This is a genomic window from Streptomyces sp. NPDC004721 (assembly GCF_053601495.1).
This window is the reverse complement of sequence record NZ_JBSGBZ010000002.1, coordinates 169,021-225,014: the sequence shown is the minus strand read 5'-3', so window position 1 is coordinate 225,014 and position 55,994 is coordinate 169,021. Positions and strand designations below refer to the sequence as shown.

Genomic DNA, 55,994 nt, shown 5'->3' with positions numbered 1-55,994 from the left:
GGTGCCAAGGTCACGATCACGATGGGCCTCTTCGGCACGATGGGCTTCAAGGAGGCCGGCCTCTACGCCGAGTACGAGAAGCTGCACCCCGGCATCAAGATTCAGGAAAACGTCGTCGAGCGCAACGAGAACTACTACCCGGCGCTCGTCAACCACCTGACCACCAACAGCGGCCTGATGGACGTCCAGGCCGTCGAAGTCGGCAACATCGCCGAGGTCGTCGCCACCCAGGCGGGCAAGTTCGAGGACCTCTCCAAGGCCTCGGGCGTGGACAAGAGCAACTGGCTGGACTGGAAGTGGCAGCAGGCCACCACCAAGGACGACCAGACCATCGGCCTGGGCACCGATATCGGCCCGATGGCGATCTGCTACCGCAAGGACCTCTTCCAGCAGGCCGGTCTGCCCACCGACCGCGAGGAGGTCGGCAAGCTGTGGGCGGGCGACTGGAACAAGTTCGTCGCGGCCGGCGAGACGTTCAAGAAGAAGGCACCCAAGGGCACCTACTTCATGGACTCCCCCGGCGGTCTGATCAACGCGATCCTCAGCAGTGAGGAGGAGAAGTTCTACGACGCCTCCGGCAACGTCATCTACAAGACGAACCCCGCCGTCAAGGCCGCCTTCAACTTGACGGCCAAGGCCGCCCAGGAGGGGCTGGTCCAGTCGCAGACGCAGTTCCAGCCGACCTGGGACCAGACGATCGCGAACAACAAGTTCGCCACCATGGCCTGCCCGCCGTGGATGCTCGGCTACATCAAGGGCAAGTCGAAGTCGGACGCGGCCGGCAAGTGGGACGTGGCCGTGCCGCCGAAGGGCGGCAACTGGGGCGGTTCCTTCCTGGCCGTGCCCAAGAGCGGCAAGCACGTGAAGGAGGCGACGGAGTTCATCGCCTGGCTGACGGCTCCCGAGCAGCAGGCGAAGCTGTTCGCCGTCCAGGGCAGCTTCCCGAGCGCGCCGGCCGCCTACGACATGTCGTCGGTCACCGACGCGAAGAACGAGATGACCGGTGACGCGCCCATCGGCAAGATCTTCGCCGAGGCCGCCAAGTCCATCCCGGTCCAGGTGATCGGCGCGAAGGACCAGATCATCCAGCAGGGTCTGACGGACAACGGCGTCATCCTCGTGACGAAGGGCAAGTCGCCCGCCGACGCCTGGAAGACGGCCACGAAGACCATCGACAACAACCTGGAGAAGTGACCGGTATGGCCACCCGGCACGACACCGCCGCGCCCCCGGAGGGGGGCGCGGCCCCGGGCCGCCCAGTGGAGACCGACACCGCCGACGCGGAGCACCGGCGCCGGGCGCGGCTGTCCCGCCGCTGGCAGCGGGACATGCGGTGGAGCCCGTACGCGTTCGTCTCGCCGTTCTTCCTGCTGTTCGTCGCCTTCGGGCTGTTCCCGCTGATCTACACGGCATGGGCCTCGCTGCACACGGTGGAGCTGACGGCGCCGACCGACATGGAGTGGGCCGGGCTGCGCAACTACACCCGGATCTTCGACGACGAGTTCTTCTGGAACGCGGCGCGGAACACCCTGACCATCGGCATCATCTCCACGGTTCCGCAACTGCTGATGGCGATGGGCCTGGCGCACATCCTGAACTACCGGCTGCGCGCCTCGACCTTCTACCGGGTCGCGATGCTCGCGCCGTACGCGACCTCGATCGCCGCCGCCTCCCTGGTCTTCGTGCTGCTCTTCGGCCGCGACTACGGCATGATCAACTGGGTGTTGCACGCGGTCGGCTTCGACCACGTCGACTGGCAGAACGACAAGTGGCCCTCCCAGATAGCCGTCTCCACGATCATCATCTGGCGCTGGACGGGCTACAACGCGCTGATCTACCTCGCGGCGATGCAGGCCATCCCGAACGACCTGTACGAGTCGGCGGCCCTGGACGGTGCCAACCGGTTCCGGCAGTTCTTCCACGTCACCCTGCCGCAGCTGCGCCCGACCATCCTGTTCACCGCCGTGGTCTCGACCATCGGCGCCAGCCAGGTCTTCGGCGAGCCGCTGCTGTTCGACGCCAACAAGGGCGCCTCCGGCGGTGCCGAGCACCAGTTCCAGACGCTGGGCCTGTACCTGTACGAGCAGGGCTGGGTGAACCAGCACCTGGGCCGGGCCTCCGCGATCGCCTGGACGATGTTCCTGATCCTGATCGTGATCGGCGTGGTCAACTACGTCATCTCGCGCCGGCTGCGCGCCAGTAGTTAAGGAGACCGGCCGTGACGACGACGACCCTGACCGAACCCGAGACGCCGACCGCCGGGCCGCGCCGGACCCGCCGGTCCAAGGCCGCCCGCGCGGGCGGACAACTGCACGCCGGCCCGATCGCGTACGTGATCCTGGCCCTGTTCACCATCGGGTCGCTGTTCCCACTGGTGTGGACGGCGATCGCCGCGTCCCGGAACAACAACCGGCTGGCGCAGACCCCGCCGCCCTTCTGGTTCGGCTCGAACCTGATGCACAACCTCCAGGTCGCCTGGACGGACGCCAATCTGGGCAAGGCGTTCGTCAACACCACGATCGTGGCGGGTATCTCCGCGGCGACGGTCGTGTTCCTGTCCACGATCGCCGGCTTCGCCTTCGCCAAGCTGCGCTTCAGGGGCCGGGGCGCACTGATGCTGATCGTGATCGGCACGATGATGGTGCCGCCGCAGCTCAGCATCATCCCGCTGTACATGATGGTGGCCAAGCTGGACTGGACCGACCAGTTGCAGGCGGTGATCCTGCCGTCGCTGGTCAGCGCGTTCGGTGTGTTCTTCATGCGGCAGTACCTGCTCCAGGCGCTGCCGGACGAGGTCATCGAGGCCGCCCGGGTGGACGGCGCGAGCAGCTGGCGCGTGGTGTGGCACGTGGTGTTCCCGGCGGCGCGTCCTGCGATGGCCGTGCTGGGGATGCTGATGTTCGTGCAGACCTGGAACGACTTCCTGTGGCCCTTCCTGGTGCTGACCCAGACCGGGAACCCGACCGTGCAGGTCGCCCTCGCGGGCCTGGGCCGCGGCTACACCCCCGACCAGTCCCTGATCATGGCGGGCGCGCTGCTCGGCACGCTGCCGCTGCTGCTGGTCTTCGCGATCTTCGGCAAGCAGATCGTGGGCGGCATCATGCAGGGCGCGGTCAAGGGCTGACGCCCGCGGCCCGTCCTCTCACGCGCGGCGGCCCGGCCGCCGCGCACACCCCCGCCTTTCCGGGGGCCGGGTCACCGTGGTCCCGGCCCCTTGTCCCTCTGTCCACATCGATCCCTGTCCACCCTCCCCTTTCGAACCGTCGGTCTTTCACGACCATCTATGGGAGCGCTTCCATGCCTGAGTCCGCTCAGCCGGTGACCCCGGTGACCTTTCCGCCCGCCTTCCTCTGGGGCGCCGCGACCTCCGCGTACCAGATCGAGGGGGCGGTGCGGGAGGACGGCCGTACGCCCTCGATCTGGGACACCTTCAGCCATACCCCGGGCAAGACCGCCGGTGGCGAAACCGGTGACATCGCTGTCGACCACTACCACCGCTACCGCGATGACGTGGCCATGATGGCGGACCTGGGCCTGAACGCCTACCGCTTCTCCATCTCCTGGCCGCGCGTGCAGCCGACCGGCCGCGGCCCCGCCGTCCAGGTGGGCCTGGACTTCTACCGCCGTCTCGTGGACGAGCTGCTGGAGCGCGGGATCAAGCCGGCGGCCACCCTCTACCACTGGGACCTGCCGCAGGAACTGGAGGACGCGGGCGGCTGGCCGGAGCGCGAGACCGCGCTGCGCTTCGCGGAGTACGCGCAGATCGTCGGTGAGGCGCTCGGCGACCGGGTGGAGCAGTGGATCACCCTCAACGAGCCGTGGTGCACCGCCTTCCTGGGCTACGGCTCCGGGGTGCACGCGCCGGGCCGCACCGAGCCCGCGGCCACGCTGCGCGCGGCCCACCATCTGAACCTGGCGCACGGCCTGGGCGCGCAGGCGCTGCGGTCGGTGATGCCGGCTCGCAACTCGGTCGCGGTCAGCCTCAACTCCTCGGTGGTCCGCACCGTCTCGCAGGACCCGGCGGACCTGGCGGCGGCCCGGAAGATCGACGACCTGGCCAACGGGGTCTTCCACGGCCCGATGCTGCACGGGGCGTACCCGGCCACGCTGCTGGAGGCCACCTCGTCGATCACGGACTGGTCCTACGTCCTGGACGGCGATCTGCGCGCCGCCCACCAGCCGCTGGACGCGCTCGGCCTCAACTACTACACGCCGGCCCTGGTGTCGGCGGCTGACACGGCGCTGGAGGGCCCGCGGGCCGACGGTCACGGGGCGAGCGCTCACTCGCCGTGGCCCGGCGCGGACGACGTGGCGTTCCACCAGACGCCGGGCGACCGCACCGAGATGGGCTGGACGATCGACCCGAGCGGCCTGCACGAGCTGATCATGCGCTACTCCCGGGAGGCGCCGGGGGTGGCGCTGTACGTCACCGAGAACGGCGCCGCCTACGACGACAAGGTGGACGCCGACGGCCGCGTGCACGACCCGGAGCGCATCGCCTACCTGCACTCCCACCTGGCGGCGGTGCGCCGGGCCATCACGGACGGCGCGGACGTCCGCGGGTACTACCTGTGGTCCCTGATGGACAACTTCGAGTGGGCCTACGGGTACGGCAAGCGGTTCGGCGCGGTCTACGTCGACTACACCACCCTCGCCCGGACCCCGAAGTCCAGCGCCCACTGGTACGGCAAGGCGGCCCGCACCGGGGAGCTGCCGCCGCCGGACGCCGCCTGACGGCCCGTCCGGCCCCCAGCGCGCCCCGGCCGGATCGGGGGTGAACCGGCCGGGGCGCTTTCCCGCCCGCGACGCGGGTGCTCAGGGAAGGGACCGAGGGCGGCCGAGGCGCGCGGCGGATCTGCCCGGCCGGCGACGGCGCACCACTCCCCGGTGGCCCGAGCGCACCGGGGAGCGCGGGTCGAGCTGGATCCAGATCCGCACCTCCGTACCGCCGAGCACGGAGGAGCCGATGCGGACGTCCCCGCCGGTGGACTCCGCGAGCCGGCGCACGATGTCCAGGCCGAGCCCCGTGGAGCCGTCGTTCCCCGATCCGCGCCCGCGCAGCATCGCCGCGTCCGGGTCGGGTATGCCGCATCCGGCGTCGGAGACGAGCACGATCACCGCGTCGTCGCCGTTGTGCACGTCGACCGCGAACGCCGTGCCCTCGGCGGTGTGCCGGAAGACGTTGCCGAGCAGGGCGTCCAGCGCGGCCGCGAGGTCGGCGCGGGCCACGGGTATGCGCACCGGCCGCTCGACCCCGGCCACCCGCCACTTGCGGCCCTCGTCCTCGGCGAGCGCCGACCAGAACTCCATCCGCTCCCGCACGACTTCGGCCGCGTCGCACCCGGCGCCCGGACCGGCGGCCGCCGTCTGCGGCTTGGCCTCGCGGGCGGTGCGGATGATCGTGTCGACCTCGCGCTCCAGCTGGGCGACCGCCGTCCGGGTCTGCTCGGCGGCGGGTCCGGCTCCGAGCGAGGCCGCGTTCAGCCGCAGCACGGTCAGCGGCGTGCGCAGCCGGTGGGACAGGTCGGCCGCCAGTTCGCGCTCGTTCGCCAGCAGTTGGACGACCTGGTCGGCCATGGAGTTGAACGCGACCGCCGCGAGCCGCAGTTCGGTCGGACCCTCCTCGGACACCCGGGCGCCCAGCCTGCCCTCGCCCAGTTCGTGCGCACCCTCGACCAGCCGCTGCGCGGGCCGCACCATCCGCACGCCGAGCCGGTCGGCGACGGCGACCGAGCCGACGACGAGCGCCGCGCCCACACCGGCCAGCACCGCCCAGGCCGTGCCCACGCCGTTGCGGACCTCGGACTCGGGGACGTAGACCTCGACGACGGCTATGGCGCCGGAGCTCAGCGCGACGGGCTGGAGCAGCGTGGAACCGCCGGGCACCTCGGCGGTGGAGGCGCGGCCCATTGCCCGCACGGTCGCGATGTCCTCGCCGGTGGACCGGGCGCGGCCGATCTCGACGGCCGCCGCGCCGTCGACGGCCGGTACGTGCACGGCCATCCGGGCGTTGGAGCCGGCCGAGGCGACGACCCGCTCCAACTGCTCCCGCTCGGTGGTGATCGACAGGGCGGGGGCGACCGCCGCGGCCTGGCGCTCGGCGTTGGAGAAGGCGCGGTCCCTGGCCATCTCCTTGATGACCAGGGCGAGCGGGACGGCGAAGGCGATCACGACCATCGTGGTGACCGCGAGGCAGACCTTGACCAGTGCCCATCTCATCGCGGCGGCTCCGCTCCGGGCGGCTCCAGCTTCACGCCGACGCCCCGCAGGGTGTGCAGATAGCGGGGCCGGGCGGCCGTCTCGCCCAACTTCCGCCGCAGCCAGGACAGATGGACGTCTATCGTCTGGTCGTCGCCGTAGGACTGCCGCCATACCTCGGCCAGCAGTTCCTTGCGTGCCACGACCACTCCCGGCCGCCCGGCGAGGAAGGCGAGCAGGTCGAACTCACGGCGGGTCAGGTCCAGCCGCACCCCGTCCAACTCGGCCTGGCGGCGCAGCGGGTCGACGGTCAGACCGCCGACCCGGAGCACGGGGGACGGCGGGTGCTCCCCGGTGGCGGAGCGGGCACGGCGCAGTACGGCGGCCATGCGCGCGGACAGGTGCTCGACGGAGAACGGCTTGGTCAGGTAGTCGTCCGCCCCGGCGTTGAGCAGCCGGACGATCTCCGCCTCGTCGTCCCGGGCGGTGGCGATGATGACGGGCACGTCGGTGATGCCGCGCAGCATCTTCAGCGCCTCGGAGCCGTCCAGGTCGGGCAGTCCGAGGTCCAGCACGACCACGTCGAAGCGGAGGTGGGCGACCTCGCGCAGCGCCTCCAGCGCCGTACCGACGCTGCGCACGGTGTGCGAGGCGTCGGTCAGGTGCCGGATGAGCGCCGAGCGCACGAACGGGTCGTCCTCGACCACGAGAACACTTGCCATGCGCCGCACCGTACGCCATGGGGGCGGACCCGGCAGGGGCCTGTGGACAACTCCGGCAGGGCCCCGGCTGCTTGTGGACAACCTCACCCCGATCGCGTTCCTGCGACACCATGGGGACGGGTGCGGCAGGATGGCGGCGATGCTCAGAGGACTCGTACACCTGCTGGCGTGGTCGCTCGCCACGGGCGCGGCGGCCACCCTGTCGTGGTGGGGCGTCCACAAGGTGATGGCGGGCACGGCCTACGATCCGCCGCGCGCCCTGCCGATCACCGCGGTAGAGGCGACCAGGCAGGAGTCGACACCGGCCGCTACCCCCATGCCTCAACCGACCGCGTCCAGAAGCCCCTCGGCCGGTCCGAGCAAGCCGTCCGGCGGGCGCACGGTGACTCCGAGTCCCTCCCGGCCGGCGCGTCCCGCGAGCACTCCCGCCCCCTCCCCCACCGCCTCCGGCCAGGTGAGGAGCTACGACACCGACGGCGGCCGGGTGGTCTTCGACCTCGGCGAGGTCTCGGCGAACCTGGTCTCCGCGACTCCGGGCACGGGCTGGTCGATGCAGGTGTGGAAGACGGAGACGTGGATCCGCGTGGAGTTCACCTCGGACGCCGACCGGGTGTCGGTCATCTGCGCCTGGCACGACGGGCCGCCGCACGTGGAGATCGGCAGCTACTAGAGGAACAAGCCCCGTTAGGCCCACCCGGTACGCCCGGTTCCGCCGGTCCGGCCGGTTCAGCGGAAGGCGGACGGCGGCGGGGCCGGTGAGGCGACCGCCGCGGCGTCGGTGACGGGTACGGCCCCGCCGGTGAAGTCGGTGAGGGCGCGGCCGTGTTCGACGCGGCCCGGGTGCGGGTCGGTGGCGGCCCTGCGGGTCAGTTCGGCGACCGGCAGCGGGAGGTCGGAGGCCACCAGCACGGCGTTGCCGAAACGCCGGCCGCGCAGCACGGTCGGGTCGGCTACCAGCGCGAGCTGGGTGAACCGGGCGGCGGCGGTGGCGATCTGGCCGCGCAGATGGGTCAGCGGCGGGCCGTCGGCGAGGTTGGCGGCGTAGACACCGCCCGGCCTCAACGCCCTGCGCACCCCGTCGAGGAACTCCGTCGACGTGAGGTGGGCGGGCGTGCGGGCACCGCTGAACACGTCCGCGATGACCAGGTCGGCCCAGCCGTCCGGCACTTTGGCGAGGCCTTCGCGGGCGTCCACCGACCGCACCCGAAGGCGGGCTCCGGAATCCAACGGCAGCTCGCGGCGCACCAGTTGGACGAGGGTCGCGTCGCGTTCGACCACCTGCTGGGTGGAACGGGGCCGGGTGGCGGCGACGTACCGGGCGAGGGTGAACGCCCCTCCGCCGAGGTGCACGGCGTGGACGGGCCGGCCGGCGGGTGCGGCGAGGTCGATCACGTGCCCGAGCCGCCGCTGGTACTCGAAGGAGAGGTACGCCGGGTCGTCGAGGTCGACGTAGGACTGCGGGGCGCCGTCGATCAGCAGGGTCCAGCCCCGTGCCCGCTCTCGGTCGGGTATGAGCTGCGCGAGCCCGCCGTCGACCTGTTCGGTGACGGCTTCGACGGCTCCTCGCCCGCGAGGGCTCCTGGACCTTCCCATTCGCCCATTGTCGCAAGCGGCGCGGTGTGCCACCCACAGGTGGCGGGAGCCGTGGGCGAACGTTCCGGCGGGCGGGACGCCGACGTCAGCAGCAGCTGTCCGCGGCCTCGATCATCCGGGCCGCCTCCCCCAGCGCCCGCCGCAGTACCGCGGGGTCCGTCGCGAGGTCGGCCTCGTCGGGCGGGACCAGCCAGTCCGAACCCTCCGCCGGCGGCTCCGGGGCCAGCCTCAGGCCCCGTCCGTCGGTCCCGGTGCAGGTGCTCCCGGGCACGTCCCAGGCCGCGGCGGTGCCCGCCGGCACCACGAAGCCGAGCGTGTCGCCGCCGTCGTCGTGCAGTACGGGCCCCACCGCGTCCCCCGGCCCGCGGCGCAGGATGTCGACCGCCTCCAGCCCCTGCCGGGCCGGCACCGTGACCACGTCGCACGGGGCCTGCGTAAAGGGATCGACACTCCGCGGGGTTTCCATCCCGGCCTCCATCACGAAAATCCCTCCTCGTGAACGAGCGGGTCGGGAGCCTGGCGGCTCCCGGTCCACGGAGTTCAACGCGGCAGGGCGTCAACGGCTACGGGCGAAGTCCGCCGGGAAGGGTGGCACTTCATGGCAGATCACGGATGAGATATCCGGTTTGTAGCCAAACGCAGCGTGTCCGGGCGGACACAGCAGGTACTTTCTTGCTCGCCGGAAACAGGGTGCCGTCCGCACGACCGGGACGACTCGGGCGACGGGTCACCCGCCGACCAGATGACTCAGGCAACTTCCCCTGCGTCCGGCATGGTTCGACGGTTCGCACGAGAGGGCCCGGCCATGACGTCGTCGACGGTGACCTCGTCTCAGTCCCCCCGCCCGCCACGGCCGAATCTCGCCTTCCGGCAACTGCGCGGACAGCGCTCGCCGGCCGAGTTCGCCGCGGCGGTACGGCGGGCCGCCCACGAGATCGGTGAGCGGGTCAGCTGTGACGCGCGCTACATCGGCCGGGTGGAGGCGGGTGAGATCCGATGTCCCAACTACGCCTATGAACGTGTGTTCTTGCACATGTTCCCCGGCCGCTCGCTGACCGACCTGGGGTTCGCACCCCGGTCGGCCGTTCGGGGACGCGCCTCGCGCGCGCCGCACGAGGAACGGGAGGCGTACGACCCGTACCACTCCACCGATGCGCCGGATCCGCACGACCCGTACCACCCGCACCACCCGTACCACCCGCACGAAGACCACGAGAACCACGAGGAGAGCGACGTGCTGCGTCGCGCATTCATGACCCGCGGGGGCGCCACGGTGGCCGCCGCCTCGCTGGGCCCCCTGGGACCCGCCTTCGACGCCTCGGCCGCGGATCGCCCCGCGCGCCGGGCCGGCACGAGCGACGCCGGGGCCGTCGAAGAGGCCGTCCGCCGGATCCGGTTGCTCGACGACCGGCACGGAGCGGACGGTCTCTACCGCCGCGCGGCCGCTCCGCTGCGCGCCGCCTACGCGCTGCTCGACGCCGGCGCAACCCGGCAGACCACCGCGGAGCGGCTGCACTCGGGCGCCGGTGAACTGGCCATCTCGGTGGGCTGGCTGGCCCACGACTCCGGGCGTTTCGACGACGCGCGCTCGCATTACGCCGAGGCACTGGCCACCGCGCGCATGACCGGGGACCCGGCCCTGGAGGCACACGCCTTCTGCAACACGGCGTTCCTCGCGCGGGACGCGGGACGGCCCCGCGAGGCGGTGCGGGCCGCGCAGGCCGCGCAGCGCGTCGGCCGCGGGCTGGGCTCGGCGCGGCTGATGTCGCTGCTCGCGCTGCGTGAGGCGGGCGGCTGGGCCGGGCTCGCCGACCGCGCCGGCTGCGAGCGGGCGCTCGCGCGGGCGCAGGCCCTGTACGAGCGGGGCGCCTCGGACGCCGACCCCGAGTGGATGAGCTTCTACGGCGAGGCCGAGTTGGCGGGGCTCGAGGCGCAGTGCTGGTCCGCGCTGGGCGACTGGCCGCGGGCGGCCCGGCACGCGCGGCGTGCCGCGCAGCTCCAGGATCCCCACTTCACGCGGAACATCGCGCTCTACACGGCCGAGCTGTCCGACGACCTCGCGCGCGGGGGTCGGCCGGACGAGGCGGCCGCCGCCGGAATGCGGGTCCTGGACCTGCTGGACCAGGTCCAGTCGTCCCGCATCCAGACGATGCTGGCGGGAACGGCGCGGGTACTGCTGCCGCACCGCCAGGCGAGGGGTGTGTCCGTTTTCCTGGAGAGACACGCGAGCGCCCCTCGGCCGGTGTGACGCGCCGCGGGGGGGCGGGTTCGCCCAGCCACCACTGCGGGGTGCTGCCCACGGCCCCCCTCGGGCGAAAACCCCGCCCCATGGACCAGCCGGACGCACGGCACCGCGCCCGCGGGGGCGGGCATTCAGCCTCGCCGCGCGTTCCCTCCCACGGCCCTCCGGGCAAGAGCCCCACGCGGCGGGTCAACCGGGCGACAACATCGCACCGGGGGATGCGTCCAGTCGCACCACACAGTCGCTCCCACAGCGTTTCGGGCAAGAGCCCCGCGCGCGGGCAGCCGGGCGCCCGGCGCCACGCCGTGAGAGCGGGTGCGTCCACTCTCGCCGCGCGATCCCTCCCACGGCCCTTCGGGCGAAGGCCCCGCCCCACGGGCCGGCCCGGCGACCAGCGCCGCGCCGCGGAGGCGAGTGCGACCACCCGCACCGCGCGATCCCCCCGCCACTTCGGGCGAGATCCCCGCGCGCGGGCCGGTCGGGCGCCCGGGGCCGCGCCCGTGCGGGCGGGTGCAACCACCCGTGCCGCGCGATCCCTCCCACGGCCCTTCGGGCAAGAACCCCGCGCGCGGTAGCCGGGCCGTGGGGATGGATGCGTCCAGTCGCACCGTGGGGTGCCTCCCCCGGCCCTTCGGGCGAGAGCCTCGCTCACCCCCTACCGCCCGCGGCGACAGGGGCACCGCGGGTCACGAGAGGTGGCCCACGTCGTTCCAGTGTTCGAGGGCCGGCTCTCCGTATGCCCAGCCCAGCACCGACAGCGACGTGGGGTTGAGGCGGATGTGTGCCGCGAAGTCGAGTGGCAGGCCGAGCCACCGCGCGCCGACCGAGCGCAGGATGTGCCCGTGTGCGAAGACCAGCACGTCACGGTCCTCGCCGCGCGCCCAGGCCACCACCTCGTCGGCACGGGAGGTCACCTCGGCGAGCGTCTCCCCGCGCGGAACGCTGTCGCGCCAGATCAGCCAGCCGGGCCGCTCGGCCTGGATCTCCTGCGGCGTCAGGCCCTCGTACGCGCCGTAGTCCCACTCCATCAGCGTGTCCCAGCACATGGCGCGGTCGCCGAACCCGGCGAGCTCGCACGTCTCACGCGCGCGTGCCAGCGGGCTGGTGCGGACCTCGATCCGGGGCAGGCCGTCGAACGGCGCCCGCTGGAGCCGCTCCCCGAGCAGCTTGGCGCCACGCCGGCCCTCCTCCAGGAGGGGAACGTCGGTCCTGCCGGTGTGCCTGCCGGACAGCGACCACTCGGTCTGTCCGTGCCGGGCCAACAGGATGCGCGGTGCCATGGAGAACCTTCCGGAAAAACTCAGATCTTCGGACGGAATCCCTCCATCATCGCGCACCCTGCCCAAGGGCAACCCGGGGGGCGGTCCGTGCGTCTATCAGGGCCGGGGGCACCCCGAGGTGGCCGGGTCGAACACCGTAAAGTGGCACGACCGTGCGAGCACCGCCGGGCAGCGCAGCGACAAAGGGGGAGGGGCATCGGATGCCGCAGACCGAGGCACCGGCACGGCGCACCGAGACGGCCCAGCGCACCCGGCTGCGCTGGTGGACCGAGCTGCCGCTGATCCTGCTGGTGTACGGCTGCTACTCGGCGGGTCGGCTGCTGGCCCGCGGCGATGTCTCCACGGCCGTCGACCACGGCCTGGCGATCCTGCGCGTCGAGAAGCTGCTGCGCCTCAACGCGGAGCACCCCCTCAACCGCCTGTTCACCCGTGAGCCGTGGCTGGGCGTCCCCGCCGACTTCTGGTACGCGTCGCTGCACTACCTGGTGACCCCCGTGCTCCTGGTGTGGCTGTTCAGGGCGCGCACCACGCACTACCGGGCGGCCCGCACCTGGCTGATGACGTCCACGTTCATAGGACTGATCGGCTTCACCCTGCTGCCCACCTGCCCGCCCCGCCTGCTCTCCCCGGACCACGGGTTCGTGGACACGATGGCCCAGTACAGCTCGTACGGCTGGTGGGGCGGCGAGGCCAGCGCACCGCGCGGCCTGGGTGGTATGACCAACCAGTACGCGGCCATGCCGAGCCTGCACGTGGGCTGGGCCCTGTGGTGCGGAGTGATCCTGTGGCGCCACGGCCGCACGCGCACGGCGAAGGTCGCGGGCGTCGCCTATCCGCTGCTGACCGCGCTGGTCGTGATGGGCACCGCCAACCACTACCTCCTGGACGCGGTCGCGGGCGTGGCCGTCATGGGCGTCGGGATGCTGCTCGCGCCGTTCGTGATGCGGGGCGCGGACCGCGCCAAGGCACTGCTGACGCCCCGTGCCACGGCCGTCACAGGGGACTCCGGTGCCGCAGGTTCCCCGATTGTCAGTGGCGGATGCCAGACTTCGGCGGGTGAGCGAATTCCACGGCAGCGCGAAACACGGTTCGGTCCCGGAGCCGAACCGGGTGCCGTCCCCGAGGACGCGGGAGACGGCGATCCAGCCTGGGGTCTCCCCCGCCCGAGCGAAGTCGAGAGCCTGGGGAAGGCTCGCTGAGCTGCGCGGGCCCGGCGTACCGGCCCGCGCGCTCGATGCCCGGGCCCTGGCCGCGCTGGCCGCGAACCCCGGCTGCGGACGGCGCGCGATCCTGGACGGCGCGGGCGTGGACAAGGCGGCGCTCGCGGAAGCGCTGGGCGCGCCCGCCGTGTTCGGGCAGTCGCAGTTCGCCTTCATGCGGGGCAACGCGTTCGAGGCGCGGGTCAAGGCGGACGGCGGCGCCGAGCTGCTGAGGCTGGCGCACACCAGGCTGGACCCGGGCGCCGAACCGCCGCGGGAGGGCCGGGTGCCCGACCTGAGCGCCGTCGGCCCCGAGGGGCGTACGGCGCGTACGGCGCTGGCGCTGCGCGAGGCCACGCGGGCGGGCGCCTGGACGCTCCTCGACCATCCGATGCTCTCCCTGGAGGTGGCGGGCTCGCCCGCCTACCTGGAGCCGGACGCGGTGGTGGTGCACCCGGACGGCAACTGGACGGTGGTGGAGATCAAGTCCTTCCCGATGCTGGACGGCTCCGCCGACCCGGCGAAGGTGGGCGCGGCCGCCCGTCAGTCGGCGGTGTACGTGCTGGCGCTGGAGGACGTCGCCGCGCGCCTCGACCCCGTCCCGCGCGTACGGCACCGGGTGCTCCTGGTGTGCCCCAAGGACTTCTCCAACCTGCCCACCGCGTCCGCCGTCGACGTCCGCAAGCAGCGCGCGGTGACCGCCCGCCAGCTGACCCGGCTGACCCGTGTCGAGGACATCGCCGACGCCCTGCCCGAGGGCGTGTGCTTCTCCCCCGAGCTGTCCTCGGAGGAGCTGACGGCCGCGGTGGAGGCGGTCCCGGCGACGTACGCGCCCGAGTGCCTGGCCACGTGCGAGCTGGCCTTCCACTGCCGTACGCGGTCCCACGCGCAGGGCGCGGTGACCGCGCTGGGCCGCTCGATCCGCGCCGACCTGGGCGGGCTGTCGACGGTCGAGGACGTGCTGGCGGCCGCCCACGGCGAGGCGGGCGACCCGGACGACCCGGCGGTGGCGGCGCTGCGCCGGGCCGCCGCGCTGCGGGCCGAGGCCCTGGAGCCGGCCGGGCGGGAGGCGGCGTGTCGCTGATCGCCACCCTGGGCCGTCTGGAGGCGGTGCGGACCGGTCGGGCCCAGCCCGCCGCGACCGTCCGGCACCGGCATGTGTCCGAGCGGCCGCTGGTGTTCGTGCCGCTCACCACCGCCGGTGAGGCGGGCGCCCCGCTCGGCGCGCTGGTCGGCACGGACCGTGACGCGCCGCGGCTGCTGGCCGTGCCGCAGCCGCGCGACCGCGACCTGCGGTTCGCGTTCCTCGCCGAACTGGCCGACGTGCTCCTGCCGTACATCGACTCCCACGCCGACGCCGTCGAGGCCGCCGAGCGCAACGAGACGGACCCGGAGAGCGGCAAGCGGGTCAAGGTCGAGGTGGAGCTGTGCGCGGACGCGCCCCAGCTGATCGTGCCGAGCCGCGCGGGCATCGACTTCGTACGGCTGCTCGGACGCTCCATGCGCTTCCGCCGCACCGCCGAGCAGGACCCGGAGACACCGCACCCGGCGCCGCCGCACGTGCCGTTGCTCGGGCGGTGGCTGACCCACTTCGGGGAGCGCGCCCGGGTGCCCGGCTCCTCGCTGCTGCCGGCAATGACCGACCTGCTGGCCCAGCACTGGACGACCGGCCAGTCCAGCCTGGAGGACCAGCACCTGGGGGCGCTGCTGGCGTGGATCGCCCCGCCGGACGGCGCGTCGGGCGCCGAGGCCGCGCTGCGGGCCGAACTGGCGCGCACCGCCGACGGCCAGTTGGAGTGCCCGCCCGCGGGCCCCGCCACCGACCCGGCCTTCGACAACAGGCTGCTGGCTCCCGCGATCGAGCGCTACGACCGCGCGCGTACCGCGCTCGCCGCCGCCGAGGACGGCCTGGAGGCCGACGAGCGGCTGGGCGCCGTCACCGCGGCCGAGCAGGGGATCCGCGACCTGGTCGAGAAGTGCGCCCGCCCCACCTGGGACAACGTCTGGCGCGGCCTGGACCTGCTGCGGGCGCTCCCCGAGGGCGCGCACGTCGAGGAGCGCTGGACGCGCGACCGCTGGTCGTTCACCGGCCACCGCGACCGGGTGCGGGCCGGCGAACCGCCGCAGCCGCGCCGCGACGACGCGGTCACCGCGGCCAACAAGCTGGCCACGCGCGAACGGGAGCAGGCCCGTCTGGAGGCCCAGGAGGCGCTGGACGACCCGCTGGTCATGGCGGGGCGGCGGCTGGCCGGAGAGGCGTTCGCGGGCGAGGTCACGGACGTCGTCCCGGCCTACAGCGACGGCAAGCGGCCCAGTCCGCGCCCGCTGGTCACCGTGCGCACCGACGACCGGCCGCACCTGGGCGAGCGGGCCAGGGCGTACCGGTCGCTGGACGGCAAGCCGCAGTCGGCCGAGTTCGTCGCCTGCGAGGAGGACACCGCCGAGGGGACGCTCGTCATCCTGCGGATCCTGGACAGGATGGGACGCGGCAAGGAACCCGCGCCCGGTTCCGTGCCGGAGAAGGGCGACCGCGTGTGCTTCACGCTCTTCGAGCACGAGCAGCGCGGCGGCGCGAAGCTGCCCGACCCGGAGCAGACCCCATGGACGCACGGCGGCCCGCCGGGCGAGGAGAGCACGCCGGAGGCTCCGGACCCGGTGACCGAGGAGGACCTTCTGTGACCGCCCCCGCCCAGGACCCCGCGATCGGCCCCGGCGGCCTCCGGGCGCCCTTCGACCCCGGGGCGGCGGCCGCCCGCGCGACCGACGCGATCCTCCGCGACACCCTGCACGGCTCGCACCGCGGGGTCGTCGTCGACTCCCCGCCCGGCGCGGGGAAGTCGACGCTGGTCGTGCGCGCGGCGCTGGAGCTGGCCGCCGCCGGACGGCCGCTGATGGTGGTCGCGCAGACCAACGCCCAGGTCGACGACCTGGTGCTGCGGCTGGCGGAGAAGAACCCCGAACTGCCCGTGGGCCGGCTGCACAGCAGTGACGCCGACCCGTACGACAAGGCGCTCGACGGCCTGCCGAACGTACGGAAGTCGGCGAAGGCGGCCGACCTCGCCGGACTCGACGTGGTCCTGTCGACCGCCGCGAAGTGGGCGCATGTGAAGGTCGACGAGCCGTGGCGGCACGCGATCGTCGACGAGGCGTACCAGATGCGCTCGGACGCCCTGCTCGCGGTGGCCGGGCTGTTCGAGCGGGCGTTGTTCGTGGGCGATCCGGGTCAGCTGGATCCGTTCGCGATCGTCGGCAGCGAGCAGTGGGCGGGCCTGTCCTACGACCCGTCGGCGTCCGCGGTGACGACGCTGCTGGCCCACAACCCGCAGCTGCCCCAGCACCGATTGCCGGTGTCCTGGCGGCTTCCGGCGTCGGCGGCGCCGCTGGTCTCCGACGCGTTCTACCCGTACACGCCGTTCCGCAGCGGCACGTCGGCCGGGGACCGGCGGCTGACGTTCGCGGTCCCCTCGGACGGCTCCGGCCCCGACCGGGTGCTCGACGAGGCCGCCGAGTCCGGCTGGGGCCTGCTGGAGCTGCCCGCGCGGCACACTCCGCGTACCGATCCGGAGGCGGTGCGGGCGGTGGCGGCGGTCGTACGGCGGCTGCTGGAGCGGGGTGGCGCGGCCGTCTCGGAGCGGTCGCCGGACCCGGCGCCGCTGACCGCCGACCGGATCGCCGTCGGCACGGCGCACCGCGACCAGGCGGCCGCCGTGCGCGCGGCGCTGGCGGAGCTGGGCGTGACGGATGTCACCGTGGACACGGCGAACCGCCTCCAGGGTCGTGAGTTCGACGTCACGGTCGTCCTGCACCCGCTCTCCGGGCGCCCCGACGCCACCGCGTTCCACCTGGAGACCGGCCGCCTGTGCGTCCTCGCCTCCCGCCACCGGCACGCCTGCGTCGTGGTCTGCCGCGCGGGGGTGACCGACCTCCTGGACGACCACCCGTCGACGGAGCCGGTCCAGCTGGGCGTGACGGTGAAGTTCCCGGATGGCTGGGAGGCGAACCACGCGGTGCTGGCCCACCTGCGCGAACACCGAGTGGCCTGGCGACCGTGACCGGCACACGGCCTTCCACCGGACGGAGTCCGGCACGCCGCCGGAAGCGGCAGACGAACACAGCCCTGATGGCTGGGAGGCGAACCACGCCGTGCTGGCCCACCTGCGCGAACACCGAGTGGCCTGGCGACCGTGACCGGCGTTCCAGGCACGGCAACCCGGGTGGCCTGGCGGCGCTGACGAGTTGACGGGTGGACCGGGGCGGCTGCCCCCGCCCCCTTGCGTTCGCGGGAGACAATGGAGGGTGGCCCTTTCACAGGGCGGTGTCATCCGAACCGTACGAGGAGGTCGAGACATGGCGGAGCCAACGCCGCGTCGTGACGAACCGCGGCTACGCCCCGCGCCCCTGCTCTTCGAGCCGGCCGAGGCGGCCGCCGATCCCGAGCACTTCTTCGACCTGGAGTCGATCGACGATCCGCGGGCGTTGCTCGCGCGGGCGACGGAGCTGACGCTCGCGTTCCGCGCGGCGGCCGACCGGGCGGTGGAGTTCCAGGCGATCGCGGCGGCGCAGCTCGCCGATCCGCGGCGGTTCGACCGGCTGACCCCGGCGGCCATCGCCGAGCGGGCCGACTGGACCGAGGACTACGCCAAGAGGATGGTGGAGTTCGGGCGGGATCTGCTGAGCGGAGCCGAGGGCGGCGTGCACGCCAACCCGGCCGACCCCGTCTGACCCCCCGCGCCTCGCGCTTTCCCCCGGCTCTGGCATATGCCGAGCGCGCAAGATACTCCGACCCGCCCGTCCGTGTCCCGGTTTCCCACAACCCTGTGGAATCGCCCGTTCACAGCGGGTAGATATATCCGCCATGAGCCGCACAGGCAACGAACCCTCCGTCGACCACCTCGACCAGTGGGCAGGCCACCGCTCCGACGCCTCGGGCGTCACCGCGGACGGCGCCGCCTGGCTGGCCTCGGCGGGCGCGTATCCCCGCAGCACGCTCGCCCTCTGGCGGGAGCGGCCGGACGCGCCGCTCGTACTGCCCTGCGGCACCGTCTTCGACATGGTGAACGTGCCCGCGATCTTCGGCCGCCGGATGCTGGACCGGCTGTGGGGCGAGGGCCCGGGGTCGGGCCCGGTGGCCGTCCACCGGGGACGGATGCTGCTCTTCGCCGCGCCGGGCACCGCGCACCGGCTGCCCTCGCTGCTGGAGTGGGAGGAGTGGGGGTCCCGGGGCCGGGAGGCCGGCCGCAAGGAGGGCATTCCACCCCTGCTGTGCCACGGCAACGGCGACGCGGTCACCCTCCCGGCCCTGTCCGACGACACCCTCCTCGCACGCCCGGCCTCCCGCTGGCTCGTCGCCCCCGACACCCGCCATCCCTGGCTGCCGGGCCCGGAGATCATGCTCTGGGCAGCCGTGCGGGCGGCCCGCGCGGCGGTGCGGATATCGATTTTTCCTCCCAGCGGCCAGGATGCTAAGGTCTACGACGTCAGCAGGCGCCGCTAGCTCAGTTGGTTAGAGCAGCTGACTCTTAATCAGCGGGTCCGGGGTTCGAGTCCCTGGCGGCGCACAATGACGATGGCGAGACAGGGTCGCGGAGAGCGAACCGGTCTCGCCGTCGCTGTTTGTGAGCGGCGGGCGTCACACCGTGGTGATCTTGATCGTGTACGCGCCGGAGGCCGTACGGTTCTCCACCTCCACCCGGACCCCGTCGCCCGGCACGGTGAAGCTCTCCCCCACGTCGATCGGGGCGTCGGCGAGCGCGGGCTGGACCGAGGTCTCCTCGCAGGCCGCGGTATGCGGATGAGCGTCGATCACCTCGATCGGGCCGCCGCCGGACTCCGCCCCGCCGCGCACCCGGTACACCAGCACCCCCTGCCGGCACCCGGTCACGTCGTTGCCGACCGACGCACGCGCCTCGATGGCCAGCACGCTGTCGCTCCCGGTGCGCACCACCACCAGCTTCGTTCCGCCGCCGAGCCCGAACAGCGGCGACCCGGCGGTGGCCGTCGCCGACGAACCCGCACCCGCCGGGCCCACCTCCACCGGTTCCAGGGTCAGCCGGGTCGGCTCCGCTCGCACACAGGTCACCTGACGGCGGTCCAGCCACCCGAGCTTCCACTTGTGCCAGGCGAACAGGTCGGGTGAGAGGCCGAACTGGCTGCCCATCAGATCCCAGTCCCCGACGTAGGTGTCCCAGTCGCCCTTGCCGTCCGCGGGCCGGTGGTACAGGTCGGGCAGGTCGAAGACGTGGCCGGACTCGTGGGCGAGCACCAGCCGGTCCGGCGGGTGCCGTTCGAAGACGGTCACCACCCGCCGGATCTCCTTGCCGTCGACCCGCAGCGGGGTGTCCAGATTGACGACCTTCGTCGCGTCCGAGTCGACACCGGGCGCGTCCGGGTCGGCGACGAAGTAGACGACGTCGTAGCGCGAGAAGTCGACCTCGGGGTCGGCCGCGGCGAGCGCGTCGCGCAGATACGCGGTGCGGTCCCGGGCGTTCCAGTCCCGGTGCATCGCGTACGCGGTGGACGGGCGCGGCATCCGGAGCCAGTGCCGCAGCGGGTGGGGGCGCAGGGTGAACCTGCCGTACGACGCCTGTTCGTAGTACCGGCTGGTGGCCGGGAAGTGGTCGGCGGTGAGTTCGGCCGGGGTGGTGCGCGGGGTGGAGTCCGGGAAGGACAGGAACACCATGACGGCGTTCAGCGTCCCGGTCGGCCGCGTGTAGGAGGGGTTCCAGGTGTCCAGCCCCTCCGAGTGGTGGGCGTCCGTGCGCTGCAGGGCGCAGGGCGCGGTGGAGAACGGCTCGGCGACCGAAGGCCCGCCCAGGATCGAGGTGGCGGCGACCGCCGACATGGTGGTGAACACGGCCGCGGTGCTGCGCAGCCGGGGGCGCACCCTGGCATGGTTCAGCGCCCTGAGGACGTCATGGCCGAGCGCCTTCAGGGGCAGCTGACACGGCACGAGGACCTCCGGGGCGGTTCGCGGGACACCGCACCCAGCCTGTGGGAGTTTGTAGGGGTACGCCCTGTTTGTCTGCACCGGAAGGGTGAGGGACGCGCGTTCACGACAGGACGGTCCGACGCGGGTCCGGGGATACGACATCCCCGAACCGCTCACGGAACGTCACAAGTGGTCAGCCATATAAAGAACCGGCCCAGGTGTGATCGGAAGCGATCCAGGCGAACAGACGGTCGCCGCGCGGGACCGGCGAGTGGCTGGAAGGGGTTCGCCGGCGGCATCTATGATCGACACACTTTCCCTGCACTTTCCTGCGCGGACACGGGCCGGGCCGCCGTCCACCACCCGGCAGGCCATCCGACGAGACCGATAAGAAGAACCGAGTGCACTGCGGGAGCGAGCGGTGAGCGGAACGTCCGAAGGGCCGACGCCCGCGGCAGACCTCATCCGACCTACGGTCACAGAGAGTGATGTCGCGAGACCTCCGGGTACCGACCCGGTCACGGCCGCCGCCGCCGAGCGGGCCGACGCCCCCACCGCGCCCACGCCCTCCGGCACCGGTCCCGCCGAGTTCCTCCCCGTCCACGGCCTCACCCCGATGGCGGAACCGGCCCCCGCCGGCCCCCGATTCACCGTCCTGGCCGAATCCGTGCCCGCCGTCATGGACCTGCTCGGGTCCGCACCACCACCGGCCTGCACCACCCCGGAACCCGCCCGGGAATCAGCCCCGGCACCCATCCTGGAACCGGCACCCGAATCCGTCCTGGAACCGGCCCCGGACTCCGCCCCGGGCTCCACCCCGGACTGCCTCCTGAACGCCGCTCCGAGCGGCGCCCCGGACCCCGCCCCGAACGCCGCCCAAGCCCCTGGGGCCGAGCGCCCCTTCCGGTCCGCGTTCGCCGCGGCGCCGCTGGCGATGGCCGTCGTCGACCACGAGGGCCTGGTCGTCAGCGCCAACGAGACCTTCGGCGCGCTCCTCGGCGCCGGCCCCGACGAACTGGCGGGGCAGCCCGCCGCCGATCTGGTGGACCTGGCCTCCGACACCCGCACCCGGCACGCCTACGGGGAGGTGCTGCGCGGCCGGCAGGCCCGGCTGCGCTGCGCCCGCCGGCTCAAGCACCCCGACGGCCACCGGCTGTGGGTCCAGGTCACGGTCGCGCCCCTGACCCCCGGCTCCCCGGGCGTGCTGCTGTCCGTGGCCGACATCAGCGCCCGGCGGGAACTCCAGGCCCGGCTGCGGCACTTGAAGAACCACGACCCGGTGACCCGGCTGCCCAACCGCACCCTGTTCTTCGAGCGCCTGTCGGCCGCGCTGGAGACGGAGTCGTACGAGCGCGGCGGGAGCGGCAGGGTCGGCCTGTGCAACCTGGACCTCGACGGTTTCAAGGCGGTCAACGACACCCTCGGCCACCGTGTCGGCGACCGGCTGCTCGCCGCGGTGGCCGAACGGCTGACCCGGTGCGCCGACGAGGCCGGCCACGGCCGCACCAGCACACCGCTGGTGGCCAGGCTCGGCGGCGACGAGTTCGCGCTGCTCGTCGAGGACTCGACCGGCACCGAGCAGCTCGCGGAGCTGGCCGAGTCGGTGCTCTCGGCCCTCCAGGAACCCTTCGAGGTCGCCGGCCGGCTCCTGTCGGTGTCGGCGTCCATCGGCGTGGTCGAGCGGCACGCGGCCGGATCGTCGGCCACCGCGCTGATGCAGGCCGCCGACACGACGCTGTACTGGGCGAAGGCGGACGGCAAGGCCCGCTGGACCCTGTTCGACCCCGAGCGCAACGCGCACCGCATGACCCGTCAGGCCCTGGTCTCCACGCTGCGCGCGGCCGTCGAACGCGGCGAGTTCGCCCTGGAGTACCAGCCGCTGGTCGGCATGGAGGACGGGCGGCTGCGCGGGGTCGAGGCCCTCGTCCGCTGGCGGCACCCGGAGTTCGGCACGCTGACGCCGAATCGGTTCATCGCGCTGGCGGAGGAGGACGGCTCGATCGTGCCGCTGGGCCGCTGGATCCTGGCCACCGCCTGCCACCAGGCCCGCCGCTGGCAGCTGGACCACCCGGACGAGCCGCCGATCTTCGTCAGCGTCAACGTGGCCGTCCGCCAGGTGTGGGACTCCGACCTGGTCGCGGACGTGGCCGAGGTGCTCGCCCGGACCGGGCTGGCGCCGCACCTGCTCCAGCTGGAGCTGACCGAGTCGGCCGTGATGGGCTCGGCCGGGCGGCCGCTCGAGGCCCTGCGGTCCCTGAACGACATGGGCGTGCACATCGCCATCGACGACTTCGGCACCGGATACTCCAACCTCGCCTACCTCAGCCGCCTGCCGGTGTCGGCGCTGAAGCTGGACGGCTCCTTCGTGCGGGGGTTCCAGCACGAGGATCCGGAGGGCGCGGCGAGCCGGCCGAGCCCCGCGGACGAGGTCATCGTGGAGGCGATGATCCAGCTCGCCCACCGGCTGGGGCTGACCGTCACCGCCGAGTGCGTGGAGACGTCCGACCAGGCGAGCAGGCTGCGCCGGATCGGCTGCGACACCGGACAGGGGTGGCTGTACTCACGGCCTGTGTCGCCCGACCGCATCTCCGAGCTGCTGGCCGGCCGGAGCTGAACCAGTTCGGGCGGCCGGAGCCGGAGCCGGGCCCGTTCGGTCGGCCGGAGCTGGGACCGGCCCGTTCAGTCGCCGGGCAGTGACCGAACGTCCGCCGGCAGTCCGTAGGCGTCCGCGATGAGTTCGTAGCTGCGCAGGCGTACGGCACCGCTGTGCGCGTTGCTCGTGATCATCAACTCGTCGGCGCCGGTGCGCTTTTGCAGGTCGTCGAGACCGGAGCGGACCTCGTCGGGGGTGCCGTGGACGACGTTGGCGTTCCAGGAATCGACGAACTCCCGCTCCATCGAGCTGAATTCGTGCGCCTCCGCCTCCTCCGGGGTGGGCACGAGGCCGGGGCGGCCGGTTCGCAGCCGGACCATGTTCAGGGCGGCGGCCAGCACCTGGCGGCGCGCCTCGCGCTCCTCCTCGGTGGCGAGGGCGGCGACGCCGATGAGGGCGTACGGGGCATCCAGCACCGCGCTCGGGCGGAACGAATCGCGGTAGAGGTCGAGGGCAGGGACGGTGTTCTGCGCGGAGAAGTGGTGGGCGAACGCGAACGGCAGGCCGAGCGTGCCGGCCAGGCGGGCGCTGAAGCCGGAGGAGCCGAGCAGCCAGACCGGCGGGCGGTGCCGGGACTGCACGCCACCCGGGGAGGTCGCCTGGACCGGGCCGGGCACGGCGTGGATGCGGCGGTAGGGGTGGCCGTCGGGGAAGTCGTCGTCGAGGAAGCGGATCAGCTCGGCGAGCTGCTGGGGGAAGTCGTCGGCGCCCCCGTCGAGGTGGTCGGTGCGGCGCAGGGCAGCGGCGGTGGCGCCGTCCGTGCCGGGGGCGCGGCCGAGACCCAGGTCGACGCGGCCGGGTGCCAAGGCCTCCAGGGTGCCGAACTGCTCCGCGATGACCAGCGGGGCGTGGTTGGGCAGCATGACGCCGCCGGAGCCGAGGCGGATCCGGTCGGTGTGGGCGGCGAGGTGGGCGAGGATCACGGCCGGTGAGGAGGAGGCGACGCCCGGCATCGAGTGGTGCTCGGCGACCCAGTAGCGGTGGTAGCCGCGGGATTCCGCCGTCCTCGACAGGGCGGCGCTGGTGCGCAGCGCGTCGGTGGCGGTGTACCCCGCGCCCACGGTCACCAGATCCAGTACGGACAGGGGTACCGGGGCGGTCCCGAGTGCCGTGCCCCTGATCTCGTCTCCCGCCACGGGTGCCTCCCTGCTCTTGGCCGTGCCTTTTCCGACCGGCGTCAACAGGGAACCGCTGCCGTTTGTTCCTCTCCCCCCGGCCCGCGCGTCTCGCATGCGTGAAGGAGCCGCCACGGAGCTCCGCCACGGACCCTGACGGGGCCCGGGGCGGAGCCTCAGCCGCGACGGCTCGTCTCAGCCCGCGTTCACGCCGCGAGCGCGTGGCCCGGATGCAGGACCACCTTGGTGTAGCCCTCGATCCGCTTGTCGAACTTCTGGTACGCCTGGGGCGCGTCGGCCAGCGGCAGCTCGTGGGAGACCACGAAGCTGGGCTTGGCGCGCCCGGCGATGATCAGATCGCGCAGCTGGCGGTTGTACTGCTTCACGTTGCACTGGCCGGTGCCCATCTGCTGGCCCTTCTCGAACATCTTGCCGATGGAAACCAGCAGCTGGCCGTGCTTGGCGTGCTCGTCGGGTCCGCCCGGGTCGGAGGGCACGTACAGCCCCGGTATGCCGAGCAGGCCGGTGGGCCGTACCGTCTCGACCAGCGTGTTGAGGACGACGGCGGGCTCCTCGTGGCTGACGTCCTTGTGCGACTGGGCCTGGTAGCCGACGGCGTCCACACCCTTGTCGGTGCCCTCGCCGTTGGTCATCTCCTTGATCTGCTCGGTCGGGTCGCCCTGGGTGAAGTCGATGGGGATGGCCCCGATCTCCTCCGCCTTGGCGAGCCGCTCGGGCACGCGGTCGACCGAGAACACCATCGACGCGCCGCGCAGCAGCGCCGAGTACGCGCCCATCAGGCCCACCGGTCCGGCGCCGAAGACGGCGACGGACTCACCGGGCGACACCTTGGCGAGTTCGCAGCCGTGGTAGCCGGTGGGGAAGATGTCGGCGAGCAGCACGAAGTCCGTCTCGAACTCGTCGCCCGGCGGCAGCTTCAAACAGTTGAAGTCGGCGAACGGCACCCTCAGCCGCTCGGCCTGACCGCCGGTGTAGGGGCCCATCGCCACGTATCCGTAGGCGCCTCCGGCGAAGCCGGGGTTCACCGTCAGACAGAACCCGGTCTTCCCGGCGAGACAGTTCTTGCAGAACCCGCAGGCCACGTTGAACGGCATCACGACCCGGTCGCCCTGGGACAGCGACGTCACGCCGTCGCCGACCTCCTCGACGATGCCGAGGTTCTCGTGGCCGAAGACGATTCCCGCCTTGGCGGCCGTGCGGCCCTCGTACATGTGCAGGTCGGAACCGCAGATCGCGGTGGACGTGACCCGTACGATCACATCGTTCGGGTGCTGGATCTGGGGATCGTCGACGTCCCTCACCGTGACGTTGAAGGGCTTTTCGTAGACGACGGCTTTCACCTGGGTCACCTCCGCGTCGAACGCTGGACGACGGCGGTGACCACGGGCCGTTGCCGGGGGACACCAACCAGGGGGATGACACAGGAAGGCGGGGGCGTCGGTCGTCCCGGGCCCCGGGCGTTCTCGCTGCACCGCCGGACACTTCCAGCGTCCGCCCGCGCGACAGGGACCGCAACCGCGCCGGTGTCACACCTGGACGATCGGCTCCCGTGTGAACAGCGCGCCCAGAGCGGGCGCGTTGACCCGGCGGTCGGTGAGTCGCAGCGCCTCCCAGACGGTCACCTGGTTCGCCGTGAGGACGGGCTTGCCGAGGTGCTTCTCCAGGGCGGGCAGGTGGGACGCCGTGTGCAGGGCGGTGTCGGGCAGCAGGACCGCGTCCGCCTCGGGGACGTCCGCCTCCCGCGCCAGGGCCAGGATCTCCGCCTCGCCCCAGGTGCCCACCTCGGCCGCGGTGATGATCCCCGCGCTGCGGGCGGCGGCCACCTCCACCTTCCCGGCGCGCAGGAAGTCCGCGAACAGGCCGGTGACGTCCTTCGGGTAGGTCGCGGCGACCGCGACCCGGTGGGCGCCGATCTCGGCCGCCGCGTGCACGAAGGCGAAGGACGTGGAGGAGGCCGGCATGCCCGCCACCCGGGCCAGCGCGCGGACCTGCTCGTGCGCGCCCTGCCAGCCGCGTACGAAACTGCCGCTGGTGCACGCCCACACCACCGCCTCCGCGCCGGACAGCCGCAGCCCCTGCACGCCCTGCGCGAGCCGCTCGGGCGAGCCCATCTCGTACAGCGCGTCCACCCGGTGCGCGTCCTCGCCGATGTCGGTGTGGACCAGGTCCACCCGGATGTTGCTGCCCAGGAGCTGCTCGATGCGCGGATAGTCGTCCTCTGCGGAGTGGCCCGGGTAGAGGAATCCGAGTGCGGTCATGGCCTGCCTTCCTGCTGTTCGTCGGACAGTACGGGCCAGGCGCCGCCGTCACCGTGCCGCCGCCTGGGCGGCGCGGGAGGCACACCGGCCGGCAGCGCCTGGTAGGGCCCCACCGCTCGGGTACCCAGCCGGCGCAGCGCAGCCCACATCGTGACCTGGTTGGCCGAGATCACCGGTATGCGCAGCTCGGCCTCCAGCTGCGGGATCACGTCGTAGGTCGGCAGGTTCGTGCAGGACAGGAACAGCGCCTGGGGGCGGTTGCGGCGCGCGGCCCGGCGGGCCATGTCGACCACGCCGCGGTACGGCACCTTCCAGATGTGCCGGGTCAGCCCCATGTACGCGCACCCGGTGACGGTGACGCCGGCCTCGGCCAGGTAGTCCTGGAGCGAGCGCGTCAAGGACACCGTGTACGGGGTCACCAGCGCCACCCGCCGGGTGCCGAGTTCCGCGAGCGCCTCCAGCAGCGCCCCGGACGTGGTCACCGCGGCCACCCCGCCCGCCCGTGCCATCGCCGCGCACATCACGCGCTCGCCGGCGATCCCGCCGACGAAACTGCCCGAGGTACAGGCGTAGGCGACGACCTCGGGCGCGACGGCGGTCAGGGTGCGCACCGCGGCGTCGAGCGTCTGGTGCTCGCTGACCAGCCGCGCCAGGTCCAGGCTCACCTCCACCGGCACGAACGGCGTCCGCGTCAGGTGCAGGGAGACCTCGTCCGGCACCCACCGCCACAGCTCGCGGTCCAGCGCGAAGTCGAAGGGGGCGACGACCCCGACTCCGCGCTGCGGGCGCGGGCCGCCGAGGAAGGAGATCCCCATGCCGTTCATGTCGTTCGTGGCGTCCATGGCAGACACCTGCCTCACGTGAGGGAGACGGGAGGGCGGCACTGACGGCAAGGTGAACGACACGGTGGGAGAGCAGAGATCAACCGTCCGTACAGGCGCCCGTGTTGACGAAGGTAGGTTCGGGTGCGAGCGTGGTCAATCCATGCACGTCAGACGGCCGCCCCTTTCGAGAAACGGCTCGCCATGAGTGTCCCCGTCCTGCTTGTCCTGGACGCCGATCCGCCGCCGCGTCTGGGCCGGCTCACCGGCCGCGCCCGGATCGTGCGCACGGACGCGGCCGGGCTGGCCGCGCGGCTTCCCGAGGCGGACGTGCTGCTCGTGTGGGACTTCACCTCCACCGCGGTGCGGGAGGCCTGGCCGGGCGAGGGCCCGCGGCCCCGCTGGGTGCACACGGCGAGCGCGGGCGTGGACCATCTGATGTGTCCCGAGATCGCGGCGTCCGGCACGATGGTGACCAACGCGCGGGGCGTGTTCGACGAACCGATCGCCGAGTACGTCGCCGCGCTCGTCCTCGCCCAGGCCAAGGACCTGCCGCGGACCCTGGACTTCCAGCGCGAGGGGCGGTGGCTGCACCGCGAGTCGCAGCGGGTGGCCGGTACGCGCGCGTGTGTCGTGGGCTCCGGGCCGATCGGCCTGGCGATCGCCCGCACGCTCGGCGCGCTGGGGGTGCGGGCGGCGGTCGTCGGCCGTGCCGCGCGCGCCGGAGTGCACGGCCCGGAGGACCTGGACCGGCTCGTCGCCCGCGCCGACTGGGTGATCGCGGCGGCCCCGCTGACCGAGGAGACCCGCGGCATGTTCGACGCCCGCCGGTTCGGCCTCATGCAGCCCTCGGCGCGCTTCGTCAACGTCGGCCGGGGGCAGCTCGTCGACGAGGAGGCGCTTGTCCGGGCGCTCACGGACCGCTGGATCGCGGGCGCCGCCCTGGACGTCTTCCAGGACGAACCCCTCACCCCGGACAGCCCGTTGTGGCGGGTGCCGGGCCTGGTCGTGTCCCCGCACATGAGCGGTGACACGGTCGGCTGGCGGGACGAGCTGGCGGCCCAGTTCGTCGATCTGTACGGACGCTGGGAGGCGGGCGAGCCGCTGCCGAACGTCGTCGACAAACGGCGCGGATACGTACCGGGACACTGACCCCTGTCTGGAGGCGCGATGACCGAACTCACCGAGCTGACCGCGGGAGAACTGCTCGACGGCTACCGCAAGGGCGAGTTCAGCCCAGTGGAGGCCACCCGGGCGGCCCTGGAACGGGCCGAGCGGATCCAGCCGGAGGTGAACGCGTTCGTCCGGATCACCGCCGAGGACGCCCTGGCGCGGGCCCGGGAGTCGGCGGACCGGTGGCGGCGCGGAAGGCCGTCGGGGCTGCTGGACGGGGTGCCGGTCACCGTCAAGGACATCCTGCTGCTGCGTGGCCATCCCACCCTGCGCGGTTCCAGGACCGTGCCGGAGGAGGGCCGTTGGGACGAGGACGCCCCCTCGGTGGCCCGGCTGCGCGAGCACGGCGCGGTCTTCCTCGGCAAGACCACGACCCCCGAGTTCGGCTGGAAGGGCGTCACGGACTCCCCGCTGACCGGTGTCACCCGCAACCCCCACGACCCGGCCCGCACCGCCGGCGGCTCCAGTGGCGGCAGCGCGGCGGCCGTGGCGCTCGGCGCGGGCCCGCTGTCGCTGGGCACGGACGGCGGCGGCAGTGTGCGCATCCCGGCCGCGATGTGCGGGATCTTCGGTCTGAAGCCGACGTACGGCCGGGTCCCGCTGTATCCGCCCAGCGCCTTCGGCACCCTGTCGCACGTGGGTCCGATGACCCGGGACGCGGCGGACGCGGCGCTGCTGCTCGACGTGATCGGTGTGCCCGACGCGCGGGACTGGTCGGCGCTCGGCCCGGCCCCCGGCTCGTTCACGGAAGCGCTGGCCGGCGGGGTACGGGGGCTGCGGATCGCCTACTCGCCGTCCCTGGGCGGCCAGGTGCCGGTGCGCCCGGCGGTCGCCACGGCGGTGCGCCGGGCGGTGGCGGGGCTGGCGGAGCTCGGCGCGTACGTCACCGAGAGCGACCCCGACTTCGCCGACCCGGTGGAGGCCTTCCACACCCTGTGGTTCAGCGGCGCCGCGCGTGTCGTCCAGCATCTGGGGCCCCACCGGCGGGAGTTGCTCGACCCGGGGCTGCGGGAGATCTGCGCGGCCGGCGCCCGGCTGTCGGCGCTGGACTACCTGGCCGCCGTGGACGTCCGCATGGAACTCGGCCGCGTCATGGGCCACTTCCACCAGAGCTACGACCTGCTGGTCACGCCGACCCTGCCGATCACGGCGTTCGAGGCGGGCGCGGAGGTGCCGAAGGGTTCGGGGCACCGGCGCTGGACCGGGTGGACTCCGTTCACGTACCCGTTCAACATGACCCAGCAGCCGGCGGCGTCCGTGCCCGTGGGCCGGGACGAGGGCGGTCTGCCGGTCGGCCTCCAGATCGTGGCCGCGCGGCACCGCGACGACCTGGTGCTGCGGGCGGCCCACACGCTGTACGACGCGGGGTTGGCGACCCGGCTCACGCCCGCCGGAAGCTGAGGGTCTCCCCCGCCGCGCCGGAGCGCCACAGATCGTTGCAGGCCTGGGCCATGGCGTCCAGGCCCTCGGTGACCTGGCCCCAGACGATGCCGGGCACCCAGCCGACGTCCCCGTTGAGCAGGAGGTTGTTGCGCTCGTAGAACAGGGCGAGGTCCACGACCGTCGGCCCGGCGCCGGGTACGCGGTCGTAGCCGTAGGCCTGCGTGCCCAGTTCGGTGCCGGCGAACGAGAAGTAGCACAGATCGCCCGGGATCGGAGTGACCGTCGGATTCTCCAGCGGTGGCTCCGCCCGGGCGAACGGCGCGAAGAGCGCGTAGATCTCGTTGCGCGCGTACTTCGCGTGGTAGACGTCCCCGCTCAGCGGGAGCGCGTCCCAGACGGCGGCGCAGGTGCGCGGCGCCCGGTCGTCCAGCAGCCGCGCCGTGCAGCGGATTCCGCGCTTCTCCAGCGCGACTTCGACGTGGCGTTCCACCATGGCGCCTCCTCGCAGCTTCTGAGGGGCCGTCTGCCCGAACGCGCGGGAGTTCACACCCGTCCCTCCCCTCGGCTTCCGGACACGGAACGGTATCCCCCCGGACACCGTTGGATTACATCCCCAAGTCCGCCCGCATAGACGACGGAGATCGGGCAGGCGCCACCACTATCTGCGAAGGGCCCGAGCCGACGAGGCTCTTTTGGAGGGTGAGTGTCCATGTCCGAGTTCCCCAACCTGTCCCGCCGGGGCTTTCTGACCAGGACGGCGGCCGTGGGCGGCGTGCTCACCGTCCCCGGGCTGCTGGCCGCCTGCAGCAAGACGGACAGCGGCGACGGCAAGGGCTCGAAGCTGGAACAACTGAAGAAGCAGGGCTATGTGAAGGTGGCCTACGCCAACGAGGCCCCGTACGGCTTCGAGGAGGGCGGGCAGCTCAAGGGCGAGGCACCGACGCTGCACAGAGAGATCTTCAAGGCCCTGGGAGTGGACGAGCTGAAGCCGACCTTCTCCGAGTGGGACGGTCTGATCCCCGGTCTCCAGGCCGGCAAGTACGACGTGATCAGTGCGGGCATGGCCATCATCCCGGAGCGCTGCCAGAAGGCCCTCTTCTCCGAGCCCGAGTTCGTCTCGCCCACCGCGATGATGGTGAAGAAAGGCAACCCGAAGAACCTGACCGACCTCGCCGCCGCCAAGTCGGCCGGGGCGACCATCGGCGTGATGTCGGGCGCGGTGGAGAAGGGCTACGTCACCGCCGCCGGGATCTCCGAGAGCGGCGTACGGACGCTGCAGAAGCCGCAGGACGGCGCGGACGCGGTCGCGCAGGGCAGGATCGACGCCTTCGTGCTGACGGGCATCTCGCTGCGCTGGCTGGCCAGGACCAACCCGAAGGTGGAGGTCACCGACTCGTTCGTGCCGGTGGTCGGCGGCGTGAAGCAGTACAGCCCGGGCGGCGCCGTCTTCCGCAAGGGCAGCGAGGAGCTCCGGGACGCCTTCAACGAGCAGCTGAAGAAGATCACCTCGGATCCGGGCCGGTACGTGCAGCTCGTCGGGGAGTACGGGTTCGGCAAGGACACGATCCCGCCGGCGGACCTGAAGACCGCCGACCTGTGCAAGGGCTGACGGGGACGCCTGTCCATGGGTGACTTCTACACGTACTTCTTCGACCACATCTCCAACGTGTGGTCGGGGCTGCTGGTGACGGTCGAGGCCACGGTCCTCGGCTCGGCCGTCGCGCTCGCCCTGTCCTTCGTGTTCGGCTTCGCGGCCAACAGCAGGCTCCTGCTCGCGCGCGGCGTCTCCCGGGTGGTCGTGGAGTTCCTCCGCGGCACCTCGCTGTACGTCCAGCTGTTCTGGCTGTACTACGCGTTCCCGCTGCTGTCCGGGTACGAACTGTCGCCGCTGTTCTGCGGTGTGGTGGCGTTCGGCATGAACTACGGCGCCTACGGCTCCGAGGTGGTGCGCGGCGCGCTGAACGCCGTGCCCAAGGCGCAGTGGGAGGCCGCCGTCGCGCTGAACATGACGCCGCCGCAACGCATGCGCCGGGTGATCCTGCCGCAGGCGTGGGTGCAGATGATCCCCTCGTTCACGAACCTGCTGATCCAGCTGCTGAAGTGCACCCCGCTGCTGTGGCTGATCTCCGCGGCCGACCTGACGACGGTGGTCCAGCAGATGCGTGACCGCACCGGCGCGACCACGTGGGCCTATCTGACCCTGCTGGTGATCTACTTCGTCCTCGCCTACGCGCTGACCCTGCTGATGAACGCCCTGGAGCGGCACGCCAAGTCCCGGCTCGGCCTGCACACGGACCGCCGCGCCCTGCTGCGCCGCCGCGGCGCCGATTCGGCGGGCGAGCCCGAGATGGCGGGAGGCGCCTCGTGAGCTACGAATGGGACTGGGGCGCGGTCCGCGACTCGCTGCCGCTGCTGTGGCACGGCTTTCTGACCACGCTGCTGGCCACGGTCCTCGGTACCGCGGTGGCCGCCGTCCTCGGCCTGCTCGTGGCCGTGGCCGGACGGGTGCCGAGCCGGCTGGTCACCGTGCCGGTGCGGACGGTCACCGAGTTCGTCCGGTCCACCCCGCTGCTGGTGCAGCTGGTCGGCGCCTACGCGGTCTTCAACACGGTGGACCCGCTGACCATCGGCGTCGCGGTGCTCGGCATCCACTACGCCTCCTACCTGTCGGAGGTGTACCGGGCCGGCATCGACGCCGTGCCGAAGGGCCAGTGGGAGGCGTGCCGGGCGCTGTCCATGTCGCCGCGCCGCACCTGGCAGGCGGTGATCCTGCCGCAGGCGGTGCGCAAGGTGCTGCCGGCGCTGGGCAACTACGGCATCTCGATGTTCAAGGAGACCCCGTTCCTGGCCGTCATCACGGTCCAGGAGATGGTCGCCAAGGCCCGTGAGTACGGCGCGGACCACTTCACCTACGCCGAGACGTTCACCCTGGCGGGCCTGTTCTTCCTGGCGGCAAGCTACCCGACCTCGCTTCTGATGAGAAAGCTGGAGAAGCGCCTTGGCCACTGACCCTTTGCAGAAGACGCCGCCACAGGCGCCCGAGAACGTGACGCCGGACGCGCCGCCCGCGGATCTGGTCCGCTTCGACCAGGTGGTCAAGCGCTTCGGCGATCATGTCGTGCTCGACCGGCTGGACTTCGCCGTCCAGCGCGGTGAGCACGTGACGCTGATCGGGCCGAGCGGCTCGGGGAAGACGACCATCCTGCGGCTGCTGATGACGCTCGAGCGCGTCAGCGACGGCGTGATCCACGTGGCCGGCGAGCCGCTGTCCCACATGCCCGGCCCGGACGGGACCCTGCACCCGGCGAACGAGAAGCACCTGCGCCGGATCCGCAGGAAGATCGGGATGGTCTTCCAGCAGTTCAACCTGTTCCCGAACATGAGGGTGCTCCAGAACATCACGGAGGCGCCCGTCAACGTGCTCGGGCTCGGCCGCGAGGAGGCGGAGGAGCGGGCCCGTGAACTCCTCGACCTCGTCGGGCTGGCGGACAAGATCGACGCCCATCCGTCGCAGCTGTCCGGCGGCCAGCAGCAGCGGGTGGCGATCGCCCGGGCGCTCGCCATGCGGCCGGAGATCCTGCTCCTCGACGAGGTGACCTCGGCCCTGGACCCGGAGCTGGTGGCGGGCGTGCTCGACCTGCTCACGGAGATCGCGCACACCACCGACATCACGCTGCTCTGCGTGACCCACGAGATGAACTTCGCCCGGGACATCTCCGACCAGGTGCTGATGTTCGACTCGGGCCGGGTGATCGAGTCCGGGCCGCCGGAGAAGCTCTTCGGCGACCCCGACCACGAGCGCACCCGGGAGTTCCTGAGCGCCGTGCTGTAGGGGCCGCTCCGGGGCGCCGGCGGCCTTCCGGGCCGTCCCGGCGCCCCGGCCCCCGGGATGGTCGAAGCACCCCCGAGGACCAGGTAGTATTTTCTTCGTCGCCGACCGCGGGAAGCGGACGGCGGGAGTCATGCGCCGCTAGCTCAGTTGGTTAGAGCAGCTGACTCTTAATCAGCGGGTCCGGGGTTCGAGTCCCTGGCGGCGCACAGATGAAGGGCCCCTCGTGATCACGAGGGGCCCTTCTCGCGTCTACGGCAGGAAGACGTCCGCCGCCGGGACGAACGAGAAGAACACGTGGACGACGACCATGAAGATCACGCAGCCGGTGATGAAGACGCCCAGGAAAGCCACCAGGCAGCCCGATTCCGCCGCGAGCTTCCCGCGTGCCGGGGCGTGGGCCGTCGCCCGCTCCGGCCGCTCCGCCGCGTAGTACACGGTGACGATGTCGCCCTCGACGACCGTCGCGGGTCCGTTGCTCTCCTCGAAGCGGACGCTGTGGCCGTCACGCGTGGTGAACTCGTACACGTGGTGCAGCGTCGTGCTCACCGTGGTCTCCCCGCCGCCGCTGGTTGTGGTGTACGTCCGCAGACACCGCGCCTCGGCCGTGAGCCCGCTGCCCCAGGCACTGCGCACCTCCCGGGCACGGCGGAGGACTCTGGTCAGCAGGAAGACCGCGGTGCCGATCATGAGCAGCGGCACGACGTAGAACAGCACTTCCATGAGATCCCCCGGACTCCGGCGCGGCCGTGATCGGCCGGCGTGGGGGGAATCTACCCACGCCGGCCTGTCCGGTGGCTCAGGGAATGCTCAGATCGGGGAACGCCCGGATCGACGCTCAGAACGTGACGTCGGAGCAGGCGTAGAACGCGTTGCCCGTGTCGGCGATCGTCCAGACCGCGAGGATGACGTGGTGGCCGCTCAGCCCGGTGGGCAGGGTGCCGCTGTGGCTGAGGGTGGCCGGCGGGCGCTGCCCGCCGTAGGGCACCGTCAGGAACGGGGTCGTGTTGAGGTCGGCGCGGGTCAGGGCGTGGTTCTGGTTCCAGCCCTGCTTGGTCACGTAGTACTTGAAGTCCGTCGTGGCGTGCATGGCCGTGAACTGCCAGCGGAAGGTGTAGCTCTGGCCGCCGTTGACCTTGGTGGTCGGCCAGGCGCCGCCCGAGGGGGTCTTGGGGCTGTCGAGCTGGCTGAACCGGGTGTTGTTCCCGGAGCAGAGCTGTCCGTCGGCCGCCCCGGAGGCCGGGAAGCCCTTCGGGCCCTCGACGCTCTGCGGCTCCCACTGGATGTCGCCGCAGTTGGCGACGGATCCGTTGTTGCAGAGCTTCTGCCGGCTGATGGGCAGGTCGGTGTAGCCGTGGCTGCTGGCGCCGCCGGTGGAGAGCACGAAGGCTCCGGCGGTCGTGAGGCCGAGCACGGCTGCGGAGATCTTGGCCTTGGTGCGCATACTGCCGCTCCTGGAGATGTGGGGGAGGTTCAGTGAGCTGTGCAGGTCTAGACCAAATTCAGGCTATTGCCGTTACTTGAACATGTCCATACCAAAGACACGCCCTCCCCCGCCCCCGTCACGCCATCCCCGTCACGGCCCCGGTTCCCGGCCTCCCGCGCAGAACGCCACCGTCAAGTCCCGTACCAGCAGCTTGCGTTCATAGTCGTTGAGGTCGACAAGACCTCTGGTGGTCAGCCGGGTCACCGTGTCCTCCACCGAGTCCACCACCGAGGTGAGCATGCTCGCCCGATGCCGCGCGTCCAGTGCGGCGATGCTGCGCCGGTGCATGGCGGCGGCGACCTCCGGCGCGTACTCGACCCGGACCAGCTGGACCGAGAACACCTCCAGACCGACCGGTGCCACCTCCCGCTTCACCAGCCGGGTCAGCGTCTCCGCGGTGGCCGCCGCCCCCCGCGCGCCGCCCGGCGGGTCCACCGGCACCCGGGCCAGCGCCGCCTCGACGCACTCGCGCAGGTACGTCTCGTGGTCGTCGATCCCGAGCATGGCCCGCGCGGTGTCCCGCACCCGCCACACCACCAGCGCCACCACCCGCAGTGCGACCCCGCCCGCTTCGGCGGCCGGCATCGGCTCGCTGCGCCAGTGCCGCAGCCGGACGTCGATACGGCGGCGCGGCATCAGCGGGTTCAGCCACAGCAGCCCGGTGCGCCGGACGGTCCCCCGGTAGCGGCCGAACAGGCCGAGCACCCAGGCCCGCCCGGTCCGGCCCCGGGCCAGCCCGCCGAAACCGAACAGGGCGAGCGCCCCCGCCCCGGCGTACGCGGCCCACTGCGGTCCGCCGAGTCCGGCGTCCGCGGACGCCGGCAGCCCCAGCAGCCGCACCGCGATGTCCGGCAGCACCCCCGCCCACCACGAGGTGAGCACACAGCCCGCCGCCCCGCAGGCTCCGGCCAGCACCCCGGCCGCGCCGGGCAGCACCGGCGCCGGGCGCTCCACCAGTTCGGAGTCCATCTCCGGCACCGGGCGGGCCGGCGCGGGCACCCGGTGCCCGCGCCCCAGCCGCGGCTGCTCACCGGTGCCCTCCCTGCTGCCCACCACCGCGGGCGTGACCGGCAGCGGGATCGTGTCCGCGTCGTCGCGGAACAGCAGATGGACGGGGATCTCGGTGGTCCCCTCGTTGTGGATGAGCCGGGGGACGCAGCGGCCCGCCCAGCCGTCCGGGGCCATCATCACCTCGCGCTCGTCGTATTCGGGTGTGGGGGATGTGGTCGTACTCATACCTGCCTCCAGCCTCCGCGCCAGATGGTTCAGACGTTCGTACGGTGGATCGGCGGCCCCTCCGGGACCGCGGTCATGCGAAGAGCCGGCGCCAGGTCTCGGGCCCCGGCCGGCCGTCCGCCGCGCCGCCCCGCCACCCCTGGGCGCGCTGGAAGGCCTCGACGGCCCGCCGGTCCGCCTCCGACCAGCGCGGCCCCGGCCCGTTGGTGTAGAACCGGCCGTACCCCTTCCTCACCAGCTGCCGGCCCAGCTCGGTGACGTACCGGTTGTCGGCACCGGGCCGGAACATCGCCCGCCCCGGATAGCCGGGCACCCCGTGCGAGGCGGGGGCCGTGGCCTTGATGTCCTTGCCCTTCCCGGTCACCAGCAGCTGCCATGTCCCCGGCCCCGGCAGCCCGTCCGCGGCCGCCCCGGTCCACCCCTGGGCCCGCTGGAAGGCCTGGGTGGCCCGCCGGTCCGCCTCCGACCAGCGCGAGCCGGGCCCCTTGGCGTAGTAGGAGGCGCCGCCGCGGGCGGCGAGCATCCGGCCGAGCCGGGTGACATGCGGGTTGTTGGCGCCGGGGCCGAAGTACGCCGCTCCCGGGTACGGCGCGGGCGACGCCGCGGCGGGACCGGCCGCACCCCGGGTGACGCCCTTGTAGCGGTAGGGGACGTAGCGCTTGGAGTTGGTCCAGTACGCGTACGGAGTGGTCCTGCTGCGAGCGTGCGGCGGCGCCTGCTCGTAGGCGATGTACGAGGTGTGCCGCTGGTCGATCCAGCCGCCGAAGAGCACCACGTGTGAGCCCTTCTGAGGGTTGTCGGGGTTGTGGAAGAGCAGGATGTCGCCGGGTTGGAGCTGCTCCTTGGTGATCCGCGCCGCGTACCGGCCGAGACTGCCGGTCCACTCGTTGCGCGGCAGGTCCCAGGCCATCGAGACGAAGCCGGAGCAGTCCTGGCGGTATCCGTCGCGCCAGAAGAGGTTCATGCTGTACGGCACCCGGGCGTCCAGCCACTTCTTGGCCCGGGCGACGATCTGCGACCGGGTGGTGGCGCCGATCACGACCTGCTCCCCCGCCTTGACCGGTCCGCCCGGCCCGAACAACGCGCCCGCGACGCCCTGCGGGGTCTCCGTCTCGTCGGCCGAGGACCGGGTGTCCGGCGGCCCGGGTGTCCAGCCGGCGGTGTGGATGGCTGCCGCCGCCGGCGGCGCATGGCCCACGCCGAGGACGGCGGCGGCGGTGACGGCCGCCACGACCAGCGCGCGTTGCGCGGCGGCCGCACGGACCGGGGTGCGGGCGGCCGGGGAGCGGGAGAGGCCGCGCCCGCGCACGGGGCAGTCGCAGTCGCTCGCGGGGTCGATGTCCTCGAACACCGGAGACATCATGCGATCTTCCTCACACTTCATAGGTACATATCCTGATCTGTGCACGTTGATCATTGCCACAACTGTCCACCGGACGCGAACATTGACGGTCCGAACGATGTACAGGACGGCTCCACCGGCCCCGCCCACGGGCGCGGCTGGTCGGGGGACCCCCGGAGGTCATGTAAAGTGAACGGTGTCAGCAGGCGCCGCTAGCTCAGTTGGTTAGAGCAGCTGACTCTTAATCAGCGGGTCCGGGGTTCGAGTCCCTGGCGGCGCACCACGACAAAGGCGAGCCCGGTCCACAGGACCGGGCTCGCCTTTACTTTTTACCGGTTCCTCCCGTTCCGGCTGAACGCCTCTCCCGTCTCAGCCGTACAGAAGATCGAGCGGCGCAGGGTGTCGAACACCTCGGCGCACCCCCTCTCCGCAATGCGCGCGTATGGCCGGTAAACTCCGAGTTTCGCGTCTTGCGATCATGCTGAACACCGTAGAACCCTGGATGTTTCAAGCTGCCACCCTTTGGCGGCACTTGGGGGGTGTTGGGGATGTTGGGGGGTGTTGGGGGGTTGTAGGAGCCGGTTGCTCCGGCCGCGTGGTGAGCCGTGACTCCCACGCGTCGACGGCCGCCACGGGGGGCAGCCATGCAATCGGCGGGCCGCGGTGCCGTGTCTCCGGGGTGGGACCGACCTGGTGACCCGCGGCCGGCACGCAAACGTCCGTGACGGGCCGAGGGGGGCCTCGAACGGACGAAGGAACCGACGAACACGCGCTCGCATGCGTGTGGGGGGATGAGTCATGACGTCGACGCCGTCGGGCGCCCGGCACGAATCCGATCCTTCTGAGACGACCCGGCTACGAGTGCCGGGACACCGCACCGGCACCACGGGGACATTCCGCAGAATCAAGAAGTCCCTGCCGAAATACGACTACGAGCACTACAGCCGGCTGGCCGGCCCCCTCACCGAGCCCGACCCGGACGAGCCGTACACGGTGCAGTACCGCTCGCTGATCTCGCAGGAGCCGCACCGCATCCGGGTCGCGCTGATGCTCGCCGCCGCGCCGCTGCTGTCGCTGGTCCTGCTGGCCTGGCTGCTCCAGCCCAAGCACTGGACCGAACGCGACTATCCGGCCTACGACTTCCTGCCGGCCCTCGACGCGGTGATGCTGGTCTCGATCGGCCTGATCGAGTTCTTCCGCTGCATGAACGTGCTGTCCAACGCACACGCCACCCTGGTCGCCCGGGACCCGGTCCCGGTGGTGCCCGAGCCCGGCACACGGGTCGCGTTCCTGACCTCCTTCGTGCCCGGCAAGGAACCGCTGGAGATGGTGACCAAGACCCTGGAGGCCGCCGTACGGCTGCGTCACCGGGGCCTGTTGCACGTCTGGCTGCTCGACGAGGGCGACGACCCCGACGTGAAGGAAGTCTGCGCGCGCCTGGGAGTGCACCACTTCAGCCGCAAGGGCGTCGCGCGCTGGAACCAGGCCAAGGGTCCGCACCGCGCCAAGACCAAGCACGGCAACTACAACGCCTGGCTCCAGGCGCACGGCGACGACTACGACTTCTTCGCCTCCGTCGACACCGACCATGTCCCGCTGCCCAACTACCTGGAGCGGATGCTGGGGTACTTCCGCGACCCCGACGTCGGCTTCGTGATCGGCCCTCAGGTCTACGGCAACTACGACACGTTCGTCACCAAGGCGGCCGAGTCGCAGCAGTTCCTCTTCCACGCGCTGATCCAGCGGGCCGGCAACCGCTACGGCACGCCGATGTTCGTCGGCACCTCGAACGCCGTGCGAATCAAGGCGCTCAAGCAGATCGGCGGCCTGTACGACTCGATCACCGAGGACATGGCCACCGGCTTCGAGATGCACCGCGCCAAGAACCCGGCGACCGGCCGCAAGTGGAAGTCGGTCTACACCCCCGACGTGCTCGCGGTCGGCGAGGGCCCGAACGCCTGGACGGACTTCTTCACCCAGCAGCTGCGCTGGTCGCGAGGCACCTACGAGACGATCCTCAAGCAGTACTGGAAGGGCTTCGGCACCCTGCCGCCGGCCAAGCTCTTCAACTACACGATGATGATCATCTTCTATCCGATGTCCGCCCTCAACTGGATCCTGGCGGCCCTGAGCTGCGCGTTGTTCCTGGGCCTCGGCGCCTCGGGCGTGAACATCGACCCGACCGTGTGGCTGATGCTGTACGGCAACGCCTCGGCGCTCCAGATCAGCCTGTACGTCTGGAACCGCCGGCACAACGTCTCGCCGCACGAGCCGGAGGGCTCCGGCGGGGTGGCCGGCATGGTGATGTCGGCGCTGTCCGCGCCGGTCTACGCGCGCTCGCTGATGGACGCCGTGCTGCGGCGCAAGAGCAAGTTCGTGGTGACCCCGAAGGGCGAGTCGGCGAGCCCCGACACGCTGTTCGGGACGTTCCGCATCCACTGGTTCTTCATCCTGGTCTTCGGCGGCTCGCTCGTCGCGGGCTTCGCTCTCGGGCACTCCCACCCGGCGATGATCACCTGGGCCACGTTCGCCATGCTCGTCACCGCCGCGCCGATCTTCGCCTGGCGGTGGACGCTGCGGCAGGAGCGGCGCCGGCAGGCGTCCGGGGCCGCCGCGCCGGAGCCGTGGGACGCGGTCCCGGCGCACCCGCACCGGGCGCACACACCGGCGCAGGGGATGCCGGTCCCGGTGGCGGAGGTACCGCCGGGACACGCGCCGGGCAGCGCCGCGCAGCAGGGGCCGAGTGGGGCCGGAACGGACGGAACGACGGGCGAGCACACCATGCAGATCGCCCTCGGTGGACTGGGGGGACGTAAGGAATGAAGGACCAGGCCGGCCTCCGGCGCGCCCGACGGCTCGGGATCGGCGCGGTGGTGGTAGTCGCTCTGGCCGGAATGAACGGGCCGTGGCTCTACCGCTTCGGCACGGAGCGCTACCACCAGTACAAGATCAACAAACCCGAGTACAAGGCCGAGAACGGCCACTGGGAGATCGTCGAGTTCCCCAAGGAGTACCGGCAGAACACCATCCACGCCGTGCTGCTGCACACGGGCAAAGTGCTGATGGTGGCCGGCTCGGGCAACAACAAGCAGAACTTCGATGCCCGGCAGTTCGACACCCGTATCTGGGACCCGGTCAAGGGCACCGTCAAGAAGGTGCCCACGCCCGAGGACCTGTTCTGCACGGGCCACACCCAGCTCGCCGACGGCAAGATCCTGATCGCCGGCGGCACCAAGCGGTACGAGAAGCTCCAGGGCGACGTCACCAAGGCCGGCGGCCTGATGATCGTCCACAACGAGAACCCGGACAAGCCGATCACGCTGCCCGCGGGCACGAGGTTCACCGGCGGGGAGAACGGCAAGACGTTCGTCTCCAAGGACCCGGTGCTGGTGCCGCGCGCCAAGAAGAAGTTCGACCAGGCCGGCAGGTTCCTGGGCAACAGCCCGGGTCTGGGCCGCATCTACGTCGAGGCGCAGAAGAGCGGCGCCCGGTACGAGACGGGCACCCAGGACAACTACCGGATCCAGGGCCTGTCCGGCGACGACACCCGCAACACCTACGGCATCGCGGAGAAGCTCGCCCTGGACAAGAAGGACTTCCAGGGGATCCGGGACGCCTACGAGTTCGACCCGGTCGCCGAGAAGTACATCAAGGTCGACCCGATGAACGAGGCCCGCTGGTACCCGACGCTCGCCACCCTGAGCGACGGGAGGATCCTCAGTGTCTCCGGCCTCGACGACATCGGCCAGCTGGTCCCGGGCAAGAACGAGGTCTTCGACCCCAAGACCAAGAAGTGGACGTACACGCCGAAGGTCCGTCAGTTCCCGACCTACCCGGCGCTGTTCCTGCTGCAGAACGGCAAGCTGTTCTACTCCGGCTCCAACGCGGGCTACGGGCCGGCCGACGTGGGCCGCGACCCGGGCGTCTGGGACGTGGACAGCAACAAGTTCACCGAGGTGCCCGGCCTGAGCGACGCGCAGATGATGGAGACCTCCGGCACGGTGCTGCTGCCGCCCGCGCAGGACGAGCGGTTCATGGTGATCGGCGGCGGCGGGGTCGGCGAGTCCCAACTGGCCAGCAGGAAGACCCGCATCATCGACCTGAAGGCGAAGAACCCGCGCTTCACGGACGGTCCGACGCTGGAGAAGGGCACCCGCTACCCGCAGTCCTCGGTCCTGCCCGACGACTCCATCCTGGTCTCGGGCGGCTCCGAGGACTACCGGGGCCGCGGCGACTCCAACATCCTCCAGGCCCGGCTCTACGACCCGGGGACCAACACCTTCAAGCGGGTCGCCGACCCGCTGGTGGGCCGCAACTACCACGCCGGCTCGATCCTGCTGCCGGACGGCCGGGTGATGTTCTTCGGTTCCGACTCGCTCTACGGCGACAAGGCCAACACCAAGCCCGGCACGTTCGAGCAGCGCGTCGAGATCTACACGCCGCCGTATCTGTACCGGGACGCGCGGCCCTCCCTGTCGGGCGGCCCGCGGACCATCGCCCGGGGCGCTTCCGGCACGTTCGCCTCGCAGCACGCCGGCACGATCAAGAAGGTCCGGCTGATCCGCCCGAGTGCCTCCACACATGTCACGGACGTCGACCAGCGCTCGATCGCGCTGGACTTCACCACGTCCGGCGACAAGATCACGGTGACGGTGCCGAAGGGCCGGAACCTGGTGCAGTCGGGGTGGTACATGCTGTTCGTCGACGACGACCAGGGAACGCCGAGCGAGGCGCAGTGGGTGAAGGTCCCGTAGCGGGCCGGGGCCCGGGAGCAGCCGAGGTCCCGTAGCCGCATGCACTCAGGGGCGCCCTCCCTCCAGGGGGGCGCCCCACGTCGTGTTCCGGATGCTCTACTTGCTGGCCCTCGCCAGCTTCAGCGCGTAGTCGGCCCACCAGTCCCCCGCCTTCGGGCCGCCCTTGCAGGTGCCGTCGGACTCACCGGGCCGCTTGACCCACAGGTAGGCGTCGGCCAGCGGGTCGGCGGTCCTCGTCGTGGGGGCCTCGCCCAGTGCCCGGCCGGGCGGGTTGCACCAGCGCTCGCCCGGATCCCCGACGTCGTAGGGGCCGTTGCCGTTGCGGCTGGTGTCGACGACGAAGTGCTTGCCGTCCAGCTTGGCGGACAACTGCTTGCCGTAGGCGAGGGATTCCCGGGTGGAGTAGAAGTTGGAGACGTTGACCGCGAAGCCGTCGGCCCGGTCCACGCCCGCGCGGCGCAGCGGCTCGAAGATCTGGTCGGGGTGGCCCCAGCCCGCGTTGCCCGCGTCCACGTACACCTTGGTGCTCTTCAGGGACTTGAGCCGTTCGACCGCGCCCTTGAGCAGGTCGTAGCGCTCCTCGCGGAACTCCTCCGGGGTGCAGCCGTCCACCAGGTGCAGCAGGGCGTCCGGTTCCAGGACCACCGTGGCCGGGCGGTCGCCGATGCCCCGGGCCACGCCGTCCACCCAGGAGCGGTAGGCGTCCCCGTCGGCGGCGCCGCCCTGCGAGTACTGGCCGCAGTCGCGGTGCGGGATGTTGTAGAGGACGAGCAGCGCGGTGCGGCCCGCCTTGTCGGCGGCCTCGGTGAAGCCGCGGGCCTGCTGCTCGGGGTTCTCCGGGCCGATCCACTCGCCGGTCGGCTGCCCGGCGATCTTCCGGATCTGCTCGGCGTCGGCCTTCTTCCCGGCCTTGAGGTAGGCGGCGACCTGACGGGCCGCCCTGCTGTCCGGGTTGACCCAGAACGGGTCGGCTTCCTTGGGCTGTTGGGTGATCCCGGCGCCGTCGTCCTTGTCGCCGCCCCCGGAGGTGCACCCGGTGGCCAGCAGTGCCGCCCCCAGCACCGCCGCGGACGCCCGGACCCCCGCCGCACGGGCACGCGAGAGGGCCCCCCTCATGCCGTACATGCCTTCCCCCTTGGTGCGCTCGGCCGGGTCCCATGCTGTCACAGGTCACAGGCCGCCCGAGGCCTCAAAGCCCCATGGGGAGCGGTTAGTCGGGGAGCGGTTCATCGGCGGGGCCGGATGGCAGGCGTGGCTGTGATGGCCGTGGCCTCACGGGCCGGTGGCCTCATTGGCCGGTGCCCGTGAGGTACGCCGACACGACCACGCTCGCGGCGCAGCCGCGGCTCGCTCCGTCGACGGTGCCGCCGCAGCCGATCAGCCGCAGCTCGGCGCGTCCCGGCTTCGGTTCCCCGGACGCCTGCCGGACGTCGAGCCGGTCGCCGGTCAGGACCTTGACGTCGTCGACGGTGAAGTCGGCGACGCTGCCGTCGTCCCGGACCACCCGGACCACCTCGCCGGGCCGCAGCGAACCGATCCGGTCGAACGCCCCGGGCCGACTCCCGGCGCCGAGGTCGCCCACCAGCAGCGCGGTCCCGGACGCCCCCGGTTTCACCCCGGCGCCGTACCAGCCGACCGTGCCGGACTGGTCCGCCGGCGGCGGTTCGACCGCGCCCCGCGCGTCCAGGCCACGGGCCACCACCGGCGCCCGCACTCCCAGGCCGGGGATGTCCAGGCGCCGTGGCGGGGCGTCGGCCAGCGGGCCGGCCGCCGCGGGCAGCCGGCCCGCGGAGGGCCGGCCGGCCGCGGCCATGTCCCCGGTGGCCGACGGCGCCAGGGACTCCCGTACGTCGGTGAGATCGCGTCCCCAGAGCCACAGCCCGAGCAGCAGCACCACCCAGGCCAGGCCGGCCAGGAGGCGGCCGGTGCAGCGGGAGCGGGTGCCGTCGTGGTCGGACATGCCGATCCCGCCCTCAGTGCGATCCGCGGCCGCGGCGGCCGCGCCGGCCGTCCCCGGCGCGGGTCGTACCGCGCGCCCGGGGAAGGAGGAGGACGGCCGCCCCGGCGGCACCCGCGAGCACCAGCCCGGTCACCGCGTGCGCCGTGCCGGGCGCGGACGGAGCGGCCGGTGCGGAGGCGGTGGTGGCCCCGGGGGTCCGGGCGGCCGGAACGAACGGCGTGGGTCGACTGGGTGGCGTGCGTGGCGGGCTCGGGGAAGCCGAGGCGGTGTGTGGCTTCGACGGCGGTACGACGGCGAGGGTGCCCGGAGCCGCCGGGGCACCGGGCAGAACCGGACCGCCCGGACCACCCGGACCGTCCACCCCGTCGGCCGCCGGGACGAGCGCGGCGGCCGCCAGGAGTCCCGTGCAGAGTGTGAGGCGCAATGGACCCATCGTGAAACCTCCGCTATCAGGAGACTCCCGACGGGCCACGGCCGCATCCGCTGCGAAACCGCGCTGCGCCGAATGGGTGAGAAGGGGTGAGGGCGGGACGGAGTTCTCAGATCCGCTCGACGAGGTCCGCGATCGAGTCGACGACGTGGGACGGCCGGAACGGGTAGCGGTCGATGTCCTTCGCCTGCGTGACACCGGTGAGGACCAGGAACGTCCGCATCCCGGCCTCCAGGCCCGCGAGCACGTCGGTGTCCATACGGTCGCCGATCATGGCGGAGGTCTCCGAGTGGGCCCCGATCGCGTTCAGCCCGGCGCGCATCATCAGCGGGTTGGGCTTGCCGATGAAGTACGGCTTCCGGCCGGTCGCCGCGGTGATCAGGGCGGCGACCGAGCCGGTCGCGGGCAGGGCGCCCTCGGCGGAGGGGCCCACGTTGTCCGGGTTGGTGGCGATGAACCGGGCGCCGTCGTTGATCAGCCGCACGGCCTTCGTCATGGCCTCGAACGAGTACGTCCGGGTCTCCCCCAGGATCACGAAGTCGGGGTCGTGGTCGGTCAGGATGTAGCCGATGTCGTGCAGCGCGGTGGTCAGGCCGGCCTCGCCGATGACGTAGGCGCTGCCGCCGGGCCGCTGGTCGTCCAGGAACTGGGCGGTGGCCAGGGCGGACGTCCAGATGTTCTCCATCGGCACGTCCAGGCCCATGCGCTGCAAGCGGGCGTGCAGGTCGCGCTGGGTATAGATGGAGTTGTTGGTCAGCACCAGGAACGGCCGGCCGGACTCACGCAGCTTCTTCAGGAAGGCGTCGGCACCGGGGATCGGAACACCCTCGTGGATCAGGACACCGTCCATGTCGGTGAGCCACGACTCGATGGGCTTGCGGTCTGCCATGTGCTTCGGCCTCCTGCCGTACGCGTGTTTGCGTGAGTCCAGCCTAGCCAGTGGCCGGATCTTGCCGGAGGTCGGATCTTGCCGGAGGTCGGTTCAGCTGCCGGTGGCCTGCTTCCACGCCTCGACGTACGTCGTGAGGTTCTTGTCGATGTCGTTCCAGTCCGGTGTGAACACCTCCACGCCCTCCATCAGCTTCTTCAGGTCCATCGCGTTGGCGTCGTCGGCCTTGACGTCCTGGCGGGCGCTGAAGCCGCCGCCGATCTCGCTGACCTCCTGCTGCGCCTGCTTGTCGAGCATGAAGTCGAGGAGCTTCTTGCCGTTCGCGTCGTGCGGGGCGTGGCTGACCAGTCCGGCGGCGTAGGGCAGGGCGAAGGTGGTCGGCTTCCCGCCCTTCGTGGCCGGGAACCAGATGCCGAGGTTGGGCATGGTCTTGGACTGGGCGAAGTTCATCTGGACGTCGCCGTTGGCGACGACCAGTTCGCCCTTGTCGACCTTGGGCGCGAGCTTGCCCGTGGAGGCGGACGGTCCGACGTTGTTGGCCTGGAGCTTCTTCAGGTACGCGAGCGCCGCGTCCTTGCCGCCGAAGTCGTGCATGGCCTTGACGAGCACGGCGGTGCCGTCGCCGGCGACACCCGGCGTGGAGTACTGGAGCTTGTTCTTGTACTTGCCGTCGAGGAGCTGCTCCCAGGTGGTGGGGGCCTGCTTCAGCTCCTTCTTGTTGTAGATGAAGCCGAAGTAGTTGTTGACCACGGAGGTCCAGGTGCCGTCGGTGGCCTTGTCCTCGGTGCCGACCTGGTCGGCACCCTGCGGCGTGTACTTCTCGAGCAGGCCCTTGCTGTCCGCCTGCTGGATGAACGGCGGCAGGGTGACCAGTACGTCGGCCTGCGGGTTGCCCTTCTCGCGGACGGCCCGCTGGACCATCTCGCCGGAGCCGCCCTCGACGTACTTGACCTTGATGCCGGTCTCCTTCTCGAAGTCCTGGAAGACGCGGTCGTACCAGCCGTCTCCGTTCTCGCCCTTGAGTCCGTCGGCGCTGTAGACGGTGACGACCTTGGCGTCGGCGGCGGAGGAGTTGCCGCCGCAGGCGGTGAGCGGGGCGGCGAGAAGGCAGACGGCGGTGGCGATCTTGAGCGTGTTCTTGCGCATGGCGAGGTGAACTCCTTGCTGGGTGGGACGAGCCCGGGAGGGTGGGAGGGAGGGTTCGGGGGGCGGGAGGGGAGGTGCGGGGGGTGGGCGGGCGCGGTCGGGATGACGGCCGGGGAGCGGCCGGTCCCCCGGCCTAGCGGTGGGCGGCCCTGGTGCGGACCCGGGAGACGGCGAGCAGGACCAGCAGGGTCGCCGCCATGAGGACGACGGCGAGGGCGGAGCCGGCGAACAGGGAGCCGCGGTCGGTGGCCGCGTAGATCAGGACGGGCAGCGGGGTCCAGTCCGGCGGGTAGAGCATCATCGTGGCGCTCAGCTCCCCCATGGACAGGGCGAAGCAGAGGCCGGCCGCAGCGGTGAGGGAGGGCAGCAGCAGCGGCAGCCGCACCCGCCACAGCACCCGGGCGGGCCCGGCGCCGAGGGAGGCGGCGGCCTGCTCGTAGGCCGGGTCCAGGCGGCGCAGGGCGGCGGAGACCGACTGGTACGCGAAGGCCGTGACCAGCACGGTGTGCGCGATGACGACGATCCACCGGGTGCCGTTGAGCAGCACCGGCGGCTGGGAGAACGCGACCAGGACCGCCAGGCCCACCACCACGGAGGGGACGGCGACGGGCAGCACGAACAGGGCGTCCAGCACGGCGCGGTGGCGCCGCTTGAGTCCGGCGGCCGCGAGCGCGGCCCAGGTGCCGACGGTGAGCGCGAGCAGGCTCGCGGCCAGCGCGGTGAGCAGGCTGGTGGTGAGCGCCTGCAACGCCTCGCCGTGTGCGACCGCCTCGTAGTGGCCCGTGGTGAGGCCGGAGGGCAGCACGCTCGACCAGTTCGTGGCGAAGGAGGCCGCCAGGATCACCAGCAGCGGCAGCGCGAACAGGGGCAGGAAGAGGACGAAGAACAGCACGGCGGCGGCCCACCTGCCCTTGCGGCTATGCACCAGCACGGCGGCTCACCACCCGGTAGAGGCCGTAGAGGCCCACGGAGATCAGGACGTTGACGACGGCGACCACGCACGCGCCCGGGTAGTCGGACTCCAGGATGGCCTTGCTGTAGACGAGCATGGGCAGGGTCGTGACTCCTTTCGCCCCGGTGAACAGCACGATCCCGAACTCGTTGAGGCACAGCACCAGGACGAGGCTGCCGCCGGACGCCAGCGCGGGCAGCGCCTCGGGCAGGATCACGCTGCGGACGATCCGGGGTGCGCGGGCCCCGAGCGAACTGGCCGCCTCCAGCTGCGCGGTGTCCAGCTGGGAGAAGGCGGCGAGCAGCGGCCGCATCACGAACGGGGTGAAGTACGTGATCTCGGCCAGCAGCACGCCCCACGGCGTGGTCAGGAACTGGAAGGGTCCGCTCGCCGCCCCGGTGACGTCCTGCCAGAGCCCGTTGGCCATGCCGACCGTGCCGTAGACGAAGAGCAGGGCGAGGGTGATCAGGAAGGAGGGGAAGGACAGGAAGACGTCGACGAACCGGGCGACCGCCTTCGCGCCGGGGAACGGCACGAAGGCGATGACGAGGGCGAGCAGGAAGCCGAGCACGAGGCACCCGGCGGTGGCGGCGAGCGCCAGCCACACGGTGGTCCACAGGGCCTCGCCGAACGCGGCGGAGGCGAAGACGTCGGCGTACGGCTGGAAGGAGGCGCCGCCGGTGTCCGGCTGGACGGACTGCCTCAGGACGAGGGCGAGGGGGTAGAGGAAGACGAGGGCGAGCACGGCGACGGGCGGCGCCGCCCACAGCAGGCGCTTAGTCATGCCGGGCACCGTTCACGGCGGGCGCCGGGGGCTGAGCCTGGTCCTGGCCCGGTGCGTTCGCGGCGGGCGCCTGACTCCTACGGGAACCGCCCCTGGCGCGCGCCTGGTCGTGCGGGGGTCCGGGCGGCAGCAGCACCGCGTCCTCGGGGGAGAAGTGCACGGTCACCCGGTCGCCGAGGGCCGGCGGTTCCCTCAGTTCGGCGAGGTCCGCCATGACGCGGTGGCCGGCGACGTCGACGTAGAGCCGGTGCGTGGCTCCGCGCCACTGGACCTCGCAGACGGTGCCGGTCAGCGCGTTGGGCCCGTCGCCGAGCCCCACCAGGTGCGGCCGTACGCAGAGGGTGGCCTGGGAGCCGCGCGCCGCACCCGCCGTCGCCGCGGCCACCTCGTGCCCGGCGAAGAGCACTCCGCGCTCCCCCACCGTCACCGGCAGCAGGTTGGCGCTGCCGACGAAGGACGCCGTGAACTCGTTCGCCGGCGCCCGGTACAGCTCCCGCGGTGTGCCACAGGCCTGCAACCGCGCCCGGTCCATGACCGCGATCCGGTCGGCCAGGGTCAGCGCCTCGTTCTGGTCGTGGGTGACGTAGAGGATCGACACCTCCGGCAACTCCCGGTGCAGCCGGGCCAGTTCGGCCAGCATTCCGGAGCGCAGCCGGGCATCCAGCGCGGACAGCGGCTCGTCGAGCAGCAGGACGCCCGGCCGGATGGCGAGCGCCCGCGCGATGGCGACGCGCTGCTGCTGGCCCCCGGACAGCTCCCGGGGGTGGCGGCGCGCGTAGTCCGCCATACCGACCATCTCCAGCGCCTCGCGGACCCGGTCGCGGACCTCGCCGCGGGCGAGCCGGCGCGCCCGGAGGCCGAAGGCCACGTTGTCCTCGACCCGCAGGTGCGGGAACAGGGCGTAGCTCTGGACGACCATCCCGATGCCCCGCCGGTGCGGCGGCAGGTCCGTCACATCGCGTCCGCCGAGGTACACCCGCCCGGAGGCGGGCCGCACGAACCCGGCGACCGCCCGCAGCGCGGTGGTCTTGCCGGATCCGGACGGCCCGAGCAGCGCCATGACCTCGCCGGGCTCGACGGTGAGGTCGAGGGCGTCCAGGACGACCGTGCCGTCGTAGGCGACGGTGACGGAGTCGAAGCGGATGCCCATCAGCCGGCTTCCCTGAGCACGGCGGGCAGGTCGGCCACGGAGCCGAGGACATGGGTGGCGCCGGCGTCGTGGAGGTCCTGCGCGCCGTGCGCCCCGGTCAGCACTCCGGCGACGACGCCCGCCCCGGCGCGTACGCCGCTGAGCACGTCGTAGGAGGTGTCGCCGGCGACGGCCACCTGGTGCACGCCGTCGGCCGCCTTGGTGCGGATGAACGCCTCCAGCACCATGTCGGGGTAGGGCCGCCCGCGCCCGCCGGCATCGGCCGGGCAGAGGGTGAGCGGCACGAGGTCGCGCCAGCCGAGGGCGTCGAGGATCGCGTCCTGGGTGACGCGTGCGAAGCCGGTGGTCAGCACGACCGTGCGGCCGTCGGCCCGCAGTTCCTCGATGGCCTCGCGGGCGCCGGGGACCGGGGCGACGAGGCCGCCGTCGACGAGGCCGCCGTACGCCTTCTCGAAGGCGGCGTTGGCCCGCTGGGCCAGGTCCTCGGCGCCGAACAGGTGCCGGAAGACGGAGATCTTGGACTCGCCCATGGTGGCGCGGACGTAGGCGAGCTTGTCGTCGTGGTCGGCGGAGCCGGCCTCGACGCCCAGTTCGGCGGCGGCCGTGGCGAAGGCACGCTCGACCAGGCCGCCGTCGGCGACGGTCGTGCCGGCCATGTCCAGCACGACGAGGCGGATTTCGGTGGTCGTCATCTCGTTCATCGGTTCCTCACCAGCCCAGTTCGTTCGCGGTTTGCTCGGCGATCGCGGGTGAGCAGGTCATGCCGCGCCCGCCGGGCCCGGTGACCAGCCACACCCCGTCGCGGACCTGCTGCCGGTGCACGACCCGGCCGGGGTCGGTGCACTGCGCGTACACGCCGGCCCAGCGGCGCCGGACCTTCGGCAGCGGACGGCCGAGGAGGGATTCGACGACACGGGTGAGGTGGTCGTACGGGTCCTCGACGGTGTCGAAGGCGAAGGGGTGCTCGTACTCGTGGGTGTCGCCGATCGTGAGTCCGCCGTCGGCGCGCTGCACCATGAGCAGCTGCATCCGGTGGGCGGCGGCGATCTCGGCCTGCGGCCGGCTCGCGTTGAGCTCGTCCAGGGCCTCGGACGCGTAGGCCGGGTAGTACCGGAAGCTGTCGGCGTCCGCGACCGAGGTCGGCAGCGGCTCACCCAGCGGGTCGGTCTGCATCATCTGCAGCCGGACGCGGCGGACCGGCAGGCCGGGGCCGGCGAGTTCCCGTACGAGTCCGCCGAGCCAGGCTCCCGTGCACAGCACCACCACGTCACCGGTGTGGACGTCGCCGTGGTCGTCGCGGACGGCGCCCTCGCCGACGACCTCCCGGACCTCGCGCCCGGGCAGGAAGGTGTAGTTCGGGTGCTTGAGCAGTTCGGCGCGCAGGGCCAGCTGGGCGGTGCGCGGCTCGACGGCCGCGTCGCGCTCGCAGTACAGGGCCGCGTCGAACTCGCCGCGCAGGGCGGGGTTGAGGGCGCGGGCCTCGGCCGGGGTCAGCAGCTTGCGACCGCGGACGGCGGCGTCCGGGCGGGCCACGGCGGCCTCGGCGACGGCACGTTCGAGGTCGCCGCGCACGGGAGTCAGGGAGCCGTTGGCGCGGAAGCCCAGCGCGGGCACGCGGCCGCCGATCTCCTCCCACAGCTCCCGGGCGCGCAGGGCGGTGTCGAGTTCCTCACCGACCGCGCGGCCGCTGACCCATATCTGCCCGAAGTTGCGCAGCGAGGCGCCGCGGGCCTCGGCCTCTCGCTCGATCTGTACGACCTCGTGGCCGCGTTCCACTGCTTGCCAGGCGTGCATGGTGCCCACCACGCCGGCTCCTACGACTGTCACTCTCACGACGACCACGTTCCTCCCGGACAGGGAACCGAAAGGGTCCTGCCGACAACGGGAGGTTGAACGAGCCGTCAAGTTTGGGCTAGACCCGTTATCTTCTCGTGATAAAAAAGGCGCCTGTTTGGCGCCCTTTTCGTCATGCGCGGGTGGGTGGTGTCGTCAGCCGCGCAGATGGGTGGTGAAGGAGAACCGGTCCCCTCGGTACAGGCTCCGCACCCGCTCCAGCGGGCGCCCGTCCGTATCCCGTGAGACGCGGTGGATCAGCAGCATGGGCACCGCGGGCGGGGTGCCGATGAGCAGGGCCTCACGCGGGGTGGCGAGCACCGTCTCGATGCGCTCGTCGGCGTCGCCGAAGGCGATGCCCAGCCCTTGGAGGTAGGCGTAGAAGGAGGAGTCGGGGTCGAAGCCGGTGTCCAGGTGCGGTACCCGGGCCACCGCCACGTAGGTGCTCTCCAGGCCGACCCGCTCGTCGTCCGCGAGGAGCACGCGCTCCAGGTGCCAGACGGGTTCGCCGCGGGTGAGTCCCGTCTCGGCGGCGAGGGGGTCCGGGCAGGGGAAGCGGTCCAGGGTGACGAGGGAGCGTCCGGGGGTGCGGCCCTGCCGCCGTACGCCTTCGGTGTAGCTGACCAGGGACAGCGGCTGCTCCAGCTTGGGGCCCGCGACGACCGTGCCGCGGCCCCGGCGCCGCAGCTTGCCCTCCAGGATCAGCTCGCGCACCGCCTGCCGCACGGTCTCGCGGGCGACCCCGTACTCCTCGGACAGGTCGCGCTCGGTCGGGATCGGCCGGTCCTCCCCCAGTTCGCCGATGAGGTCGTCGATCCTCGCCTTCACCGCGTAGTACTTGGGGATCCGGCCGTGCTCCGGGATGCCGGAGCGCACCGGGGCGCCGGGAGCCTGGTCGTTGGGGTAGTCCACGCGAAGATCGTCGCAGATCCACCCGCCGGCCTCAGCGGCGCCTTCGGGTCAGCGTCCCGCCGAGGGCGAGCAGCGCGACGGCGACCGTACCCACTCCTCGCGGGGCGACCGGGCCCGTGCGGGCCCTGCGCAGGGCTCCGGCACCCGGCAGGTGCTGGACGCGGCGCTCGGCGGCCTGGCGCGCCCGCTGATCGAGCTGTCCTCCACGACGGCGGACAAGGCCTCCGCGGTGAGCGGCGCGGGACCCGCGGTGAGCGGCGCGGGACCCGCGGTGCTCAGAGTTCGCCGGCACGGGAAGAGGCGACCGTCGAGGGCATGGCGGCCGCCGGGCGGCCTCGGGGGCGCGGGGCGGTGTCGGCGGCTTCGGGGTCCGTGTCGATGCGAAACGGGCGGTCGTCGGACCGGCCGACCCGGTCCTCGTCGTTGTCGTGCCGCTGCACCACAGCGGCCGTCGCGGCGACCTCGCCGGCCACGACATCGGAGATGATCACCTGACGGGTGCGGCACCACGACGCCGGGCACCCCTCAACCGTCCCCCCGCCCGAACATCGGCGCGAGCAGCAACTGCGCCGCGCCCTCCGCGACCCCCCGCTCCCCTCCCGGCGCGATCCGGACCGGCACCACGTCACCCGGCGCCCCCTCCCGCCGGGCCCGCGCCGCGAGCACCTCGGCCACGCCCGCCACGAACACCTCGGGCGCCGCCGCGACCGTACGACCGCCGAGCAGCACCAACTCGATGTCCAGCAGGCCCACGAGGTTCGCGGCCCCGGCCCCCAGCACCCGCGCCGCCTCCGCGACCTCTCCCCGGTCCACGGCCGCCAGGCACAGCGCCTCGACACATCCCCGGTCCCCGCACCCGCACAACGGCCCGTCCAACTGGATCACCTGGTGCCCGAACTCCCCCGCCCCGGTCCGCGCCCCCCGGTGCACGCTCCCGCCGATCATCAGCCCGGCCCCGAGACCGGTACCGAGGTGGAGGTACGCGAACGAACGGCCCTCGCCCGCGACCGCGAGCCCCAGCGCCGCCGCGTTCGTGTCCTTGTCGACCACGACAGGCACCCCGAGCCGCCGCGCGAGCGCGTCCCGCAACGGGAACCCGTCCCACTCCGGAAACCCGGTCACCCGATGCAGCACCCCCCACCGATGATCAAGCGGCCCGGGCAAGGCCACCCCGACCCCGACGAGCGACGGAACACCGGAAAGCCGGGGCCGGGTCCCTTCGGCGCGCGCCGCCTCCGCCTGGGTCACTCCGGCCCGACCAGCGTCGATCCGGACTCCTCCGGTCCCGGCCCCTCCGCTCTCGGCCCCTCCGTCCTGGGTCACTCCGGCTTGCGACGCCCCGGCCCGGTCCACTTCCGCCTCGGACTCCCCGGCCTTGGGCCCGCCCTGCGCGGCGCCGGTCTGGCCCCCTCCAGCCTCGCGCACCTCGGCCTGCGACACCCCGGCCCCCACGGCCCCCGCCTGAGCCCCGCCAACCTCCGACCCCTCAGCATCGGCCGCCCCAGCCCACGCGGCAGCCCGAGCCACCCCGGTCTGGGGTACTCCGACACGGGCCGCACCACCCCCCAGCACCTCCCCCACCAGGCTCTCCACCTCGTGGGCCACCGTCGCCACGACGGATTCCGCGCCCGCGCCGAGGTCCAGTGGGCGGCGGCGTTCGCCGGTCGCGGTGCCGTTCAGGTCGACGACGACCACACGGAGTTCGTCCCGGTCGACGTGGACTCCGACCGCGTGTCCCGCCTCCGGCACCAGTCGCAGCACCATGCGGGGCTTGCCCCCCGTGGACGCCCGCCGTCCCGCCTCCGCCGCGAGGCCCTGCCGGCGCAGCCGCGCCGTGATCTTGCTGACCGCCTGCGGGGTCAGCCCGGTCCGCTCGGCGAGTTCCAGCCGGCTGCTCCCCGCCGCGCCCGCCCCGCGCAGCAGGTCGAGCACCAGCGCGGTGTTGTGGCTGCGCAGGGCCAGAAGGTTCGCGCCCGCCGTCCCCCTGCCCGTCACTCCCGAGACCGTCACCGCGTCCGCTCCGCCCTTCCCACTGTTCACCCCGCCATTCTCCCCCGCGCTTGCACTTCGGCAACAGCGTTGCGAAAGTAGAGGCCATGACTGGCACCCCCCTGCGCGTCGGCCTCGTCGGCTACGGCCTCGCCGGCTCCGTCTTCCACGCCCCGCTGATCGCCACGACAGAGGGCCTGACCCTGGACACGGTCGTCACCTCGAACCCGCAGCGGCAGGAACAGGCCCGTGCGGAGTTCCCGGACGTCCGCCTCGCCGCCGGCCCCGACGAGCTGTTCGCCCTCGCCGGCGAGCTGGACCTGGTCGTCCTCGCCTCCCCGAACAAGACGCACGTCCCGCTCGCCACGGCCGCCCTGAAGGCGGGCCTGCCGGTGGTCGTGGACAAGCCGATCGCCGGAACGGCGGCCGAGGCCCGTGACCTCGCCGCCCTGGCCGACGAGCGCGGACTGCTCCTGTCCGTCTTCCAGAACCGCCGCTGGGACAACGACTTCCTCACCCTGCGCCGGCTGATCGCCGAGGGCGAACTGGGCGACGTATGGCGCTTCGAGTCCCGTTTCGAGCGCTGGCGTCCGCAGCCGAAGGGCGGCTGGCGCGAGTCCGGCGACCCCGCGGAGATCGGAGGCCTGCTGTACGACCTCGGCAGCCACGTGGTCGACCAGGCCCTGGTCCTGTTCGGCCCGGCCACCCAGGTGTACGCCGAGGCGGTGGTGCGCCGCGCCGGCGCCGAGGCGGACGACGACACCTTCATCGCGCTCACCCACGCCAACGGCGTCCGCTCCCACCTCCACGTCTCCGCGACGGCCGCCCAACTCGGCCCCCGCTTCCGGGTGCTGGGCTCCCAGGCGGGCTATGTGAAGTACGGCCTGGACCCGCAGGAGGCCGCGCTGCGGGAAGGCACGCGCCCTGACACCGAGGGCTGGGGCGCCGAGGACGACGCCCTGTGGGGCCGCATCGGCTCCGGCGAGTCCCCGCTGACCGGCGGCGGCCGCCCCGTACCGACCCTGCCCGGCGACTACCCGGCGTACTACGCGGCCGTGACCGCCGCCCTCCGCGACGGCGCCCCGAACCCGGTGACCGCCCGGGAGGCAGCCGACGCCCTCGACGTCCTGGAGGCGGCCCGCCGCTCGGCCCGCGACGGCGTGGCGGTGCGGCTGTGACGAACGACGTGCGCCCGACCCCCGAGACCGCCCCGAGCATCGAGGAACTGGAGGCGCAGGAACGCCGTCTGGTGCTCCCCCGCTTCACATACGACGACGCCTGGGCGCTGGGCTCGCTGCTGGTGGAACTGGCACGGGAGCGCCGGGCCCCGGTCGCCGTCGACATCCACCGCGCGGGCCAGCAGCTCTTCCACGCGGCCCTGCCCGGCTCGACCCCCGACAACGACGCCTGGATCGCCCGCAAACGCCGCGTGGTGGAGCGCTACGGCTGCGCCTCCTACCTGGTCGGCGCCCGCTTCCGCGCCAAGGGCACGACCTTCGAGACCTCCTCCCGCCTGGACCCGGACCTGTACGCGGCCCACGGCGGCTCGTTCCCGCTCCACGTCGACGGCGCGGGCGTGATCGGCACGGTGACGGTCTCCGGCCTGCCCCAACTCGAGGACCACCGGATGGTGGTGGAGGCACTGGAGCGGTTCCTGAACGCGTAGCCGGGAGCCACCGGCCAGAACCACCGTGCACAGCGGTTCGAACAGCCAGG

At 72.4% G+C, this 55,994-nt stretch carries 51 protein-coding genes, 3 tRNA genes and 1 pseudogene (1 of these 55 running past the window's edge); 27 read left to right on the top strand and 28 right to left on the bottom strand.

Annotation, left to right across the window (positions count from 1 at the left end):
- From ACWEK3_RS02735 to ACWEK3_RS02720, 4 genes are all read left to right on the top strand, one after another.
- A protein-coding gene (locus tag ACWEK3_RS02735; RefSeq protein ID WP_450538096.1) for an ABC transporter substrate-binding protein crosses the window boundary here: on the top strand, positions 1–1,194 show its 3' portion. It extends 174 nt beyond the left edge of the window; the window shows 1,194 of its 1,368 coding nt (coding positions 175–1,368); its start codon lies beyond the left edge, outside the window; its stop codon occupies positions 1,192–1,194.
- A 5-nt stretch (positions 1,195–1,199) separates the two neighbouring features.
- Complete coding sequence (locus ACWEK3_RS02730; RefSeq protein ID WP_453248778.1) at positions 1,200–2,207, top strand: carbohydrate ABC transporter permease; 1,008 nt, start codon at positions 1,200–1,202, stop codon at positions 2,205–2,207.
- Between the two features lie 11 nt (positions 2,208–2,218).
- Positions 2,219–3,124, top strand: coding sequence for a carbohydrate ABC transporter permease (locus ACWEK3_RS02725; protein WP_453248735.1), 906 nt, complete (start codon positions 2,219–2,221; stop codon positions 3,122–3,124).
- Between the two features lie 173 nt (positions 3,125–3,297).
- A complete protein-coding gene (locus tag ACWEK3_RS02720; RefSeq protein ID WP_450538092.1) occupies positions 3,298–4,734 on the top strand; it encodes a GH1 family beta-glucosidase in 1,437 nt (478 codons plus the stop codon).
- 81 nt (positions 4,735–4,815) lie between these two features.
- Here ACWEK3_RS02720 and ACWEK3_RS02715 read toward each other — a convergent pair whose 3' ends face one another.
- Both ACWEK3_RS02715 and ACWEK3_RS02710 read right to left on the bottom strand, forming a co-directional pair.
- Positions 4,816–6,219: a sensor histidine kinase gene (locus tag ACWEK3_RS02715; RefSeq protein ID WP_450538090.1), complete on the bottom strand. Its 1,404-nt coding sequence runs from the start codon at positions 6,217–6,219 to the stop codon at positions 4,816–4,818.
- Positions 6,216–6,920, bottom strand: a complete 705-nt coding sequence (locus ACWEK3_RS02710) for a response regulator transcription factor (protein ID WP_388723570.1) — start codon at positions 6,918–6,920, stop codon at positions 6,216–6,218. Before ACWEK3_RS02710 ends, ACWEK3_RS02715 begins: the two co-directional genes overlap by 4 nt.
- A gap of 139 nt (positions 6,921–7,059) precedes the next feature.
- Here ACWEK3_RS02710 and ACWEK3_RS02705 point away from each other — a divergent pair, with 139 nt between their 5' ends.
- Positions 7,060–7,590 (top strand): hypothetical protein, encoded by a 531-nt coding sequence (locus tag ACWEK3_RS02705; protein ID WP_453248734.1) that lies wholly within the window; start codon positions 7,060–7,062, stop codon positions 7,588–7,590.
- Between the two features lie 56 nt (positions 7,591–7,646).
- Here ACWEK3_RS02705 and ACWEK3_RS02700 read toward each other — a convergent pair whose 3' ends face one another.
- Both ACWEK3_RS02700 and ACWEK3_RS02695 read right to left on the bottom strand, forming a co-directional pair.
- A complete protein-coding gene (locus tag ACWEK3_RS02700) occupies positions 7,647–8,513 on the bottom strand; it encodes a spermidine synthase (protein ID WP_450538082.1) in 867 nt (288 codons plus the stop codon).
- 85 nt (positions 8,514–8,598) lie between these two features.
- A complete protein-coding gene (locus ACWEK3_RS02695; RefSeq protein ID WP_384425556.1) occupies positions 8,599–8,979 on the bottom strand; it encodes a hypothetical protein in 381 nt (126 codons plus the stop codon).
- 339 nt (positions 8,980–9,318) lie between these two features.
- On the opposite strand from ACWEK3_RS02695, the gene ACWEK3_RS02690 reads away from it, so the two are divergent.
- A complete protein-coding gene (locus tag ACWEK3_RS02690) occupies positions 9,319–10,761 on the top strand; it encodes a hypothetical protein (RefSeq protein ID WP_453248733.1) in 1,443 nt (480 codons plus the stop codon).
- Positions 10,762–11,441: 680 nt separating this feature from the next.
- Here ACWEK3_RS02690 and ACWEK3_RS02685 read toward each other — a convergent pair.
- The gene (locus ACWEK3_RS02685) at positions 11,442–12,035 is read right to left on the bottom strand and encodes a histidine phosphatase family protein (RefSeq protein WP_450538080.1); all 594 of its coding nucleotides are present in this window, start codon (positions 12,033–12,035) and stop codon (positions 11,442–11,444) included.
- 200 nt (positions 12,036–12,235) lie between these two features.
- On the opposite strand from ACWEK3_RS02685, the gene ACWEK3_RS02680 reads away from it, so the two are divergent.
- The 7 genes from ACWEK3_RS02680 (at position 12,236) to ACWEK3_RS02650 (ending at position 18,792) form a co-directional block, all read left to right on the top strand.
- Positions 12,236–13,234 (top strand): phosphatase PAP2 family protein, encoded by a 999-nt coding sequence (locus tag ACWEK3_RS02680; RefSeq protein WP_453248732.1) that lies wholly within the window; start codon positions 12,236–12,238, stop codon positions 13,232–13,234.
- On the top strand, positions 13,146–14,318 hold the full coding sequence (locus tag ACWEK3_RS02675; protein ID WP_453248731.1) for a hypothetical protein: 1,173 nt from the start codon (positions 13,146–13,148) through the stop codon (positions 14,316–14,318). The genes ACWEK3_RS02680 and ACWEK3_RS02675 overlap by 89 nt, the downstream gene beginning before the upstream one ends.
- Positions 14,309–15,913, top strand: coding sequence for a hypothetical protein (locus tag ACWEK3_RS02670; RefSeq protein ID WP_453248730.1), 1,605 nt, complete (start codon positions 14,309–14,311; stop codon positions 15,911–15,913). The genes ACWEK3_RS02675 and ACWEK3_RS02670 overlap by 10 nt, the downstream gene beginning before the upstream one ends.
- A complete protein-coding gene (locus ACWEK3_RS02665) occupies positions 15,910–17,286 on the top strand; it encodes an AAA domain-containing protein (RefSeq protein WP_453248729.1) in 1,377 nt (458 codons plus the stop codon). The genes ACWEK3_RS02670 and ACWEK3_RS02665 overlap by 4 nt, the downstream gene beginning before the upstream one ends.
- Positions 17,287–17,581: 295 nt before the next feature.
- The gene (locus ACWEK3_RS02660; RefSeq protein ID WP_376396164.1) at positions 17,582–17,956 is read left to right on the top strand and encodes a hypothetical protein; all 375 of its coding nucleotides are present in this window, start codon (positions 17,582–17,584) and stop codon (positions 17,954–17,956) included.
- Positions 17,957–18,089: 133 nt separating this feature from the next.
- On the top strand, positions 18,090–18,728 hold the full coding sequence (locus ACWEK3_RS02655) for a bifunctional DNA primase/polymerase (protein WP_450538072.1): 639 nt from the start codon (positions 18,090–18,092) through the stop codon (positions 18,726–18,728).
- Positions 18,719–18,792: transfer RNA gene (locus ACWEK3_RS02650), tRNA-Lys, on the top strand. The genes ACWEK3_RS02655 and ACWEK3_RS02650 overlap by 10 nt, the downstream gene beginning before the upstream one ends.
- Positions 18,793–18,863: 71 nt before the next feature.
- Here ACWEK3_RS02650 and ACWEK3_RS02645 read toward each other — a convergent pair.
- Positions 18,864–20,183, bottom strand: coding sequence for a M6 family metalloprotease domain-containing protein (locus ACWEK3_RS02645; protein ID WP_453248728.1), 1,320 nt, complete (start codon positions 20,181–20,183; stop codon positions 18,864–18,866).
- A 913-nt stretch (positions 20,184–21,096) separates the two neighbouring features.
- On the opposite strand from ACWEK3_RS02645, the gene ACWEK3_RS02640 reads away from it, so the two are divergent.
- Complete coding sequence (locus ACWEK3_RS02640) at positions 21,097–22,776, top strand: putative bifunctional diguanylate cyclase/phosphodiesterase (RefSeq protein WP_453248777.1); 1,680 nt, start codon at positions 21,097–21,099, stop codon at positions 22,774–22,776.
- A gap of 65 nt (positions 22,777–22,841) precedes the next feature.
- On the opposite strand, the gene ACWEK3_RS02635 is transcribed toward ACWEK3_RS02640, so the two are convergent.
- From ACWEK3_RS02635 to ACWEK3_RS02620, 4 genes are all read right to left on the bottom strand, one after another.
- On the bottom strand, positions 22,842–23,951 hold the full coding sequence (locus tag ACWEK3_RS02635; RefSeq protein ID WP_361415433.1) for an LLM class flavin-dependent oxidoreductase: 1,110 nt from the start codon (positions 23,949–23,951) through the stop codon (positions 22,842–22,844).
- A 185-nt stretch (positions 23,952–24,136) separates the two neighbouring features.
- Positions 24,137–25,291, bottom strand: coding sequence for a glutathione-independent formaldehyde dehydrogenase (locus ACWEK3_RS02630; protein WP_361415567.1), 1,155 nt, complete (start codon positions 25,289–25,291; stop codon positions 24,137–24,139).
- 186 nt (positions 25,292–25,477) lie between these two features.
- Complete coding sequence (locus tag ACWEK3_RS02625) at positions 25,478–26,209, bottom strand: maleate cis-trans isomerase family protein (RefSeq protein WP_450538068.1); 732 nt, start codon at positions 26,207–26,209, stop codon at positions 25,478–25,480.
- Positions 26,206–27,024, bottom strand: coding sequence for a maleate cis-trans isomerase family protein (locus ACWEK3_RS02620; RefSeq protein WP_453248776.1), 819 nt, complete (start codon positions 27,022–27,024; stop codon positions 26,206–26,208). Before ACWEK3_RS02620 ends, ACWEK3_RS02625 begins: the two co-directional genes overlap by 4 nt.
- 210 nt (positions 27,025–27,234) lie before the next feature.
- Between ACWEK3_RS02620 and ACWEK3_RS02615 the strand changes: the two genes are divergently transcribed.
- Together ACWEK3_RS02615 and ACWEK3_RS02610 are read left to right on the top strand one after the other, a co-directional pair.
- On the top strand, positions 27,235–28,182 hold the full coding sequence (locus tag ACWEK3_RS02615) for a D-2-hydroxyacid dehydrogenase (RefSeq protein ID WP_453248727.1): 948 nt from the start codon (positions 27,235–27,237) through the stop codon (positions 28,180–28,182).
- A gap of 18 nt (positions 28,183–28,200) precedes the next feature.
- Positions 28,201–29,604: an amidase gene (locus ACWEK3_RS02610; protein ID WP_453248726.1), complete on the top strand. Its 1,404-nt coding sequence runs from the start codon at positions 28,201–28,203 to the stop codon at positions 29,602–29,604.
- Here ACWEK3_RS02610 and ACWEK3_RS02605 read toward each other — a convergent pair.
- Complete coding sequence (locus tag ACWEK3_RS02605) at positions 29,585–30,079, bottom strand: DUF3830 family protein (RefSeq protein WP_361415425.1); 495 nt, start codon at positions 30,077–30,079, stop codon at positions 29,585–29,587. The two genes, ACWEK3_RS02610 and ACWEK3_RS02605, sit on opposite strands and share 20 nt — an antisense overlap.
- Before the next feature lie 216 nt (positions 30,080–30,295).
- Here ACWEK3_RS02605 and ehuB point away from each other — a divergent pair, with 216 nt between their 5' ends.
- The 5 genes from ehuB (at position 30,296) to ACWEK3_RS02580 (ending at position 33,624) form a co-directional block, all read left to right on the top strand.
- Complete coding sequence (gene ehuB / locus ACWEK3_RS02600) at positions 30,296–31,195, top strand: ectoine/hydroxyectoine ABC transporter substrate-binding protein EhuB (RefSeq protein ID WP_453248725.1); 900 nt, start codon at positions 30,296–30,298, stop codon at positions 31,193–31,195.
- A 15-nt stretch (positions 31,196–31,210) separates the two neighbouring features.
- Positions 31,211–31,954: an ectoine/hydroxyectoine ABC transporter permease subunit EhuC gene (gene ehuC, locus ACWEK3_RS02595; protein ID WP_453248724.1), complete on the top strand. Its 744-nt coding sequence runs from the start codon at positions 31,211–31,213 to the stop codon at positions 31,952–31,954.
- The gene (gene ehuD / locus ACWEK3_RS02590; RefSeq protein WP_225078553.1) at positions 31,951–32,595 is read left to right on the top strand and encodes an ectoine/hydroxyectoine ABC transporter permease subunit EhuD; all 645 of its coding nucleotides are present in this window, start codon (positions 31,951–31,953) and stop codon (positions 32,593–32,595) included. The genes ehuC and ehuD overlap by 4 nt, the downstream gene beginning before the upstream one ends.
- Positions 32,585–33,418, top strand: coding sequence for an ectoine/hydroxyectoine ABC transporter ATP-binding protein EhuA (gene ehuA / locus ACWEK3_RS02585; protein WP_453248723.1), 834 nt, complete (start codon positions 32,585–32,587; stop codon positions 33,416–33,418). Before ehuD ends, ehuA begins: the two co-directional genes overlap by 11 nt.
- 132 nt (positions 33,419–33,550) lie before the next feature.
- A tRNA-Lys gene (locus tag ACWEK3_RS02580) sits at positions 33,551–33,624 on the top strand.
- Between the two features lie 43 nt (positions 33,625–33,667).
- Here ACWEK3_RS02580 and ACWEK3_RS02575 read toward each other — a convergent pair.
- The 4 genes from ACWEK3_RS02575 to ACWEK3_RS02560 form a co-directional block, all read right to left on the bottom strand.
- A complete protein-coding gene (locus ACWEK3_RS02575) occupies positions 33,668–34,138 on the bottom strand; it encodes a DUF3592 domain-containing protein (protein ID WP_453248722.1) in 471 nt (156 codons plus the stop codon).
- 115 nt (positions 34,139–34,253) lie between these two features.
- Positions 34,254–34,859: a lytic polysaccharide monooxygenase auxiliary activity family 9 protein gene (locus ACWEK3_RS02570; RefSeq protein ID WP_453248721.1), complete on the bottom strand. Its 606-nt coding sequence runs from the start codon at positions 34,857–34,859 to the stop codon at positions 34,254–34,256.
- Positions 34,860–34,991: 132 nt separating this feature from the next.
- Positions 34,992–36,137, bottom strand: a complete 1,146-nt coding sequence (locus tag ACWEK3_RS02565; protein WP_453248720.1) for an SPFH domain-containing protein — start codon at positions 36,135–36,137, stop codon at positions 34,992–34,994.
- A 73-nt stretch (positions 36,138–36,210) separates the two neighbouring features.
- The gene (locus tag ACWEK3_RS02560; protein WP_453248719.1) at positions 36,211–37,500 is read right to left on the bottom strand and encodes a peptidoglycan-binding protein; all 1,290 of its coding nucleotides are present in this window, start codon (positions 37,498–37,500) and stop codon (positions 36,211–36,213) included.
- Between the two features lie 185 nt (positions 37,501–37,685).
- Between ACWEK3_RS02560 and ACWEK3_RS02555 the strand changes: the two genes are divergently transcribed.
- The 3 genes from ACWEK3_RS02555 to ACWEK3_RS02545 all read left to right on the top strand — a co-directional run bounded on the left by ACWEK3_RS02555 (position 37,686) and on the right by ACWEK3_RS02545 (position 42,233).
- Positions 37,686–37,762 (top strand) — tRNA-Lys (locus tag ACWEK3_RS02555).
- A gap of 515 nt (positions 37,763–38,277) precedes the next feature.
- Positions 38,278–40,302: a glycosyltransferase family 2 protein gene (locus ACWEK3_RS02550; RefSeq protein WP_453248718.1), complete on the top strand. Its 2,025-nt coding sequence runs from the start codon at positions 38,278–38,280 to the stop codon at positions 40,300–40,302.
- Complete coding sequence (locus ACWEK3_RS02545; RefSeq protein ID WP_453248717.1) at positions 40,299–42,233, top strand: galactose oxidase-like domain-containing protein; 1,935 nt, start codon at positions 40,299–40,301, stop codon at positions 42,231–42,233. Before ACWEK3_RS02550 ends, ACWEK3_RS02545 begins: the two co-directional genes overlap by 4 nt.
- 96 nt (positions 42,234–42,329) lie before the next feature.
- Here the strand turns inward: ACWEK3_RS02545 and ACWEK3_RS02540 are convergent, their stop codons facing one another.
- The 11 genes from ACWEK3_RS02540 to ACWEK3_RS02490 all read right to left on the bottom strand — a co-directional run bounded on the left by ACWEK3_RS02540 (position 42,330) and on the right by ACWEK3_RS02490 (position 52,289).
- The gene (locus tag ACWEK3_RS02540) at positions 42,330–43,358 is read right to left on the bottom strand and encodes a glycoside hydrolase family 6 protein (RefSeq protein ID WP_453248716.1); all 1,029 of its coding nucleotides are present in this window, start codon (positions 43,356–43,358) and stop codon (positions 42,330–42,332) included.
- A gap of 163 nt (positions 43,359–43,521) precedes the next feature.
- Positions 43,522–44,193, bottom strand: a complete 672-nt coding sequence (locus tag ACWEK3_RS02535) for a sortase domain-containing protein (protein WP_453248715.1) — start codon at positions 44,191–44,193, stop codon at positions 43,522–43,524.
- A gap of 13 nt (positions 44,194–44,206) precedes the next feature.
- Positions 44,207–44,617 (bottom strand): hypothetical protein, encoded by a 411-nt coding sequence (locus ACWEK3_RS02530; RefSeq protein ID WP_453248714.1) that lies wholly within the window; start codon positions 44,615–44,617, stop codon positions 44,207–44,209.
- Between the two features lie 115 nt (positions 44,618–44,732).
- A complete protein-coding gene (locus ACWEK3_RS02525; protein WP_361415401.1) occupies positions 44,733–45,512 on the bottom strand; it encodes an HAD-IIA family hydrolase in 780 nt (259 codons plus the stop codon).
- A gap of 93 nt (positions 45,513–45,605) precedes the next feature.
- The gene (locus ACWEK3_RS02520; protein ID WP_453248713.1) at positions 45,606–46,658 is read right to left on the bottom strand and encodes a 2-aminoethylphosphonate ABC transporter substrate-binding protein; all 1,053 of its coding nucleotides are present in this window, start codon (positions 46,656–46,658) and stop codon (positions 45,606–45,608) included.
- A gap of 133 nt (positions 46,659–46,791) precedes the next feature.
- Positions 46,792–47,589 carry an ABC transporter permease gene (locus tag ACWEK3_RS02515; protein WP_453248712.1) on the bottom strand — a complete coding sequence of 266 codons (798 nt, stop codon included), beginning with the start codon at positions 47,587–47,589 and terminating at the stop codon, positions 46,792–46,794.
- A complete protein-coding gene (locus ACWEK3_RS02510; protein ID WP_453248711.1) occupies positions 47,576–48,394 on the bottom strand; it encodes a 2-aminoethylphosphonate ABC transporter permease subunit in 819 nt (272 codons plus the stop codon). The genes ACWEK3_RS02515 and ACWEK3_RS02510 overlap by 14 nt, the downstream gene beginning before the upstream one ends.
- Positions 48,387–49,544, bottom strand: a complete 1,158-nt coding sequence (locus tag ACWEK3_RS02505; protein ID WP_453248710.1) for an ABC transporter ATP-binding protein — start codon at positions 49,542–49,544, stop codon at positions 48,387–48,389. Before ACWEK3_RS02505 ends, ACWEK3_RS02510 begins: the two co-directional genes overlap by 8 nt.
- On the bottom strand, positions 49,544–50,245 hold the full coding sequence (locus ACWEK3_RS02500) for an HAD family hydrolase (RefSeq protein WP_453248709.1): 702 nt from the start codon (positions 50,243–50,245) through the stop codon (positions 49,544–49,546). Before ACWEK3_RS02500 ends, ACWEK3_RS02505 begins: the two co-directional genes overlap by 1 nt.
- 7 nt (positions 50,246–50,252) lie before the next feature.
- Positions 50,253–51,377, bottom strand: a complete 1,125-nt coding sequence (locus ACWEK3_RS02495; protein ID WP_388723537.1) for a TIGR03364 family FAD-dependent oxidoreductase — start codon at positions 51,375–51,377, stop codon at positions 50,253–50,255.
- A gap of 156 nt (positions 51,378–51,533) precedes the next feature.
- Positions 51,534–52,289 (bottom strand): GntR family transcriptional regulator, encoded by a 756-nt coding sequence (locus ACWEK3_RS02490; RefSeq protein ID WP_365420788.1) that lies wholly within the window; start codon positions 52,287–52,289, stop codon positions 51,534–51,536.
- Between the two features lie 130 nt (positions 52,290–52,419).
- Between ACWEK3_RS02490 and ACWEK3_RS02485 the strand changes: the two are divergent.
- Positions 52,420–52,542 (top strand): annotated as a pseudogene (locus tag ACWEK3_RS02485) (LysR family transcriptional regulator); the annotation flags it as partial.
- 22 nt (positions 52,543–52,564) lie between these two features.
- Here the strand turns inward: ACWEK3_RS02485 and ACWEK3_RS02480 are convergent.
- Together ACWEK3_RS02480 and ACWEK3_RS02475 are read right to left on the bottom strand one after the other, a co-directional pair.
- On the bottom strand, positions 52,565–52,780 hold the full coding sequence (locus ACWEK3_RS02480; protein ID WP_453248708.1) for a hypothetical protein: 216 nt from the start codon (positions 52,778–52,780) through the stop codon (positions 52,565–52,567).
- A gap of 34 nt (positions 52,781–52,814) precedes the next feature.
- Complete coding sequence (locus ACWEK3_RS02475; RefSeq protein WP_453248707.1) at positions 52,815–54,329, bottom strand: ROK family protein; 1,515 nt, start codon at positions 54,327–54,329, stop codon at positions 52,815–52,817.
- 56 nt (positions 54,330–54,385) lie between these two features.
- Here ACWEK3_RS02475 and ACWEK3_RS02470 point away from each other — a divergent pair, with 56 nt between their 5' ends.
- Together ACWEK3_RS02470 and ACWEK3_RS02465 are read left to right on the top strand one after the other, a co-directional pair.
- Entirely contained in the window at positions 54,386–55,456 is a 1,071-nt protein-coding gene (locus ACWEK3_RS02470; protein WP_450543738.1) for a Gfo/Idh/MocA family oxidoreductase, read from the top strand.
- Entirely contained in the window at positions 55,453–55,944 is a 492-nt protein-coding gene (locus ACWEK3_RS02465; protein WP_450543736.1) for a heme-degrading domain-containing protein, read from the top strand. The genes ACWEK3_RS02470 and ACWEK3_RS02465 overlap by 4 nt, the downstream gene beginning before the upstream one ends.
- Positions 55,945–55,994: the final 50 nt, after the last annotated feature.

Bases quoted from the DNA above. Each gene is read 5' to 3' on its own strand.
- ACWEK3_RS02730 (WP_453248778.1), top strand. From the start codon at position 1,200: ATGGCCACCCGGCACGACACCGCCGCGCCCCCGGAGGGGGGCGCGGCC.
- ACWEK3_RS02720 (WP_450538092.1), top strand. From the start codon at position 3,298: ATGCCTGAGTCCGCTCAGCCGGTGACCCCGGTGACCTTTCCGCCCGCC.
- ACWEK3_RS02715 (WP_450538090.1), bottom strand. From the start codon at position 6,219: ATGAGATGGGCACTGGTCAAGGTCTGCCTCGCGGTCACCACGATGGTC.
- ACWEK3_RS02710 (WP_388723570.1), bottom strand. From the start codon at position 6,920: ATGGCAAGTGTTCTCGTGGTCGAGGACGACCCGTTCGTGCGCTCGGCG.
- ACWEK3_RS02705 (WP_453248734.1), top strand. From the start codon at position 7,060: ATGCTCAGAGGACTCGTACACCTGCTGGCGTGGTCGCTCGCCACGGGC.
- ACWEK3_RS02700 (WP_450538082.1), bottom strand. From the start codon at position 8,513: ATGGGAAGGTCCAGGAGCCCTCGCGGGCGAGGAGCCGTCGAAGCCGTC.
- ACWEK3_RS02695 (WP_384425556.1), bottom strand. From the start codon at position 8,979: ATGGAAACCCCGCGGAGTGTCGATCCCTTTACGCAGGCCCCGTGCGAC.
- ACWEK3_RS02690 (WP_453248733.1), top strand. From the start codon at position 9,319: ATGACGTCGTCGACGGTGACCTCGTCTCAGTCCCCCCGCCCGCCACGG.
- ACWEK3_RS02685 (WP_450538080.1), bottom strand. From the start codon at position 12,035: ATGGCACCGCGCATCCTGTTGGCCCGGCACGGACAGACCGAGTGGTCG.
- ACWEK3_RS02680 (WP_453248732.1), top strand. From the start codon at position 12,236: ATGCCGCAGACCGAGGCACCGGCACGGCGCACCGAGACGGCCCAGCGC.
- ACWEK3_RS02660 (WP_376396164.1), top strand. From the start codon at position 17,582: ATGGCGGAGCCAACGCCGCGTCGTGACGAACCGCGGCTACGCCCCGCG.
- ACWEK3_RS02655 (WP_450538072.1), top strand. From the start codon at position 18,090: ATGAGCCGCACAGGCAACGAACCCTCCGTCGACCACCTCGACCAGTGG.
- ACWEK3_RS02640 (WP_453248777.1), top strand. From the start codon at position 21,097: ATGGCCGTCGTCGACCACGAGGGCCTGGTCGTCAGCGCCAACGAGACC.
- ACWEK3_RS02625 (WP_450538068.1), bottom strand. From the start codon at position 26,209: ATGACCGCACTCGGATTCCTCTACCCGGGCCACTCCGCAGAGGACGAC.
- ACWEK3_RS02620 (WP_453248776.1), bottom strand. From the start codon at position 27,024: ATGGGGATCTCCTTCCTCGGCGGCCCGCGCCCGCAGCGCGGAGTCGGG.
- ACWEK3_RS02615 (WP_453248727.1), top strand. From the start codon at position 27,235: ATGAGTGTCCCCGTCCTGCTTGTCCTGGACGCCGATCCGCCGCCGCGT.
- ACWEK3_RS02610 (WP_453248726.1), top strand. From the start codon at position 28,201: ATGACCGAACTCACCGAGCTGACCGCGGGAGAACTGCTCGACGGCTAC.
- ACWEK3_RS02605 (WP_361415425.1), bottom strand. From the start codon at position 30,079: ATGGTGGAACGCCACGTCGAAGTCGCGCTGGAGAAGCGCGGAATCCGC.
- ehuB (WP_453248725.1), top strand. From the start codon at position 30,296: ATGTCCGAGTTCCCCAACCTGTCCCGCCGGGGCTTTCTGACCAGGACG.
- ehuC (WP_453248724.1), top strand. From the start codon at position 31,211: ATGGGTGACTTCTACACGTACTTCTTCGACCACATCTCCAACGTGTGG.
- ACWEK3_RS02575 (WP_453248722.1), bottom strand. From the start codon at position 34,138: ATGGAAGTGCTGTTCTACGTCGTGCCGCTGCTCATGATCGGCACCGCG.
- ACWEK3_RS02570 (WP_453248721.1), bottom strand. From the start codon at position 34,859: ATGCGCACCAAGGCCAAGATCTCCGCAGCCGTGCTCGGCCTCACGACC.
- ACWEK3_RS02565 (WP_453248720.1), bottom strand. From the start codon at position 36,137: ATGAGTACGACCACATCCCCCACACCCGAATACGACGAGCGCGAGGTG.
- ACWEK3_RS02560 (WP_453248719.1), bottom strand. From the start codon at position 37,500: ATGATGTCTCCGGTGTTCGAGGACATCGACCCCGCGAGCGACTGCGAC.
- ACWEK3_RS02550 (WP_453248718.1), top strand. From the start codon at position 38,278: ATGACGTCGACGCCGTCGGGCGCCCGGCACGAATCCGATCCTTCTGAG.
- ACWEK3_RS02545 (WP_453248717.1), top strand. From the start codon at position 40,299: ATGAAGGACCAGGCCGGCCTCCGGCGCGCCCGACGGCTCGGGATCGGC.
- ACWEK3_RS02540 (WP_453248716.1), bottom strand. From the start codon at position 43,358: ATGTACGGCATGAGGGGGGCCCTCTCGCGTGCCCGTGCGGCGGGGGTC.
- ACWEK3_RS02535 (WP_453248715.1), bottom strand. From the start codon at position 44,193: ATGTCCGACCACGACGGCACCCGCTCCCGCTGCACCGGCCGCCTCCTG.
- ACWEK3_RS02525 (WP_361415401.1), bottom strand. From the start codon at position 45,512: ATGGCAGACCGCAAGCCCATCGAGTCGTGGCTCACCGACATGGACGGT.
- ACWEK3_RS02520 (WP_453248713.1), bottom strand. From the start codon at position 46,658: ATGCGCAAGAACACGCTCAAGATCGCCACCGCCGTCTGCCTTCTCGCC.
- ACWEK3_RS02510 (WP_453248711.1), bottom strand. From the start codon at position 48,394: ATGACTAAGCGCCTGCTGTGGGCGGCGCCGCCCGTCGCCGTGCTCGCC.
- ACWEK3_RS02505 (WP_453248710.1), bottom strand. From the start codon at position 49,544: ATGGGCATCCGCTTCGACTCCGTCACCGTCGCCTACGACGGCACGGTC.
- ACWEK3_RS02500 (WP_453248709.1), bottom strand. From the start codon at position 50,245: ATGAACGAGATGACGACCACCGAAATCCGCCTCGTCGTGCTGGACATG.
- ACWEK3_RS02470 (WP_450543738.1), top strand. From the start codon at position 54,386: ATGACTGGCACCCCCCTGCGCGTCGGCCTCGTCGGCTACGGCCTCGCC.